The organism is Lentzea sp. NPDC055074, from assembly GCF_053608005.1.
Genome location: NZ_JBSGUQ010000012.1, coordinates 227,233 through 267,777, shown reverse-complemented (window position 1 = coordinate 267,777; position 40,545 = coordinate 227,233). Strand labels below are relative to the sequence as shown.

Genomic DNA, 40,545 nt, shown 5'->3' with positions numbered 1-40,545 from the left:
TTTTTTTATACGCTCCCGGCCCACTGGGAGGTAGGGGTGTCAACTCGACGAAAAGCGTGTCGAGTTGACACCCCTACCTCCATGCAGCAAGAGCTGTGGCGCGACTCGTGATGGGACCCCACCGCCCAGCTCTTATGGAAAGACTGCTCGCCTTCGGCATCGCTTGAGGGCTCGCCTTCGGCTTCGCTTGGACTGACGGCTCGCCTTCGGCATCGCGTTCGAGAAGGTGGTTCGCCTTCGGCTTCGCGGTTAGAGGCGTACTGCGTCGCCTGTTGTTGCTGATTGCTTTGCTGCCTCGATCACCTCTAGACCCGTCACCGCGTCTTGCGGTGAGACTGGGGCCTTGCCTGCTGCTACCTGGGCGTAGAAGTCCTGGTAGGCGCCTGGTTCTGTGCGGTGTGGGGTGCCGTTGAGGGTGCCCCAGGCTTCTTCTGGGTCTTCGCCCCAGCCTGGGGTTGCTGGGGTTTCGCCTGCCTTCAGGCGGTCTTCCTGGGGGTCCATGCCGTACTTGACGTAGGCGGCGTCGTGGCCCAGCACTCGGAAGCGCGGGCCCTGGTCTGCTGCCAGTGCGCTCATCCAGAGGTGGGAGCGGACGCCGTTGTCGTGTGTCAGGGACAGGAAGACGTCGTCGTCTGCCTTTGCTCCCGGGCGGACTGTGTTGATTTCCGCGTAGACCTTGGTCGGGCGGCCGAAGAGGGCCACCGACTGGTCGATGAGGTGGGTGCCCAGGTCGAAGAGGATGCTGCCGAGGTCTGCCGGGTCGCCTGATTCCTTCCAGGACGACTTGATCTCCGGGCGGTAGCGTTCGAAGCGGGACTCGAACTTGTGGACTTGGCCCAGGGTCTTGTCGTCGAGCAGTTTTCGGACCGTCAGGAAGTCGCCGTCCCATCTGCGGTTGTGGAACGGGACGAGCATGAGGCCTCTGGACGAGGCGATGGACGCCAGGGCCCTTGCTTCCATCGCTGAGCCCGCGAAGGGCTTGTCGACGACCACGTTGAGGCCGTGTTCCAGGACCTGGCGGGCGTGCGTCGCGTGGAAGCGGTTCGGGGTGGTGATGACGACGAGGTCGAAGCCGCCCGTCCAGACTTCGTCCAGTGAGGACAGAAGGCGGGCGTTCGGGTAGCGGGCCGCCACCTCCGCCTGGCGCCTCGGGTTCGACGTGACGACCGCGGAGAGGGTCAGGCCTTCCGTCGCCTCGATGAACGGGGCGTGGAAGGCCGCCCCACCTAGTCCGTAGCCGACCACAGCTGTGCGCATGCGATCAGCCTAAGCGGTCTCACCTGGTGGACGGGGTGTCGGCGGGGCCGTGTGGACCCTTACATTCGTCGACTATGACCATGCCGCTGGTTAGCCGACGCCACGTTGACTACGTGCGCGTCACCAGCATGGCCTGTCGCCGCTCCCGTTGATCTCAGCCAACTCCCGGTACGTCAACCACGCTGGAGCACAGCCATGTCCTGGTCCTTCGAAACTGCTCAGATCCACGCGGGCGCCGCGCCCGACCCGGCCACTGGTGCTCGCGCCACGCCGATCTACCAGACCACCTCGTACGTTTTCAGGGACACGCAGCACGGTGCTGATCTCTTCGCGCTGGCTGAGCCCGGGAACATCTACACGCGCATCAACAACCCCACTCAGGACGTGCTGGAGCAGCGGGTCGCCGCTCTCGAAGGGGGCGTGGCGGCTGTTGCCTTCGCGTCCGGGTCCGCTGCCGAGACGGCCGCGATCCTGAACCTCGCCCGGTCCGGGGACCACCTGGTCTCCAGTGCGTCGTTGTACGGCGGTACCTACAACCTGTTCAAGTTCACGTTGCCCAAGCTCGGGATCGAAGTGTCGTTCGTGGACGACCCGGACGACCTCGACGCCTGGCAGGCCGCGGTCCGGCCCAACACCAAGTTGTTCTTCGCGGAGACGTTGGCCAACCCCCGGTCCCACGTGTTGGACATCGAAGGGGTCGCCGGGGTCGCGCACGCGAACCAGGTGCCGTTGATCGTCGACAACACCGTGCCCACGCCGTATCTGCTTCGGCCGTTGGAGCACGGGGCGGACATCGTGGTGCACTCCGCGACCAAGTACCTCGGTGGGCACGGGACGGCCATCGCCGGTGTGGTCGTCGACGGCGGGAAGTTCGAGTACGGGGCCGAGAAGTTCCCCGACTTCCACGAGCCCGACCCCAGCTACAACGGGCTGCAGTACTGGCCGGTGCTCGGGCACGGGGCGTTCGCGGCGAAGCTGCGGGTGCAGGGGCTGCGGGACACGGGTGCGGCCATCGCGCCGCTGACCAGCTTCCTGGTCATCCAGGGCATCGAGACGTTGTCGCTGCGCATCGAGCGGCACGTGCAGAACGCGCAAGCGCTTGCGGAGTGGTTGGAAGGACGGGACGAGGTCGAGAAGGTCCACTACGCGGGCCTCGCGTCGTCGCCGTTCCACGCCAACGCGCAGAAGTACCTGCCCAAGGGAGCCGGCGCGGTCGTGAGCTTCGAGCTGCGCGGTGGTGTCGAGGCCGGTCGGGCCTTTGTGGACGGTACGACGCTGTTCAGCCAGCTGGTGAACATCGGTGACGTGCGGTCGCTGATCGTGCATCCGGCCTCCACCACGCACAGCCAGCTCACGCCGGAGGAGCGGCTCGTCGCGGGTGTCGCGCCCGGTCTGGTGCGGCTGTCGGTCGGGCTGGAGGGGCTGGAGGACCTCAAGGCGGACCTGGAGGCGGGCTTCACCGCGGCGAAGTCCGAGTTGTAGTGGGCGGCTGGCGGTTCGGCGATCCGAACGGTCGGCGGAAGTGGTTCAGCCACGCCGACCGGTTCGGGGAACTGCCGGGATTCCAGCTCGCGTACGAGACGTGGGGGACCTTGAACGCCGAGGCCTCCAACGCGGTGCTCGTGCTCCACGCCCTCACCGGTGACAGCCATGTCGCCGGGGGCGTGGAGCCGGGTCACCCCACGCCGGGCTGGTGGGACTCCCTGGTGGGGGCGGGAAAACCGCTCGACGGGTTCTTCGTGGTCGCCCCGAACGTGCTCGGTGGCTGCCAGGGCAGCACCGGGCCCTGGCAGTACCCCGGGTTCCCGGACGTCACCGTGCGCGACCAGGTCGCGGCCGAGGTCCACCTCGCGGACTACCTGGGCATCGGGCGGTGGGCCGCCGTGCTCGGCGGGTCGATGGGGGGTATGCGGGCCGTCGAATGGGCCGTGAGCGAGCCCGAGCGGGTTGACGGACTGCTGTTGCTCGCCACCACCGCGGCGGCGTCCGCCGAGCAGATCGCGCTGGCGTCCGCGCAGGTGCACGCGATCAAGGCCGATCCTGTCGAAGGACTGGGGATCGCGCGGCGGATCGCGCACATCAGCTACCGCAGCGAGCAAGAGCTGCAGGCGCGGTTCGGGAGGGAGAGGCAGGAGGACGGGCGGTTCGAGGTCGAGTCCTATTTGGACCACCACGCGGCCAAGCTGACCCGCCGGTTCGACGCCGCCAGCTACGTGACGCTGACGGAGGCGATGAACTCGCACGACGTCGGACGCGGGCGAGGCGGGATCAAGGCCGCGCTGGGCAAGGTCACGGCGCGCACGATCGTCGCCGGGGTCGACTCGGATCGGCTGTACCCGTTGGCGCAGCAGGAAGAACTGGCGGCGGGCATCCCCGGGGCGGACGGGCTGCGGGTGATCGAGTCGCCGTACGGGCACGACGCGTTCCTGATCGAGAGCGAGCAGGTCGGCGCGCTCGTCACGGAGCTGGTGCCCGTGCGGTCAGGTACTCGTTGAGGCGTGCGGAGGCGGCCAGCATCGCGAGGCCTCGTGCGGTGAGGCGGCGGCGCCAGTCCGCCAGGGCGGCACCCAGTGTGTCGGTGCCGCCCGCCGTGCGGATCTGCTCGACCACCAAAGCTATGCGCGCCAACGGATAGCCGCCGCGCCGGAGCAGGTGGGCGAGCTCGGCGTCGCGGACGTCCTCGGCCCGGAACACCCGGTAGCCGGTCGGTTCCCGTGACGGCACGAGGATGCCCGCCTCCTCCCACGCGCGCAGCGTCGCCGGGGTGACGTCGAGGCGCCGGGCCAGCTCGCCGATCGTACGCGGTTCCAGCACCGGTTCGACGTCGGTCAGGTCCTGCACCGCGCGGCTGACCGAGTCGAGGGTCGAGCGGTCGCGCAGCAGCTGCTCGTGGCCGCGGTCGATCCGCGTCAGGACGTCGTCCAGCTCGTCGTCGTGAATCGCGTTCATGATCTGGCCGGCCGCGGCGTGGCCGAAGGCGGGGACGAGCGCGACGAACGTGCGCAACGCGGCGGCGTGGACCTCGGTGTAGACGCGGTAACCGGACGGGGTGCGCTCGGCGGGCGGGAGGAATCCCGACTCCTCGTAGTTGCGCACCGCCTGGGTCGACAGGCCGTGCTCGCGGGCGAGGTCGGATGGGCGCACGGTTGAGACTTTAGCGAGCACCAAGGGCAGAGAACGCAAGAAAGTCTCAACAGAGCTTTCAATGTTACGGTTGAACCACATGAGCCAGGACATTCGCGAGTTCATCAGCCCCTTCACCGAGCTGCTGGGGTTCGGGGAGCCGACGCACCTCGAACACGCCCACTCCTGGGTCCGCAACGAGCTGTTCGAGCAGCTGGCGGGCCTGGGCTTCCGCTCGATCGCCCTGGAGTCCTGCCGGATCCGGGGTCTGAGCGTCAACGACTACGTGCACGGCGGCGCCGGCGACCTCGACACGGTCATGAAGGAAGGCTTCTCCCACACGTTCGGCGAGAACTGGCCCGCCAACCGCGAGCTCGTGCAGTGGATGCGCGAGTACAACACCGGCAAGCCGGCTCGGGAACGCCTGTCGTTCCACGGCTTCGACTTCCAGACCGAGACCGCCAGCGCGCCCAGCCCGCGTCCCTACCTCGAACACGCCCGCGACCATCTGGGCGAGGACGTGGACCTGACGATCGACGACGAGAAGTGGAGCCGCGACGAGGCGATCCTGTACGCCGAGCAGTCGCCGGGGCAGTCGGAGGAAGCCGTCAGGCTGCGGGAGATCGGCGTCGGCCTGCTGAAGAGGCTGCACGAGCGCAGGAGCACCGACGAGGCCTGGGCACGAGCGGAGACCCACCTCACGGCCGGGCTGAGCCTGCTGCGGTACCACCGGGAGGCCGCCGAGCCGAACCCGCTGGGCGTGCGCCTCAACCGCCTGTGCCAGATGCGGGACGGCGTGATGGCCCACAACCTGCTGGAGATCCGGCGCGCCGAGGCCGCGAACGGGCCGACACTCGTGTTCGCGCACAACGCCCACCTGCAGCGCACCAACTCCTCGATGGAGATGGCCGGCGAACGGATCGAGTGGTTCTCTGCGGGCGCGCTCGTGGCCCCGATCCTCGGTGACACCTACACCGTCATCGGCGGCACGCTCGGCCGCAACGACTCCATCGGGCTGGGCGAACCGGACAAAGCCACCCTCGAAGGGCAGCTGCAGGGCCGGTTCACGACCTGGGGGATCACGAACGACAAGCCGCAGGGGCCGCAACGCTCCGACACCGGCGCCGACCCCATGCTGAAGATCGGCTACTTCCCGCTCGACCAGCACCTCATGGACGGTGTGGACGCTCTGCTGCACATCAGGGTTGGTCGTCCAGCGACGCGGTGATCCACGACGCGACGGGCAGGTCGCGCGTCTCGCACTCGATGGCCAGCTTCAGGGTCCACCGCAGGGCTTGCAACACCACTGTCGCGAGCTCCTGCGGTTGCCCGTTGGCCAGGGCGATCTCGATCTGCTCCGCGGCCGCGTCCTGGTCGCCGTGCACCTCCGCCAGCAACGCGCGGATCGCCGTGCGCACGGGTGGGTCCGCGTCGTCGATCTGGACCTCGTTGCCCTCCTCGTCGAAGACCTGCATCTTCACCGGGGTGGCGCCGCCGGAACCGAGCGCGCTGACCATGCTGCTGCACTCGGCGAACAGCAGGAGCACCAGTTCACGGATCTCCTCGTTGCCCTCGGGCGACCCGCTGAGGTACCCGGTCACGAGGTCTACCGCCACAGCGTCTTCCCCGGCCCTGGCCGCGGCCAGCGCCTCACCGGCCACGGCCGTCAGCCGTGACCAGCGATCTGGATCCTGTGGTGGTCTCACAGGTACTGCCTACCGCGCGGTGTCACGCGTTCGCAATGCCCCATCTTGATCAGAGTCATACCCGGGTATGTCACTCCGCAGGTCAATGTGCTGATTCACGCGTACACCTAGCATCGGGTGGTGTTCCGCACGTCTTACCGGACGATCCTCGGTCCCGATCGCACGCGAGTTCTCGACAGGGCGCTCGGCCGGCTGCGGCTGCCCGTCTACGGCGCGCTGATCATCTACGCCTTCGTCTGGGCGGTCGTCGGCAGCGCCACGTACGTGCGCCAGGCCGATTCGGACGGCTGGTGGGTCGTCGTCTTCCTCGCCACGCTCGGGCCGTACGTCCTGTTGACCCGGTCGCCGCTCTACGCCTGGCGGCTCGCGGTGCCGGGGTTCCTCTTCGTCAGCTACCTCATGGCGGGCGAGGGCGCCGCGGCCATGCAGTACTGGACCGCCGTGCCGCTGTTCGTCGTGGTCGTGGCGTTCTACTCGCGCGGGATCGTCATCGCGGTCACGGCGATCACCATGGCGTTGATCATCGCCGCCGAACCGCAGTCCGCGGACATGGCGCTGTTCGTACCGATCATCAGCACGGTGGTCTACCTGCTCGGGTCGCGCGGCCGTGCCGAACGCGAGCTCGAGGAGGAGCGCGACGCCAAGGCCGCCCTCGAGGAACGGGCCCGCATCGCGCGCGAGATGCACGACGTCGTGGCGCACCACATGTCGTTGGTGGTCGTGCGCTGCGAAACGGCGCCCTACCGCCTCAAAGGGCTCAACGAGGAAGCGCAGAAGGAGTTCGCGGAGGTCGGTGAGGCCGCACGGGAGGCCATCACCGACATGCAACGCCTGCTGGGCGTGCTCAGGACGACGGGCGACGCGCCGCAACGCGAGCCGCAGCCCGGCATCAGCCGCATCCCCGAGCTCACGAGGCCGGGGGACGAGGCCGAGGTCGACGTGGACGACGTGCCGGAGGCGGTCGGCCTCACCGCCTACCGGATCGTGCAGGAGGCGCTCACGAACGCCACCAGGCACGCGCCCGGCTCCAAGGCGTCCGTCCACGTGCGCAAGGACGGCGACCGGCTGGACGTGCTGGTGCGCAACACCGCCGGAGGACCGTCCCGAGGTGGAGGCAGCGGGCAGGGTCTGGTGGGGATGAGGGAACGCGTCGCCGTGCACGGTGGCACGCTGACCGTGAAGTCGACCGAGGACGGCGGGTTCCTGGTCAGGGCGAGAATTCCGTTGGGGGACAAGTGATCAGGGTGGTCGTGGTGGACGACCAGGAGATGGTGCGCGAGGGCTTCTCCGCGCTGCTCGCCGCGCAGGACGACATCGAGGTCGTCGGCGCCGCGGGCAACGGGGTGCAGGGCGTCGCGCTGGCGCGCACGGTCAGACCGGACGTGGTGCTGATGGACATCCGGATGCCCGAGATGGACGGTCTCACCGCGACCCGGCTCCTGCTGGACGGCACCGACGACCTGAAGGTGTTGGTGCTGACCACGTTCGACCTCGACGACTACGTCTACGAGGCGTTGCAGGCCGGGGCGAGCGGGTTCCTGCTCAAGCACGCGCCCGCCCGTGAGCTGCTCAACGCCGTGCGCGTGGTGGCCGCGGGAGAGGCACTGTTGGCGCCTTCGATCACCAAGCGGCTGATCGAGGACTTCGTGCGGTCGCGGCGCAGTGACCGGGTCCGGCCCGCCCGGCTGAACGTCCTGACCGAACGCGAGACGGAGATCCTCGCGCTGGTCGCGCAGGGCCTGTCGAACTCCGAGATCGCCGCGCACCTCGTGCTGGCCGAGCAGACCGTCAAGACGCACGTGAGCCGCGTGCTCACGAAGCTGGGCCTGCGCGACCGCGCCCAGGCCGTCATCGCGGCCTACGAGAGCGGGCTCGTGATACCGGGGTAACGGCTCCGTGGTGTGACGATTCGGGGCCCGTCACCTTCCTAGCTTCGGTTCATGCGCCGAGCCGTCCTGTTCCTCCTGCTGATCGCCCTGCCGTCGGTCGCGCCGTCGATCGCGCAGTGGCGGACCGACGTCGCCCGCCGGGTCGCGATCGTCGGTGACCTCGCGACGGCACGAGATGTCGTGGTCGTCGTGCCGGGGTCCGACGTGGACGTCGACAGGTTCGACCGCACGGTCGGGCGGATGGCGTCCAACCTGTACGAGCAGGCCCACCGCGACGACCTCGCGGTGATCGCGTGGCTCGGGTACCGGACGCCGCAGGGGCTCGGCGTGGACGCGATGACCGGGTCGCTGGCACGCCGGGGTGCGGCCGCGCTGGTCGACTTCGTGCGGGCGTTGCACACGTCGGCGCGGATCCACGTCATCGGTCACAGCTACGGGTCGGTCGTGGTCGGGCTCGCGGCGCGCCAGCTGGACGTGGCGGACGTCGTGTTCACCGGAAGCCCCGGTGTGCGGGCGGACTCCGCGGCCGGGTTGGGGACTCGGGCCCGCGTGTGGGCGTTGCGGTCCAGCGGGGACTGGATGCGGTTCGTGCCCCACGCGCGGCTGTTCGACCTCGGGCACGGCACCGATCCGGCCTCCAGCGACTTCGGGGCCACGGTCCTGCGCTTCGAGGGCGGCAAGCACGACACCTACTACGAGCCGGGCACCGAGACGCTGCAGGCGCTCGTGCGAATCGCATCGGGGGACCAGCTGTGAGGAATCCGTTCATCGACGCCGTGCGGGCGTTGGCCGTCGTCACGGTCGTGCTCGGCCATTGGCTGGTCACGGCGTTGGTCGACACCCCGACCGGCATGTACATCGACAGTCCTTTGAAGCACCTGAGCGAGCTCACTCCCGTGAGCTGGGTGCTGCAGACGCTCGGCCTGTTCTTCTTCGTCGGTGGCTACGCCGCTGCGCACTCGCGGACGCCGTTCCTCACCAGGCTGAAGCAGCTCGCCGTGCCCACCCTGCTGATGCTCGGCTGCTGGGCCGCCGTCCTCTTCGGACTGACGTTGCGCGGTGTCGACCAGGGCACCGCCTGGAACATCGGCTTCCTGGTGACGACGCCGCTGTGGTTCTTCGGCGTCTACCTGGCGCTGCTCGCGCTGAAACCGTTGGTGCGCAAGCTGGACGAGTACTCGTGGGGTGTGCTCGTCCCGGTCGCGCTGGTGCTCGTGGTCCCGTACGCGGTGTGGTGGGCGGCCTGGCAGCTCGGGCACTCGCTGGCGCGCCGGCGGATCCCGGGCCCTCCGCTGCTGGTCCTGGGCGTGCTCGGGTACGCGCTGCTGACGACGTTCGGCGGCCATCCGGTGGCGGCGGTGGGCATTCCGGGCGAGGCCGTCTCGAACCTCAACCCGCCGAACTACGCGACGCTCGCGCTGGCGTTCGCGCAGATCGGCCTGGTGCTCACGATCACACCGCTGCTGACGAGGCTCGGCACGGCGAAACCCGTGGTGTGGCTGAACAAGCGCGCGCTGGGGATCTTCCTGACCCACCAGAGCGCGCTGGTCACCGTGACGCTGGCGCTCAGCGCGTGGGGGCCGTTGCCGGGGCTCCAGCAGCCACCAGATCATCCGGGCTGGGTGTGGCAGCGACTGCTGTGGCTGCCGGTGTGCGCGGCCGTGACCTGGGGATGGCTCCGAGCGCTGCAAGCCCGATCGCCGCGGCGTGCAGCACCACCACCGGCGGTGTCGGATCCAGAGCCAGCATCGGCGGTACGCACGCCAGCGCCGTGAGCAGCCACGGCAGGCGGGTGTCGCAGCTTCCGGTGCGGGCGGTGTGGATCAGGTACCAGCCCAGCAGCAGGTGGATCAGGTTCTGCAGCGGGTCGACCGGCAGCAGGACCAGCATCCCGTCACCGAGGAAGCCGCTCACCACGAACCCGAGCACGCCGAGCGTCCCGAACGACACGCCCATCGCCGTCGCGAGCCGGGTGCGGTGCGACTCGTGCGACAGCTTCGTGAGCTTGACCAGCCGCCGTTCGAACCGGTGGAACAGCAGGACGAGCGGCACCAGGCCGAGCACCAGCCAGATCGGCGCCTGCGTCAGCCCGAGCAGCCCGACCAGGGCGCCGACACCGGTCAGGTACGCGAGGTACACCGTCATCGGGGACCGGCGGACGAACGTCACGACGTGCCAGATCCGGCCCTCGAGCCACGCGGTGACCAGGCCGCGCGCCAGTAGCGCCACGCACACCTGCGCCACGCCGAGCACCATCATCGACCGCGGGTAGTCGCTGAAGAACACCAGCGCGGGCAGCGTGACGGCACCCAGCGCGGCCAGCAGCTTGCGGGAGAGCGAGGCCAGCGTGCCGTCCGCGTAGAAGAACCCGATCTGCTGCATCAGCAACGCGCCGACGATCAGGTTGACGTACCCGCCGGTCTTCCAGTCCGTCGACGTGCGCGCGATCTCGACGCCCAGCGTCACGAGCACCAGCACGAACGGCGTGGTGCGGCGGAAGTGCTCGTGCAGCCACGCGGCCGCCGGCGTCGCGGCCACGGCCACGAGGTAGACCCCGATGAACCACAACGGATGCGTGATCAACCGGCTGTACGCGTCGACCTTCACGTCCATCAGGTTCAGCGCCGCGAACAGCACCACCCACAGCAGCACGAACGCCAGCACGGGCCGCAGCAGCCACGACGTCCGGCTCGACACCCAGCAGCCGAAGCCGCCCTGGTGCGCCTGCCAGCTGCGCAGGTTCGCGTGGCCGCCCGCGAAGAAGAACAGCGGCACCGCCTGCAACGCCCACAACCACGACGTGCCGAACCCTCGCAGGTGCGCGAGCATCGCGACCGTCTCGCCGACCACCAGCAGCGCGAGGCTGAAGAGCCGCAGGAACGTCGCGTACCTGTCCTGTTCGGCGTGGGCCAGCACCAGCGGCAGCGAGTTCGCGACCGGGTCGTCGCGACGGCGGCCGTGCAGCCGCGCCAGCAGGAGGAACACCACCATCGCGCTGCCGAAAGCCCACGCCACCACGGGTTCGTGGCCGGGCGCTCCCCACCGCTGCCGCCACGAGTTGAACTTCAGGCCCAGCGCGTAGGTCTCGGCCACGGCGTGGCAGCTCTGCTCGGCGCCGCGCGGGTTCAGCCGGCACTGGGTGTGCAGGTCCGTCGTGAGCCGGTCGTCCAACGCCTTGCGCGCCTGCGGTCCGAGCGGGTCGCCCTTGTGGTCGGCGTAGCGCAGCAGGTCGTAGCCCAGGTCGTGCGCGCGGCAGCCGGCGCTGAAGTCCCACTCCGTGTCGCCCGCGGGACCGGAGCACCCACCACCCGCGTCGACGACCCGGAGCGTCCCGTCCGGTGCCGTGATGGTCTTGGGGTCGCGGCCCATCTCGCGCGCGAAGTCCGGCGGCAGGTTGACGTACGGGTCGTGCGTCGCGGACGGCGACACGAACGCGTCGACGGCGTTGGCCGCGGCGATCACGTCGGCGCTGGGCGGGATCCCGTTGTCCCCCGTGGCCGGTCTGGAGGCGATCACACCGCACACGAACACCGCGAGGGTGATCACGGTGAACCGGAACCAGGCCGGAAGCCGGAGGAGGAGTTTGCGCGCGCCCATTGCGGGCAAGGTTACGGACAGGTCTCGGCTGACCGCCAGTTCGCCAGGTCAGCCGCACGCCATCCGTCGATCGGTGGATCCCGCCCCACGACACGGCTGATGGTGCCGGGCGGCGCGTCCGGACAGGCTCGGAAGCATGAAACGCCTGCTCACACCAGATCTCGCCCGCGGCAGCATGCTCGCGTTGATCGCGCTGGCGAACTCGGCCGTCTACCTCCACGGCCGCCCGTACGGGGTGCGCCAGCACGTGGTCGAGACAGATCTCGTGGACCGGCTGGTCAGCGCCGGTGTGGTGACGTTCGTCGACGCCCGCGCGTACCCGATGTTCGCCTTCCTGTTCGCGTACGGCGTCGCGCGGATGGCGCCGGAACGGGCCCGGTCGCGCAACGTCTGGCTGATCGTCTTCGGGTTCGTGCACGCCCTGCTGCTGTTCCCCGGCGACGTGCTCGGCCTCTACGGCCTGCTCGGGTTCGCGGTGATCGCGATGAGCAGGCTGAAGGACCGGACGTTGCTCGGGGCCGCGGCCGGCTGGCTCGTGCTGACCGCCGTCGTCCAGGGCCAGGCCTACGCGGCGCCGCCGAACGGGCAGCGGTCGTTCTTCTGGTCGTTCGAGACCGCGGACCCGCTGGCCGCCCTCGCCTTGCACCCGGTCGAATGGCTGCTGGTCCCGTTCGGGCTCTTCGGTGTCGGAGCCGCTGCTCTCGTCGGTGTCTGGGCGGCGCGTCGCGAGATCCTGGCCGAGCCGGAACGGCACCGGCGGCTGCTGCGGCACGTCGCGGCCTGGGGTCTCGCCGCGGCCGTGCTCGGCGGGCTGCCCAGCGGGCTCGCGGTCGCGGGCTTCTGGCACACCACCGCGTTGTGGCAGCTGGGCGCTCTGCACGCGGTGACGGGTGTCGCGGGTGGACTCGGGTACGCCGCGCTGATCGGGTTGGTCGCGACGCGGATCAAGCGGCCCAACGCGGTCGTGCGGGCGATCACGGCGTGCGGGGAGCGGTCGTTGAGCTGCTACCTGTTCCAGTCCGTCGTCTTCGTGCTGCTGCTCAAGCCCTACACGCTGGGGCTGGGCGCGACGTTCGGGTCGGCGGAGGCCGCCCTGCTCGCGCTGGCGACGTGGCTCGTCTCGGTGCTGCTCGCCGACCTGCTGCGGCGCAAGGACTTGCGCGGACCCGCCGAGACCCTGCTCCGCAAGGCACGGGAACTGCGAAGCTCACCGGCGTGACGACCATGGTCGAGCAGGAACGCCGGTGGAACCTGGTGTGGGCGCTCGCGCCGTACGGCCTGCTGGCCGTGGCGACGGGCGTCTACCTGGTGACCCGGCCGGTCACCCCGGTGCCGCTGGTCGTCGTCGGACTGGTGGCGGTGTGGCACTGGTGGTTCGTGATGGCGCACCCCGAGTGGTGGGAGCGGCGGACCGGGCTGATGCTGCTGTACTTCGCCGGCGTGCTCGGCGGGGCGGTCGTGCTGCTGCTGCACGACGGTGCGTTCGCGATCTTCGTCCCGGCCTGTTACGGCCTCGCGTTCCTCGCGTTGCCCGGCTGGCTCGCCTACGCGGGTGTGGTCGTGGTGAGCGGGTTGTGGCTGGTGCCGCAGGGCACCGACGTCGGCGCGACCCTGATGGTCAACCTCGGCGTCACCACGCCGATGGCGATCCTGATCGGCTGGATCATCCGCGTGATGGAACGCGAGGTGATCCGCCGGCGGGAGATGCACGAGCGGCTCACCGCGCTGTCGGCGGAGAACGCGCGGCTGCAGGTGCTGGAGGAACGGGCGCGGGTGGCGCGCGAGATGCACGACACCGTCGCCCAGGGCCTCACCGGCATCGTGACGCAGCTGGAGGTGGCCGAGGAACTGGGCCTGGCAGAACCGGTCCGAGGCCGCATCGCCACGGCACGGCGGCTCGCGAGGGACAGCCTGGTCGAGGTGCGCCGGTCGATCGAGGCCCTGCGGCCGGGCCCGTTGCGCGACGCCCGGCTCGGCGAGGCGGTGGAACGCGCGGTGGTGGCGTGGCGCGAGGAGCACGGTGTGCCGGTGAGCTGCACGGTGACCGGGGACGCGCGCCCGTTGTCCCCGGAGACCGAGGTCGCCGTGTTGCGGGCGGCGCAGGAGGCCCTGGCGAACGCGGGCAGGCACGCCCTCGCCTCTCGCGTGGACGTCACACTGTCGTACATGGAGGACGTGGTCGTGCTGGACGTGCTCGACGACGGAGCGGGCTTCGACCCGTCGGTGCGCGGTTTCGGCCTGACCGCGATGGAGGAACGGGTGGCGTTGCTCGGCGGCACGGTGACCGTGGAGTCCGCGCCCGGCAACGGAACCGCGGTGAACGTCACGCTGGACGCCCGATGATCCGCGTCGTGGTCGTCGACGACCACCCCGTGGTGCGGGACGGCCTGCGCGGCATGCTCGGCACGCAGGACGACTTCGAGGTCGTCGGCGAGGCGGCGAGCGGGACCGAGGCGCTCACCGTGATCGCGGCCGTGCGCCCGGACGTCGCCGTCACCGACCTGCGCCTGCCCGCGCCTTCGGGGGCCGAGCTGGTGCGGCAGATCCGTTCGCGCGCACCGGCGACGCGCGTGCTGGTGCTGACGACGCATGACACGGACGCCGACGTGCTGCCGACGATCGAGGCGGGGGCGATCGGCTACCTGCTCAAGGACGCGCCGCGCGAGGAGCTGTTCCGGGCGGTGCGGGCGGCGGCGCGTGACGAGACGGTGTTGTCGCCCTCGGTCGCCGCGCGGCTCGTGCAGCGGGTGCGCACGCCGGTTCCCGTCTCCGCGCTGAGCAGCCGGGAGCGGGAGGTGCTGGCGCTGGTCGCGCGGGGGAGGACGAACCGCGAGGTGGGCGCGGCGTTGCACATCAGCGAGGCGACGGTGAAGACGCACCTGCAGCACGTGTACGCGAAGCTGGAGGTGCCGGACCGGGCGTCAGCGGTGTCCGCCGCGCACCAGCGAGGGCTGATCTAGGTCGCGACCACGGCCGGCGTCAGCGAGGCGAGCGCCATGCGCGACAGCAGCGCGGCCATCTGGTCGCGGTCGAGGTGGGCGCTGTGCGGCGTCGAGTTGATGAGCCCGAACACGGCGTGCGCGGCGGCCCTCGCCGTCGGCTCGTCGAAGTCCGGCACGGTCCGGCGGATCGTCTCGACCCACACCTCGACGTAGCGGCGTTGTAAGGCACGCACACGCCGGCGGTCCGGGTCCGTGAGGTTCGCCAGGTTCCGCATCTGCACGGTGATGAGCGCCGGGTCGTCCAGCGCGAAGTCGACGTGCCAGCCGATGAGCTCCCGCAACGCCTCGTCCGCGTCGGAGGCGGCGTCCACCCGCGCCTGGCCGCCGTCGAGGAGCCGTTCGGAGATCGACGTCAGCATCTCGCCGAGCATCGCGTCCTTGCTGCGGAAGTGCCGGTAGAGCGCGGGGCCGGAGATGCCCACGGCCGCGCCGATGTCGTCGATGCCCACGCCGTGGAAGCCGTGGCGCGCGAAGAGTTCGGCCGCGGCGTTGAGGATCTGGTCCCGACGTGAGGGTTTCTCGACCACGAGAGGAGGTTAGCAGCCGTTCACATGAGGCCGTGTCCCACGAATCGACCGGACGACAGTCGCGTCCGAGGGGGTTGCTGACGGCGCCGCCGCAATCCCCGGACGCGTCCGGTGTGAGGGGACTGCGGCGGCACCGTCAGCAGCCCTCTCGAACGTGACTGTCATCGAGTCGATTCGCGGGACGAGGCCTCGTCCGATGGGTGGAATTCGCGCAGGTGCAAGCCCTGAATGTTGACTATTGACCAATACTTCACACAGGCCTTACTCGTGAGTAACGATTGACCGGCAATGCATCAACCCTGCGGCCCCTCCGGGAGTCATCGATGCGTCCTGCTCACTTCCTCGCCTCAGTGGTCACCGCCGCTGCGGCGGTCATCGCGCTCGCCAACCCCGCCAGCGCGGCACCCGTCAACTACGTCGCGCTCGGCGACTCCTACGCCTCCGGGCTCGGGACCGGCAGCTACGACGGTTCCAGCGGCAGCTGCAAGCGCGGCCCGCTCGCGTATCCGGCCCTCTACGCCGCGGCGACAGCGCCCGCGTCGTTCAGGTCCGTCGCCTGTTCCGGCGCGCGAACAGGGGACGTCCTGAGTCAGGCCAACAACCTCACGACGGCCACGAACCTGGTCACGGTGCAGGTCGGAGGCAACGACGCCGGCTTCACCGACGTCATCACCACCTGCACCTTCGGCTCGGACCAGGACTGCGTCAACCGGGTGAACACGGCCAAGAACTACGCCGCGAACACGCTTCCCGGGCTGCTCACCAACGTCTACAACACGATCAGGGCCAAGGCTCCGTCGGCGCGCGTGGTCGTGCTCGGCTACCCGCGCATCTACAAGGTGCCGGGCTCCTGCAACGTCGGCCTGAGCGACACGAAGCGCGCCGCGATCAACTCCGGTTCCGACGCGCTGCACAGCACCATCGGCGCGCGGGCCGCCGCGGCCGGGTTCGGCTACGTCGACGTGCGCGGGGCGTTCACCGGGCACGAGATCTGCTCGTCGAGCTGGTGGCTCAACAGCCTGAGCTGGCCGGTCGAGGAGTCGTACCACCCGAACAGGGCGGGTCACCAGAGCGGTTACCTGCCCGCTCTGCGGGCTGCGATCGGGTAGTGCATTCCGGAACGTGAGAGTGCCTGAAGTGCCGCTTGACCTGCGATCGGGTCACTCTCGAGTCGTTCGTGTGGACCGCTAGGTTAGCGGGCGCTAACATGAGGATGTTAACGCCCGCTAACCTGAGGTCTGGGGAGCATGGACGCACCTGTCCTGCGCAGCGCAGCCGAGCCGTCGGACCGCTACGCCAAGGAGCACACCGCGCTCGTCGACGAGCTGCGGAGCAAGCTCGCCACCGCCGCTCTCGGCGGTCCCGAGAAGGCACGTCAGCGTCACGTCGACCGGGGCAAGCTGTTGCCGCGCGAGCGCGTGGACACGCTGGTCGACCCCGGCTCGCCGTTCCTGGAGCTGTCGCCGCTGGCCGCCAACGGCATGTACGGCGACGACGCCCCGGCCGCGGGCATCATCACGGGCGTCGGGCGCATCTCCGGCCGTGAGTGCGTGATCGTCGCGAACGACGCCACGGTCAAGGGCGGCACCTACTACCCGATCACGGTCAAGAAGCACCTGCGCGCGCAGGAAGTGGCGCTGCAGAACAACCTTCCGTGCGTCTACCTCGTCGACTCCGGCGGCGCGTTCCTGCCGAAGCAGGACGACGTGTTCCCGGACCGCGAGCACTTCGGGCGGATCTTCTACAACCAGGCCACGATGTCGGCGCGCGGGATCCCGCAGATCGCCGCCGTGCTGGGGTCGTGCACCGCCGGTGGCGCGTACGTGCCGGCGATGAGCGACGAGGCGATCATCGTCCGGAACCAGGGCACGATCTTCCTCGGCGGACCGCCGCTGGTGAAGGCCGCGACCGGTGAGGTCGTCAGTGCCGAGGACCTCGGCGGCGGCGACCTGCACTCGCGCACGTCCGGCGTCACCGACCACCTGGCGGAGAACGACGCGCACGCGCTGCGGATGGTCCGCTCGATCATCTCCACCCTCGGTCCGCGCGCGCAGCGCCCGTGGGACGTCGCGCCCGTCGAGGCGCCGGTGGTCGACAGCGATCTCTACGGCGTCGTGCCCACGGACTCCCGGACTCCCTACGACGTGCGCGAGGTGATCGCGCGGGTCGTCGACGGCTCGAAGTTCCAGGAGTTCAAGAAGGAGTACGGGCAGACGCTCGTCACCGGCTTCGCGCGCATCCACGGCCACCCGGTCGGGATCATCGCGAACAACGGCATCCTCTTCGGCGAGTCCGCGGTGAAGGGCGCGCACTTCATCCAGTTGTGCGACAAGCGATCCATCCCGCTGGTCTTCCTGCAGAACATCACCGGCTTCATGGTCGGCCGCGAGTACGAGGCGGGCGGCATCGCCAAGCACGGCGCCAAGATGGTGACGGCGGTGGCCTGCGCGCGCGTCCCGAAGTTCACCGTGATCATCGGTGGCTCGTTCGGCGCCGGCAACTACTCGATGTGCGGCCGGGCGTACTCGCCGCGCTTCCTGTGGATGTGGCCCAACGCCCGCATCTCCGTGATGGGCGGGGAGCAGGCGGCGTCCGTGCTCGCGACCGTCCGCCGCGACCAGCTCGGCGACGAGTGGTCCGCAGAGGACGAGGAGGCGTTCAAGGCGCCGATCCGCCAGCAGTACGAGGACCAGGGCAACCCGTACTACTCGACCGCGCGGCTGTGGGACGACGGGGTCATCGACCCGCGTGACACGCGCACGGTGCTCGGGCTGGCGTTGTCCAGCGCGGCGAACGCGCCCATCGACGATGTTTCCTACGGCGTCTTCCGGATGTGATCATGTTCGACAGCGTTCTGGTGGCGAACCGCGGGGAGATCGCGGTCAGGGTGATCCGCGCGTTGCGGTCGCTCGGGATCCGTTCCGTCGCCGTGTACTCCGACGCGGACGCCGAGGCGTTGCACGTCAAGCTGGCCGACGAGGCCGTGCGGATCGGCCCCGCGGCCGCCCGCGAGAGCTACCTGTCCATCGAGAAGATCGTCACGGCCGCCGTGTCCACGGGCGCGCAGGCGATCCACCCCGGCTACGGCTTCCTCGCCGAGAACACCGCGTTCGCCGCGGCCTGCGACGCGGCGGGGATCGTGTTCGTCGGCCCGCCCGCGTCGGCGATCGACGCGATGGGCGACAAGATCCGCGCGAAGCTCACGGTGTCGGCGGCGGGCGTGCCCGTGGTGCCCGGCCGCACGCGCGAGAACATGTCCGACGACGAGCTCGTCGAGGCGGCCGCCGAGATCGGTTTTCCCGTGCTGCTCAAGCCTTCTGCGGGCGGTGGCGGCAAGGGCATGCGGTTGGTGCACGAGGACTCGGCGCTGCGCGAGGCGATCGAGTCGGCCCGGCGTGAGGCGCGCGGGTCGTTCGGTGACGACACGCTGCTGATCGAGCGGTTCATCACGAACCCGCGCCACATCGAGATCCAGGTCCTCGGCGACGCGCACGGCACCGTGATCCACCTCGGTGAGCGCGAGTGCAGCCTCCAACGGCGGCACCAGAAGATCATCGAGGAGGCGCCGTCGCCGTTCCTCACGCCCGAGGTGCGCGAGGCCATGGGCTCGGCGGCGGTGGACGCGGCCAAGTCCGTCGGCTACGTCGGCGCGGGCACGGTCGAGTTCATCGTGGACGGCACCTCCGGCGACTACTTCTTCATGGAGATGAACACCCGGCTGCAGGTCGAGCACCCGGTGACCGAGATGGTCACGGGCGTCGACCTCGTCGAGTGGCAGCTCCGCGTGGCGTCCGGCGAACCCCTCGACCTCGACGTCGAGCTGACCGGGCACTCGGTCGAGGCCCGCGTCTACGCCGAGGACCCGGCGCGCGGCTTCCTGCCGACCGGTGGCCGCGTCCTGGCGTTGAGCGAGCCGTCCGACGTCCGCGTGGACTCCGGGCTGTACGAGGGACTCGTCGTTGGTTCTGACTACGACCCGATGCTCGCCAAGGTCATCGCGCACGGCCGCACCCGCGAGGAAGCGCTGCGCAAGCTCGACCACGCGCTCGGCAAGATGGTGCTGCTCGGCGTCACCACGAACATCCCGTTCCTGCGGGCACTTCTGCGCGACGAGGACGTGCGCGCCGGCGCGCTGGACACCGGTCTGGTCGAGCGGAAGCTGGACGCGCTGACGTCCGCCGAGATCCCGGACGACGTGTACGTGGCGGCCGGTCTGGAGCGCTCGCTGCAGCCGCACGGCGACGACCCGTGGGACCAGCCCGGAGGCTGGCGCGTCGGTGAGCACGCCTGGACGACCTGGCGGATCAACGACGTCGACGTGCGCGTGCGCGGCGAGGAAGTCGTTGTGGGCGCCGGAGAACCGGTTCGTGCCCGGGCCCGTCGTGAAGGCGCCGACCTGCTCGTCGGCTCGCGCCGCTACTCGATGGCCCGCGACGGCGACGTGCTGTGGCTGGGCCACGACGGAGCCTCCTGGGCGCTGGTCGAGGCGGAGTTCCTGGTCGGCGCGGCCGAGGGCGCTCAGGCGTCCGGCGGCCCGGTGAAGTCGCCGATGCCGGGAACGGTTCTGGTGGTGCGAGCCCAGCAGGGCGAGGAAGTGACCGCCGGTCAAGCGTTGTTCGTGGTCGAGGCCATGAAGATGGAGCACACCGTGACCGCACCGGTCGACGGCGTGCTCGCCGAAGTGAACGTGCAAGCAGGCCAGCAGGTCGCACTCGACCAGGTACTGGCCCTCGTCGTCTCTCACGAGGAGTGACAGCAATGTTGGACTTCAGGCTCCCGAGCGAGTACGAGGACCTGCGCAAGACCGTCGAGGAGTTCGCGCGCGACGAGGTCGCCCCGGTCATCGGTGACTTCTACGAGCGCTGCGAGTTCCCGTACGAGATCGTCGCGAAGATGGGGCAGATGGGCCTGCTCGGCCTGCCGTTCCCCGAGGAGCACGGCGGCATGGGCGGTGACTACTTCGCCCTGTGCGTCACGCTGGAGGAGCTCGCGCGCGTCGACTCGTCCGTGGCGATCACGGTGGAGGCCGCGACCTCGTTGGGCGCCATGCCCATCTACCGCTTCGGCACCGACGAGCAGAAGGCCGAGTGGCTGCCCTCGCTGACGTCGGGCCAGAAGCTCGGCGCGTTCGGCCTCACCGAGCCGGGCTCCGGTTCCGACGCGGGCGGCCTCGTCACCACCGCGCGCCTCGACGGCGACGAGTGGGTCATCAACGGCACCAAGGCGTTCATCACGAACTCCGGCACGGACATCACCGGCCTGGTGACGGTCGCGGCGGTCACGGGCACGCAGCCCGACGGCCGCAAGGAGATCTCCTCGATCATCGTCCCGTCCGGCACCCCGGGCTTCACGGTGTCGAAGAAGTACTCCAAGGTCGGCTGGAACGCCTCCGACACCCGCGAACTGTCCTTCCAGGACTGCCGCGTGCCCGCCGCGAACCTCCTCGGCACCCGCGGCCGCGGTTTCGCCCAGTTCCTGCGCACGCTCGACGAGGGCCGCGTCGCCATCGCCGCGCTGTCGGTCGGCCTCGCCCAGGGCTGCGTGGACGAGTCGGTCCGCTACGCCCACGAGCGCGAGACGTTCGGCAACAAGATCGGGACGTACCAGGCGATCCAGTTCAAGATCGCCGAGATGGAGGCCCGCGTGCACACCGCGCGCCTGGCCTACTACGAGGCCGCGTCCCGGATGCTGCGCGGCGAGCCGTTCAAGAAGCAGGCGGCCATCGCGAAGCTGGTCTCGTCCGAGGCGGCGATGGACAACGCCCGCGACGCCACGCAGATCTTCGGCGGCTACGGGTTCATGAACGAGTACCCGGTCGGCCGCTTCTACCGCGACGCCAAGATCCTGGAGATCGGCGAGGGCACCTCCGAGGTGCAGAAGATGCTGATCGCCCGCGAGCTCGGTCTTTAGTCCATTCCATCTAAACAGTGTCAAAACGCCGGTTCGAATGACTCTGTCCGGCTACCGTCGTCTGCCTTCCGCACGAGTGTGAGGGTGCAGATGACAGGTAGCCGGACAGAGCCCGTTTTCCCGGGTTCGAACGTTCTTCTCGAGGTCATTCGCGGTCTTTGTGACCGGCCCGGTTTCTTCTACCGGAGCAAGACCGAGGAAGTAGTCGGTGACCAGCCACTTCCGTTGCTCTACCTGGAGAGCGAAGCCAGTCCGACGCCATTTCTGCGCGCTCTCGAGCACAAGCTCGACGAGGGGCGCCCGGCAATACCGCACGCCTATGTCGACGTGTCCTCCGTGCGGGCGGAAGTTGACAAAAGATGGCCACCGGAAGCGCGCGAGACACCGCCGTTGTTGCCGTTGCTGGACGTCCTGAGCCGGCAGTTGTCCGAGGTCCACGTCGGCACCGAACGGCTGACCCGGTTCGACCACTACCGGCTCGTCGACTGGCTGACGAGCAAGCGGCTGCCGCGCAAACCCGGCCGTGACGACCGGGCGAGCGTCATCGAGCTGCTGCGGCACTGGACAGGCAGGACCCCGCAAGACGGCGAGTCGGTCAACCGGGCCGTCGACGCGTTCATCCCGGGTCTCGTGACGAGGCTGGGGCTCGGGCTCGTCGCGTGGATCGGCAGCAAGGTGGGCTTCCGGTGGCTCGCGAGGCGGGTGCCGGGGCTCGCGCGCGAGTCGAAGTGGTTCATGCGCGGGCAGAACTTCGCGCTGCCGAACCACTCCATCGAGTTCTTCGGGTTCGCCGAGCGCCTCACGCTGGGCCGCCGCGAGTCGGAGAACGAGGAACAGATCAAGCTGCTGCTCGTCCACGCGTTCCTGGAGGACCTGCGGATCTCCTACCGGCGCCGCCGCCGGTTCACGCCGCGCCGGGCCGGGTGGCGACGCACCGCCTACATCCCCGTGCTGCTCGACGGCGTCACCGAGGACAACGGCGGCTGGGAGCTGCTGGAGCTGATCAACGACGTCCGCAACGAGACGGGCGAGCTCGACCCGTTGCTGGTGATCGCGGCCAGCTCGGTCCAGCCGGCGTTGTCGGGGCGGCTCGGCACCACGCCGGTCGCGCCGGACGAGACCGCGGAGGCGTTGACGACCTGGCGGGAGGAGCTGCCGCGCAAACGGCAGATGCTCGCCCCGGACGCCCGCTACCTGATGATCAAGCTGCCCTTCCCGAACCCCGAGAAGAAGAAGTGGAAGGGAGTGCCCGCGTTCACCGCGGCCCCGGTGCGGTGGCTCGCGAAGTCGCGGCGGCTGGAGGCGATCATCGCGGCCGTCGTCCTGGTGCTGCTCGTGCCGGGGTTCGTGGCGGTGCAGAACAACGTGCGGGCGAACTGCTCGATCGTCGGCGCCGCGATCTCACCGGGCGTGTCGACGCGGCTGATGGACGTCGGTGGCAACGTCGAGTGCCTGGGCTACAGCGACAACAGCGGTCAGGTCTTCGGCTCGAACGAACGGCTGCGGTGGACGCAGCAGGCGGTGTTCGCGCAGAACGAGGAGGCGGAGCGGCTGCACGACTCGGAGCCCGCGCGCCCGCTCGTGTCGTTGCTCTACTTCTCGAGCCTCACCCACAAGGACAGCAACCCCGACGCCGACCACTCCCGCGCGGAGGAGCTGGAGGGAATGCTGCTCAAGCAACGGCAGCAGAACGACAGGTCGAGCTCCGGGCCGTTGCTGCGCGTCGTCGTCGCGAACGGCGGCGGCAAGATGGGCCGCGCGGACGACGTGCTGTCGGAGATGCTGATCCCGTTGCTGGAGAAGGACCCCAGCATCATCGGCGTGGTCGGGCTCGACCGCAGCGTCGAGCAGACCCAGAAGGTCATCAGCGCGCTCGGGTCGTTCGGCGTGCCGACCATCGGCACCACGCTGACCGAGGCGTCACTGCCGAAGCTCTCGACGACGTACTTCCAGCTCATCCCCGGCAACGTCCGGCAGGCCGACCTCGTGAGGAGGTACGCGCAGCACGTCGGCGCGACCAAGGTGGTGATCCGCCACCCGAGACTCGGCGGCACGGACGTCTACCTCGACAACCTCGTGAACGTGCTGGGGCAGGAGCTGGGCAGGGAGAAGGTGCCCTACGAGGCGCTCGAGTGGGTGAACAGCCCGCAGGAGGTGCCGTCGCAGTGCGTCGAGGACCACTCCAGCGAGCTGGTGTTCTTCGCGGGCCGTGAGGAGCACTTCGGCGAGTTCCTGCAGGCCGTCGGCAAGGACTGCTACGACAAGAACCGCCTGCCGCGCATCCTGGCTGACGACGCGATCATCCGGTTCATCGCGCAGAAGGCCAGCCGCACGCGGGACTCGCTGGCGGGCATGCGCGTGTCGTACGTGAGCATGGCCGGGCTCGTCGTGCTCGCCGGAAAGTCGTGCGTGGAGGGCAGGCCCGACCAGAAGGTGCGCGGCGGCCTGCCGCTCGACGCCTTCTGCGCGGGGTACAGCAGGCTGGCGACCGAGATCCAGGAGTCCGGGCTGCCCGCGGAGGACCGGCCCGCCAAGCCGTGGCCGGGTGAGCACATGGCGGTCGCCTACGACGCGGCCGGGCTGTTCCTCGACACCGTGGGCAACGCCCAGGCCCGGCTGGCCGGGGGCACCCCGCACCGCGGCGCGATCGCCGGTGAGCTGCGCGAGCTGGAGTACTTCGGCGCCACGGGACGCACGAACTTCAAGGCGTCGAGGGTAGGGGAGACGCGGAACTTCACGATCCTGGAGATCGCGAACATCCACGACTTCGAGCAGCAGCCGACGTGCGTGTTCCTGACCGGTGACCTCTACGGCCCGGACTCGCCGAAGCTGCCGAACGGGTGCCCCGCCTAGGCCCTCGGCCGCGACCGTCGCGGCCGAGACCTGCAGGACAGGGCCTAGAGCTTCGGCACCGCGCGGTCGATGATCGAGGCGAAGTCGGTCGACCTGGGGAGCGTGCCGAACGCGACTCCCCAGTCGCCGCCGAGCCGTGACCCGAGGAACGCGTCCGCGACCGCGGGATGCCCGTGCTTCACCAGCAACGCACCCTGCAGGATCAGCGCCATCTTCTCGACGACCCGCCGGGCCTGCGACTCGTCCACATCGGACAGTGCGGTGCCCAGCTCGGTCAACGCCTCGTCGACCCGCCGGTCGACCCCGCTGACGGCGGCGAGGAACTCCTGCACCGACTCGGGTTCCTTCTTCATCGCGCGCAGGACGTCGAGCGCGGCGACGTTGCCGGAGCCCTCCCAGATCGACATCAGCGGCGACTCGCGGAACAGTCGCGGCATCCCGCTGTCCTCGATGTAGCCGTTGCCGCCCAGGCACTCCAGCGCCTCGGCCGCGTGCACCGGGCCGCGTTTGCAGACCCAGTACTTGGCGACCGCGAGCCCGAGCCGCGGCCGGTGCTCGGCGAGCCACATCGCGGTCGTGGTCGCCGCCTCGGACTCGATCGCGAGGTCCGCCAGCACGTTGCGCATGGCGGGCTGGTCGATCAGGTAGCTGCCGAACGCCTTGCGGTGCGCGGCGTGGTGCGCGGCCTGCCGCAGCCCGAGGCGCATGCCCGCCGCCGTGCCGAGGATGCAGTCGAGGCGGGTCATGTTGACCATCTCGATGATGGTCCGCACCCCGCGGCCCTCCTCGCCGACCCGGTGCGCGAAGGCCTCGTCGTACTCGATCTCGGCGGACGCGTTGGACTTGTTGCCCAGCTTGTCCTTGAGGCGCTGCAGGAAGAACCGGTTGCGCGTGCCGTCCGGGAGCACCCGCGGCACGAGGAAGCACGTCAGCCCGGCGGGTGTCCGGGCGAGCGTCAGGAACACGTCCGACATCGGCGCCGAGGTGAACCACTTGTGCCCGGTCAGCACGTAGCCGTCGGTGACGGCCCGGGCGACCGTGGTGTTCGCGCGGACGTCCGACCCGCCCTGCTTCTCGGTCATCGACATGCCGGCGATCAGGCCCTGCTTGGTCAGCGGCGCCTTGAGCCCGTAGTCGTAGTTCCGTGCGGTGAGAAGGGGTTCGTAACTTTCGGCCAGTTCCGGCGCCGCGCGCAAAGCGGGCACGGACGCGTAAGTCATCGAAATCGGGCATCCGTGGCCGGCCTCGACCTGGGACCACACGTAGAACCTGGCCGCGCGCTCCAAGTGCCCACCGTCGACATAGGCGTGCAAACCGTGCGAAACGGCGACGTTCATCAGTTCGTGCCACGCAGGGTGGAACTCGACCTCGTCGATCCGGTTCCCATAGCGGTCGTGCGTGTGCAGCGCGGGCGGGAAAGCGTTTGCGAGCCTGCCGTGCTCCTGCCACTCGTGGCTGCCGGCGAGCCTGCCGAGGGTGTGCAGTTCGGCGTCGTCGACCCAGCTGAGCAGGGCAGGGTCGTCCGCGACGTCGTGACCGCTCAGCGGCGGAACCTGGTTGGTCACCTCGTGCGTTGCCATGCCCGCACGTTACTACTCGCAAGTAACTTCGGACAGGGTGCGCGGAAAGATCGCTGGCCCATTCGGGCTTTTGGGCGCGACAACGGCGGTGACGAGGAATAACGTCGTTCTGGTGAGTGACCATGGGCACAGCTCGGCCGTGGCTGCGCTGAGCGCGCAGTACGCCGCGATGCGCGAAGGTGCGCCAGTGCGGCTCGCGAAGAAGACGTCGAACCTCTTCCGGTTCCGGGCCGACCAGGCCGGCGGGCTCGACGTCGGCAGGTTCGACCAGGTCCTGTCCGTGGACCCGGTCGGACGCACCGCACAGGTGCAGGGCATGACCACCTACGAGAACCTCGTCGCCGCGACACTTCCGCACGGCCTGATGCCGTTAGTGGTGCCGCAGCTCAAAACCATCACCATCGGCGGTGCCGTGGCGGGACTCGGCATCGAGTCCTCGTCCTTCCGCAACGGGCTGCCGCACGAGTCCGTGCGGGAGCTGGAGATCCTCACCGGCGACGGCGAGGTGGTCGTCGCCAAACCGGACGACGACCTGTTCCGCGCGTTCCCCAACTCCTACGGGACGCTCGGCTACGCGCTGCGCCTGGAGATCGAGCTGGAGCCGGTGCGCCAGTACGTCCGCCTGCGGCACGTGCCGTTCGGCTCGTTCGAGGAGTGCGCCGCCGTCATCGAGGAGGTCTGCGAGGACGGCTCGGCGGACTTCGTCGACGGCACCGTGTTCTCCCGGGGCGAGATGTACCTGACGTTGGGCCACTACGCCGACATCGCGCCCTACACGTCGGACTACACCGGCAACCAGATCTACTACCGGTCCATCCAGAAGCGCCGCACGGACCACCTCACGATCCACGACTACCTGTGGCGCTGGGACACCGACTGGTTCTGGTGCTCGCGGGCGTTCGGCGCGCAGAACCCGGTCGTCCGTCGCATGTGGCCGAAGCGCTACCTGCGTTCGGACGTGTACCGCAAGCTGGTCGCCAAACACCGGCAGCTGCGGCCGCGCACGGACGTCGAGCCGGTGATCCAGGACGTCGAGATCCCGATCGGGGGACTCGCCGACTTCCTCGACTTCTTCGACCGCGAGATCGGCATCTCGCCGGTGTGGCTGTGCCCGGTCCGCCTGCGTGACAACGCGGGCTGGCCGCTGTACCCGATGGACGCGGACAAGCTGTACGTGAACGTCGGCTTCTGGTCGGAGGTCCCGGTACGACCGGGGGAGAAGATGGGTGACCGCAACCGGCTGATCGAGCGCGAGGTGGCGCGGCTGGGCGGCCACAAGTCGCTGTACTCGGACTCCTACTACACCGAGGACGAGTTCTGGCGGCACTACAACGGTTCGCACTACCGGTCCGTGAAGGCCCGGTACGACCAGACGAACCGCCTGCCTGATCTGTACGCCAAGTGTGTCAGGGGACGATGAATGCGGTTGGCCTCCATTTTCCAGCGCATCACCGGTGGCAACGACGTTCGCTTCAAGGCCTACGACGGCAGTGCCGCCGGGCCTGACTCCGCTCCGGTCTCGATCGACATCAGGACGCCGGAAGCCTTGTCCTACCTGGCCTCCGCGCCAGGTGAGCTCGGCCTCGCCCGCGCCTACGTGACCGGTCACCTGGAGATACTCGGCGACGTGCACGCCGGTCTCTCCCAGCTCTCCGAGTTCTCACTGCGCGAACTGCCCGTGCTGCAACGGGTCGAGCTGCTCCGGTTCCTGGGGCGGATCCGGTTCTCGCACAAGGTGGTGCCTCCGCCGCAGGAGACCCGCCTGCACGGCATGCGTCACTCGAAGGCCCGCGACTCGCAGGCCATCGCCCACCACTACGACGTCTCGAACCAGTTCTACGCGTGGGTCCTCGGCCCGTCGATGGCCTACACGTGCGCGGTCTACCCGACTCTCGAGTCCACTTTGGAAGAAGCGCAGTTCGAGAAGCACGACCTCGTGGCGCGCAAGCTGGGGTTGAAGTCCGGCATGAAGCTGCTGGACGTCGGCTGCGGCTGGGGCGGCATGGTCATGCACGCCGCCCGCGAGTACGGCGTGCGCGCGATCGGCGTGACGTTGTCGCGCAACCAGGCGGAGTTCGCACAGAAGGCGATCGTCGAGGCGGGCCTGTCCGACCTCGCCGAGGTGCGGCACCTCGACTACCGCGACGTGCGCGAGACGGGGTTCGACGCGGTGTCGTCGATCGGCCTGACCGAGCACATCGGCAAGGCGCAGCTGCCGGCGTACTTCACGTCGCTGTACCGGAAGCTGAAGCCGGGCGGGCGGCTGCTCAACCACTGCATCACCCGTCCGGACAACAAGCAGAGAGCCCTGTCCGGGCCGTTCATCAACCGGTACGTGTTCCCGGACGGCGAACTGGTCGGGCCGGGGCACCTCGTGTCGCAGATGCACGACGCCGGGTTCGAGGTGCGGCACGAGGAGAACATCCGCGAGCACTACGCCCTGACCCTCGCCGCCTGGGGCCGCAACCTGGAGGCGCACTGGGACGAGGCCGTGGAGGAGGTCGGGGAGGCCCGGGCCCGGGTGTGGCGGCTGTACCTGGCGGCGTCACGGCTCGGGTTCGAGCGCAACAACATCCAGCTGCACCAGATCCTCGGGGTGAAGCTGGACGGGACGACGTCGCACATGCCGTTGCGCCCGGACTGGCTGTCCTGATCTTCGGCAAACCTCAAGAGTGATCTTCGGCAGATGTGCAGTGTGCGGTTCGGCAGATGTGCAGCAGCTAACTCGGCAGATGTGCAGTGAGCAGTTCGGCAGATGTGCATTCGACCGGTATGGTGAAGGGATGAGGGAAGCTGTTGACTATGTCCCTCGACGTGCGGCGGAGCTCGTGGCCGAGGCGTTGCTGGACACGCGCGTCGTAGTGCTGAACGGTGCGCGTCAGGTTGGTAAGAGCACCTTGGCCGAGAAGGTGCTCCGCCAGCACGGTGGAGCCGCCCGGTACCTGGACCAGGGACCGGTTCGCGCGATCGCCGAGGCAGACCCCGGCGCCTTCGTTCAGCACGACGGCCTGCTGCTGATCGACGAGGTGCAGCGCGTGCCCGACCTGTGGCTGGAGATCAAGCACACGGTCGATCGGGATCCGCGACCTGGAAGGTTCCTGCTCACGGGCTCGGCCCGGCTGCTGGCTCTGAAGGAACTGCCGGATGCCCTGCCTGGCCGTTCGGAGACGGTCGAGCTGTGGCCGCTGTCGCAGGGCGAGATCGACGGCACGACGGACGGGTTCGTGGACTCGGCTTTCGTGCGAGGCCCAGAGCTGCGCGCCGAGTGGCATGAGCTGCGCAAGAAGGACTACTTGGCACGAGCACGGCGCGGGGGCTATCCGGAAGCGTTGCTTCGCGAAAGCCCCCGACGTCGCACCAAGTTCTTCGAGGGGTACCTGGCCGACCTCATGGCGCGCGACGTGAAGCAGGTCGCCGACATCGAAAAGGCGAGCGACATGCGCAAGCTGATGTCGCTCCTTGCTGCGCAAACAGCGGGCATGCTGAGCTTCAACCGGCTCGCCGGCGAACTCGGGCTCAGCACGAACACGGTGAAGCGATACGTGGAGATCCTCGAAACGATCTACCTCGTGCGAACGGTGCCTGCGTGGTCGGCCAAAGCCACGACCCGTGCGGTGGCGACGCCGAAGGTGCTCTTCGTCGACTCCGGGATCGCCGCGCACCTCGGTGCCGACGAGGGCGCGCTGCTGGAGAACTTCGTGCTGGGGGAACTCGCTCGTCAGCTCACGTGGTCGGAGACACGGGCGACTCTGCACCACTACCGCGATCGCGATCAATACGAGGTCGATGCGGTGCTGGAGGACCATCTCGGCCATGTGATCGGTATCGAGGTCAAGGCCGCGGAGTCCGTCCGGACGGACGACTTCCGCGGCCTGCGGTTGCTGCAACGACGTCTGGGTGACAGGTTCCTCGCCGGCTTCGTGCTCTACTCCGGAGAGTTCTCGGGCAGCTTCGGCGACGGCATGACCTGCCTACCGATCTCGGCCCTCTGGACCACCTAGTGGTGTGACTCGGAACGTCGGCGAGGTGATCCACGCTCAGCAGGGCACCTCGCGGTGTCGCCCCCACGTCCCGTACAACCAGTACGAGGACGTGGGGGCGACACCACGATGCACCCGTCTGACCGGGAATTCCCCCGGCAACGTTCCGAGCCACACCACTAGCTCAGCCGGCTCACGATCTGCTTGGCCGTGTTGGACGGGATCGCGAACCCGATCCCCACGCTCCCGGCCTCCCCGCTGCTCGACGCCGGCGAGTAGATCGCCGAGTTGATCCCGACCAGCTCACCGGCCGCGTTCACCAGCGCCCCACCGGAGTTGCCGGGGTTGATCGACGCGTCGGTCTGGATCGCCTGGTACGACACGGAAGACGAGCGGCGGGTCTCGCCCGGCACGGTCACCTTGCGGTCCAGCGCGGACACGATGCCGGTCGTCACGGTGCCCTGCAGGCCGGACGGCGAGCCGATGGCCATCACCGCGTCGCCGACCTTCACCGAGTCCGAGTCCGCCCACTTGATCGGCGTCAGGCCCGACGCGCCGGAGACCTGCAGCACGGCGAGGTCCGAGGTGGCGTCCGTGTTGACGACGGTGGCGGGGAGCTCGCGGCCGTCGTTGAACTTCACCGTGATCTGGCCGCCGGCGGAGGCGACGACGTGGTTGTTGGTCAGGATCTTGCCGTCGGCGGAGAGGATCACGCCGGAGCCGAGGCCGTTGCCGACGTTCACCTGCACCACCGAGGGCAGCACGTCGGTGGCGACGTTGCTCCAGTCCAGTGTGGACGTGTTGGAGATCGTCTGGGCGGAGACGGAGGTCGACGTGGGGGTGCTGTCCGGCGAGGCGATCACCGCTCCGGTGACGCCTCCGAACAGGCCGGCGACGAGTGCCGCGGCCGTGAGCATCGGGGCCGTGCGGCGCCAGAACTTCGGGGCGACGACGGCGGGCTGCGGTTCCACCAGTGACCCGCTCATCGCGGGGAAGCTCTGCTCGGTCATGACTCCACGATGGACCCCGACCTTGTGAGCAACCTGTGCCGAAACCCTCGAAAACCCTGATAAGAACTAGCTGAGAAGCAGCGAGGAGATCTCTGAGACGGACAGCGCGGGGCCGAAGTACGGGCCCTGTGCTCCCGTCACGCCCAGCTCCGCCAGCCGTGACGCCTCGGCGGCGGTGCGCACCCCGTCGGCGTACAGCGGCAGCCGCAGCATCGCCGCCCACTGCAGCAGGGCGACGGCGGCGGTCTCCTCCATCCGGAGCGCTTCGGCGCTGAAGGCGTGGGCGACGGCGCTGTTGAACTTCAGGCCGCTCCACGGCAGCACGCGCAGCCGGCCGACGCCGACGTTGCCGCCGCTCACCTGGTCGACCACGAGGCCGATGCCGCGCTCGGTGAGGATCGTGAGCTCTTCGAGCTGGTCGTCGTTCAGCAACGTGGGGACGTGCTCGTGCAGTTCGAAGCGCAGCAACGACGTGGGCAGGCCCGTCCGGTCCAGCACGCGCACGACCTCGGCGACGAGCTCGGGCTCCTGGCAGAGCCGCAGGGGCAGGTCGATCGTCAGCTGGGGCGTGCGGGAGCCGAGTGCCTGGTGCCACTCGTTCATCTGCGTGCACGCCTCTTCGAGGGCCCAGCGCGCGAGCCGCACGATCATGCCGTTGCCGGTCGCTTGGCCCAGGAACATCTCGGGGCACAGCACGCCCCGCTCGGGGTGGTCCCAGACGATCTTGGCTTCCAGGGCGAGCACCGAGGAGTCGGCCAGCGAGCGCACCGGCAGGTAGTCGATGCGGAACTGGTTCTCCTCCAGCGCGCCGGGAATCGACGCCGCGAGCGCGTACCTCTCCTTGTCGCGCTGGTCGCGTTCCTTGTCGTACAACGCCCACTGCGCCTTGCCGTCGCGCTTGGCCCAGGTGACCGTCACGTCCGCCGCGCGCAGCAGGTCCGCCGCGTCACCGCCGCGGGCCGCGCGCGGGACGATGCCGATGCTGGTCGTCACGCCGACGCCGTGGCCGCCGATCCAGGTCGCCTCCTCCAGGAGCGCGGTGAACTCGTCGACCAGCGCGATCACAGAGGTGGTGTCGCGCGGGTCCCGGACCAGGACGCCGAACTCGTCCTCGCCGATGCGCGCGACCTTGGCGACCTCCTCGGGGAACACCGCCCGCAGGTGCGTCGCGACGTGCATCAGCACCCGGTTGCCCGTCTCGTGCCCGAACGCGTCGTTGATGCCGCGGAACCCGTCGATGTCGACCTGCACGAGCGCGAGCGTCTCCGGGCCCTTCGACCCGACGGCGCCCTCCAGCCAGCCGAGGAACTGCGCGCGGTTCGGCAGGCCGGTCTGCACGTCGTTGAGGCTCTGCCGCACGAGCTGGGACTGCAGCGCGCGCATCTCGCTCATGTTCTCGATCATCGTGACGAGGTACGGCGGCGTGCCGTCCTCCTCGCGCACCACCGAGATCGCCATGTGCGTCTGGATCGTCTCGCCGTCGCTGCGGACCATCCGCTTCTCGACCCGGATGTTGTCGTGCTCGGACGCGATCAGCTGCTTCGTGAGCTGCCGCAGCCCCTCCCGGTCGTCCGGGTGCACGAAGTCGCGGCCGCTCATCTTGCGGACGTCGTCGTGCTTGTGGTCGAGCATCGCGAGCAACGCCTCGTTGACGTCGATGATCTCGCCCTTGAGGTCGCTCACGACGATGCCGAACGCCGCGCTCTCGAAGATCGCCCGGAACTTCGCCTCGCTCGCCCTGACGGCGGCCTCCGCCTGGCGCATCGTGGTGATCGCGGCCGTGCGGCTGAGCTCCTGCTGGTCGAGCGTGCGGTCGCGCAGCCCCTCCGCGTACCCGGCGGCAAGGGCCGCGAGCTGGGCAGGCGTGGTCGGGGTGCGCTCACTGAGGATCGTGAGCGACTGCTCCAGCGTCGCGGAGGCGATGAAGTCGTGCTCGACCATCGACCGGCCGATCTGCCGCGCCTCGCGCACACCACCGCTGAGCAACTGCTCGACGTAGCTCGCGAGCAGTCGCTCGAGCTTCTCGCGCGTGAAGTTCGCGACGAGGGTGGTGGAGATCGCCGCTGCCCATGCAACGGCGGGCTCTCGGCTGTCGACCATGTTCATTCAGCTTCAGGTGGCCATTCGTGGAGACCGGGGTGAACTGCTGAGCGGCTGACGAGGTAGCCCACCGGGAGTGGGTCCAACCGGCAAGCTTACTGATCAGTCAGAACCTGTCCAACCGAACCTCGAATCCCGGTCAGGAATCGACGGATCGACCACGAATTCACTCGTTTGAACTAATGAATCACCTTGCTGAAGGCTAGCGGGCCAATTGTGAGGGGGTCTGTCTCCACGTCGAACAACGGTGTGTAACCAGTCGCCAGGTACAACCCTTTCGCCTCCGGCTGGCGCGGCCCGGTGGTGAGGTAGATCCTGTTGTACCCAAACGTTCTTGCCTCGTTCTCGAGCTCCACGAGCACCCGGCGCGCCAATCCACGCCTGCGGTGGTGCGAATGGGTCCAAATCCTCTTCATCTCGGCTGTTTCGGCGTCGTACCGCTTGAACGCACCACCGGCGACGGCCACACCGGATTCCATCAACAGGAGGAACTGTCCGTTCGGCGGTTCGAACACGTCCGCCGGTCGTTGCATCTCCTCTGCGCCCATCGGACCGTAACGAGACGTGTATTCGTACGTGAGCTCAGCGACCAATGGCGCCGCTTCCGGATCCGATTGCCGGACGCGGCGCACTTCGAGAGTCGTCATGCGGCGTTCGCCCGGTCGCGCTTGGCGACCTCCTCGCGCACGATCGGGATCACGTACCGGCCGAAGTCGATCGCGTCGTCGAGCAGGTCGTAGCCGCGCGCGGACAGGATGTCGACGCCCAGGTCGTAGTAGTCCAGCAACGCCTGCGCGACGGTCTCGGGCGTGCCGACCAGCGCGTTGGAGTTGCCCGCGCCGCCGGTCGCCTTCGCGGTGGGCGTCCACAGTGCGCGGTCGAACCGCTCACCGCGTTCCGCGACGGCCAGGAGCCGCTGCGACCCGGTGTTCTCCGGGTTCGTCAGCGAATGGCGGCGGCTCAACGGCCCGTTCGCCTTGCGCGCCTCGATCCGGTCGACCGTGCGGTGCGCCTTCTCCCAGGCGAGCTCCTCGGTCGGCGCGATGATCGGCCGGAACGCGACCTGGATGCGCGGCACGTCGGTCCGTCCGGCGTCCCTCGCGGCCTGCTTCACCGACTCGATCTGCTGCGCGGTCTCGGCCAGCGGCTCGCCCCACAGGCAGAAGATGTCGGCCTCCGCGCCACCCGCCGCGTAGGCCGCGGGCGAGGAACCGCCGAACGACACGTTCGGGCGCGGCTGCTGCACGGGGAACACGTCGCTCACGAAGTCCGCGAAGTGGTAATGCTCGCCGTCGTGGTCGAACGCGGACCTGCTGGTCCACGCCTTCTTGACGATCTGGATGTACTCGCGGGTGCGGCTGTAGCGCTGGTCCTTGGACAGGTAGTCGCCCTCGCGCTGCTGCTCGTGGTCCGTGCCGCCGGTGATGAAGTGCACGGTCAGCCGGCCGTCGCTGATCTGGTCGAGCGTCGCGAACGTCTTGGCCGCGAACGTCGGGTAGCTGACGTTCGGGCGGTGGGCCAGCAGGATCTGCAGCTTGTCGAGCTTGCTGGCGAGGTAGGCGGCCGCCGCCGACGGTTCCGGCGCGCCCGACCCGTACGCGAACAGCACGCGGTCCCACCCGTGCTCCTCGTGCGCCCTGGCGAGCCTGAGCGTGTAGTCCTTGTCGAACGCGCCGCTGGACGAGCGCGGCGTCGTTTCCGATCCGTCGTTCGTGGCGGCGATCCCGAGAAACTCAACTGGCATGACCGAATCCCCAGAACTGGTAGTGGGAGTGGGGGCGCGTTGAGGGAGGCGCGCCTTCGAGTGCACACCTCGGCCGGGGAAGTCGCAACGACGTCCACAGAGCGGGATTTGCTTGCACGCGCGGGGTACCGTGGTGGTGTTCGCGTTGAGGGGCGCGGCTCGTTTCTCGTTGTCCTCCAACGGAAAGACGCGCATGCGCTCACTCGTCGTGATCGGTGGCGGCCCTCGTGCCGCCGGCCTGCTGGAACGCATCGCCGCCCAGTCGCCCACGGTGCCGCTGGCCGTGCACGTGGTCGACCCGTTCCCGCCCGGCGCGGGCCGGGTGTGGCGGCACGCCCAATCCCCGTTGCTGCGCATGAACTCCATGGCCGAGGACGTGACGGTCTTCACGGACTCGTCGTTCGACGGTGCCGGCCCGATCCGTCCCGGTCCCTCGCTCGCCGAGTGGACCGACGTCGACCCGACGGCGTTCCCGTCACGTCAGGTGCAGAGCCGGTACCTGGAGTGGTTCTTCGACCACGTCAGGAAATCTCTGCCTCCGAACATCTCTGTGACCGTGCATCGGGCGACGGCGTTGAAGGTCGTCGGCAACCGGGTGTGGCTCGACAACGGGGAGTCGTTGAACGCGGACGTGCTCGTGCTCGCGCTGGGGCACCTCGACGCCGAGCTCGAACCCGAGCACCGCAAGCTCGCCGAGCACGCGGCGGAGCACGGCCTGACCTACGTGCCGCCGCTGTACTCGGCCGACGCGGACCTGTCGGCGGTGTCCGGTGACGTGGTGCTGCGCGGGTTCGGGCTGGCGTTCATCGACCTGATGGTGCTGTTGACCGAGGGGCGCGGCGGCCGGTACGTGCGCGGCCCGGAGGGACTTTCCTACGTGCCATCGGGTCTGGAGCCGACGCTGTACGTGGGCTCACGCCGTGGCGTCCCGTACCACTCGAAGACCGGCTACCGGCTGCAGGGAACGCGCCCGGCGTTGCCGCACTTCTTCGTCGCGGACACCTTGCAGGGAAAGGAACTGGACTTCCGCGGCGACGTGTGGCCGTTGATGGCCAAGGAGATCGCGTGGGGCCACTACCACGAGCTGTTCACCGGCCACCCCGGTCTGGTGCGGATGCCGTTCGTGGAGTTCGCCGCCTCGTTCACCGCCTTGCCCTGGTACAGCGAGGAGATGCGGGAGCTGGAAGAGCTCGCCGTGCCCGATCCGGCCGACCGCATCGACTTCGAACGCCTCGACCGCCCGCTGGCCGGCGTGACGTTCGCGACCGCCGAGGAGTTCCAGGAGCACCTGCGCGCGTACGTCGAGGCGGACGTCACCCGGCGCTCGGACCCCCGGCACAGCGCCGACCTGGGGGCGTTCCTGGCACTGCTGTCGGTCTACGGCCAGCTGGCGGGCCTCATGCCGTTCGACGGCTGGTGGCACGGCTACTTCAGCTACCTGGCCTCGGGCCCGCCGCCGGACCGGCTGGAGGAGCTGCTGGCGTTGTCGCGCGCGGGGATCGTGCGGTTCCTCGGCGCCGACATGTGGGTGGACGCGGAGGAGGACGCCTTCGTGGCGGGCAGCGCGACGACGCCGGACGTGTTGCGCGCCAACGGGTTGATCGAGGCCCGGCTGCCCACGCACTCGTTGTCGCGCACGGCTGACCCGGTGCTGAGGTCGTTGCGCGCGGTCGGCGACGTCTCCGAGGACGCCGCCGGACTGGTGCGGGTGTCGCCGGTCGGCCGTCTGATCAACGAGCACGGTGACGAGGACCCGACCAGGTTCGCGGTCGGGCCCTACACGACGGGGAAGGCGTTCGCGGCGTTCGCACGGCCTCAGACGAACGCGCCCGCGTTCCGGCAGAACGACGTGCTGGCGCGGGAGATCCTGTCGGTGCTAGGCGACTGAGGTGTAGCGCCCCTGGTGCCGCACCAGGGGCGTGGCGATGTCGGAGTGCGTGATGTCCAACGGCTCCCCGACCAGCGCCACGTGGTCGCCGACCGCGATCCGCCGCGAGGTCCTGCACCGCAACCGGACCGGTGCGTCCAGCAGCCACGGCACGCCGTCGTCGTCCTCCTGCCAGCGGGTGCCGGGCCCGAACCGGTCGACGCCCTTGGTGGCGAACAGGTCGGCGAGCCCGGTCTGCGCGGCCTCCAGCAGGTGCACGGCGAACAGGGGAGCGGTCCGCAGCACCGGCCACACCGAGGCGCCCTCGCCGATCCACACGACGACGAGCGGCGGTTCGAAGCTCACCGACGTGAACGAGGAGACCGTCGTGCCGACCGGGCCTTCCGCGCCGGTGGCCGTGACGATCGTGACGGCCTGGGCGTGGTGCTTCAACGCGTCGCGCAGCCGTTCCTTCATCGCAGCACCTTCAGCGCGTCGAGGTCGAAGTCCGCAGCGTCGGCGGGAAGTGCCGACTCGGTGAGGAAGAAGGCCTGGGGCACAACGGCTCCCAGCTCGGCCAGCACCGGCCGCAGGTGCACCTCGACGGCCAGGGCGTGCTTGTCGGCCGCCGCGATCTGCAGCGGGACCACGAGCTTGCCGCTCAACCAGCCCGGCGGGGCCTGGTCCAGCACGGCCTTCAGCAGCCCGGTGTACGCGGCCTTGTACGTCGGAGTCGCCACGACCAGGACCTCGGCCTGACCGAGCGACGCCAGCGCGGCCTTGATCGTCTCGGGTTCCGTGAACACGGCGGGAGCGAGGTCCGCCGCCTCGACGACGGGCCCCTCGACGGGCACGCCCAGCGCGGCGGCGAGCGCCTCGCGCAGGGCCAGGGCCGCCTGCGACGTGCGCGAGGCGGGCCGCGGGTTGCCGACCAGAACACCGATCTGCGTCATGCCTCCAGCACAGCCGCAAGCCCGGGGACCGTCAACCCGCGTCCACCACGCGAGAACTACTTGACCGCGTCTGCTGCGGAACGTCCGGCGACCCGCCCGGAGAACAGGCAGCCGCCGAGGAACGTGCCCTCCAGCGCCCGGTACCCGTGCACGCCACCGCCACCGAATCCCGCGGCCTCACCGGCGGCGTACAGGCCCGGCAGCACCTCGCCGGAGGTGTCGAGCACCCGCGACGACAGGTCGGTGTGCAGGCCGCCCAGCGTCTTGCGGGTGAGCACCGAGAGCCTGACCGCGATCAGCGGACCGGCCTTCGGGTCGAGCAGCCGGTGCGGCTCGACGACGCGGATCAGCTTGTCCGTCAGGAAGTTGCGGGTCTGGCGGATCGCGTTGATCTGCATGTCCTTGCTCAGCCCCGCGGTGACCTGGCGGTCGCGCTCGACGATCGTCTTCTCCAGCGCGGCCGCGTCGATCCTGCTGTCGCCGGTGAGCGCGTTCATGCCGCGAGCCAGGTCCGCGACCGTGCCCGCCTGGATGAATTCCTTGGACTTCTGCGCGAACGCCTCGACCGGCGCGACGGCTCCCGGCAGCGCGCGCTTGAGGACGGCCCTGGTGTCCTTGCCCGTCAGGTCGGGGTTCTGCTCGGAGCCCGACAGCGCGAACTCCTTGCCGATGATCCGCTTGTTCAGCACGAACCACGAGTGCTCGTGGCCGTGGGAAGTGATGTGCTGCAACGACCCCAGCGCGTCGAAGCCGGGGAACAGCGGGATCGGCAGCCGCTTGCCGTCGGCGTCGAGCCACAGCGGCGACGGGCCGGGCAGGATGCGGATGCCGTGCCGCGACCACACGGGCGCGTAGTTCGCGATGCCCTCGGGGTAGTGCCACATGCGGTCGGCGTTGATGATCGCGCCGCCGGCCTTCTGCGTGATCTCGAGCATCGAGCCGTCGACGAAGTCCGGGACGCCGGCGAGCATGAACTTCGGCGGCTTCCCCATCCGCTCCGGCCAGTTCTTGCGCACCAGGTCGTGGTTGCCGCCGATGCCGCCGGACGTGACGATCACGGCCTGCGCCCTGAGCGAGAACTCGCCGACCGCGGTCCGCGAGCTCGGTTCGGCCCTCTCGACCGACGACGGCTCCAGCACGTCACCGGACACGCCGTCGCACACGCCGTTCGTGACGTCGACGCTCGTGACCTTGTGGCGGAACTTGAGCGTCACGAGTCCCTTCGCGACACCCTCCCGCACCCGGCGCTCGAACGGTTCGACGATGCCCGGCCCGGTGCCCCACGTGACGTGGAAGCGCGGCACCGAGTTGCCGTGCCCGTCCGCCAGGTAGCCGCCGCGCTCCGCCCACTGCACGAACGGGAACCAGCGGACCCCCATGTCGTGCAGCCAGGAGCGCTTCTCGCCGGCGGCGAAGTCCACATAGGCCTGTGCCCACAGTCGGGGCCAGTGGTCGTCGTCGCGGTCGAACGCCGCGGAGCCCATCCAGTCCTGCAGCGCCAGGTCGTGCGAGTCCTTGACCCGCAGCCTGCGCTGCTCGGGGGTGTCCACCATGAACAACCCGCCGAACGACCACCACGCCTGACCGCCGAGCGACGCTTCCGGCTCCTGGTCGAGGAGGATGACCTTGCGACCCGCGTCCGCGAGCTCTGCGGTCGCGACGAGACCTGCGAGGCCCGCGCCGACGACGATGACATCCGCGTCATGTGCCATCGGGCGAGTCTAGTGGCGTGCCCAGGTCACGCACGAGACCTGAGTCAGTTTCACTTTTGGGGAGAGTGTTCGCATGAGCTTCCGGCCGGTGTCCGAGGTGGGCTTCGCGACCAGGACCGCGCGGTTCGTGGCTCCCGGCTCCGTGACGAACGGCGAGTTCGGCCTGTTCGAGTGGCGGATGGAGGCCCGCGGGCCCGGTGCGCGGCCGCACTTCCACAAGACGTTCTCGGAGTCGTTCTACGTGCTCGAGGGCGAGATCACGCTGCTGGACGGCGACGAGTGGGTGCGCGCCGGCGAGGGCGACTTCCTGTACGTGCCCGCGAACCGCCCGCACGCGTTCCGCAACGACGGCGACGCTCCCGCCCGGATGCTGATCCTGTTCTCGCCCGGCATCGCCCGCGAGAACTTCTTCCTGGAGGTCGCAGGCGTGAAGGACCTGTCCGAGGAGGAGGTCGTCGCGTTCTACGAGCGCCACGACCAGCACAACCTCTGAGGGTGCCGCCGACCGCCACTACCGGTGAGGGGGGTTTACCGGAGTGCCGGCCGACGGCGGGTCGACCGCGGCGCGAGCACGCGACACCTGCGGAAGGGCTTTTCCGACCTGGGGGTGTCGGATCGCCCCGGCGCGCAGCTCGAGCGCCAGCGGCCAACCACATTGTTGAACGTACAACCGGACCGCTGTGTTCCGGTCGGCTTTGACTGTGACCAGGCTCAATTCCTTCAGCTCGTCTTCAGGTTCCGCCTCAGGACAGGTCGTTGAGCCGGCGCTCGGCGGCCTTGCGGGCCTTCTCGGCCGCCGACGTGACGCGCTTGGCGTCCTCCAGCCGTTCCGCGGCGCGGTCGAACGCCCGCTGCGCGGCCAGCTGGTCGGCCTGGGCCTCGCCCACGGCCTGTTCGGCCTCGTCCACCGCCTGCTGGGCCTCGGCGCGCTTGCGCTCCTGCCGTTCCCTGCGCTTGCGGGCGAGCGCGTCCTCGCCGTCCTGCGCGGGCTCCGGCGCCGGCAGCGCGAACCCGAAACCCGAGTACTCGAGACCCTTGGTGAGGTGCCCGTGCCGCACCTGCTCGGCGGACTCCGGGTCGGCCATCGCGGCCGTGAGGGTGTTGCGCACCTGCGTGACGGCGTCGTCCGCGAGCGGGCCCGTCAGCTCCAGGGTGCGGTAGACGAGGGCCTCCATGAGCTCTTTGCGCTTGCGGCCCAGCTCGCGCATGGTCAGCTGGGCGGTGGAGAGCCCCAGGGCCTCCTCCAGGCCCTCCGGTGCGTCCCGGACGAGCTTGTTGACCGCCCAGGCGCCCACCGTGGGCTTGCGGAGGTCCTGGATGGCCTTGGCCAGGTCCTTGTCGTCGGTCTGCTTGGCCGCGGCGTTGCGGGCCGCGGTGAAGTCCTTCGGAGGCAGGCCGTAGAGCTCGTCGGCGACCGGCTTCAGGTCCATGGGCGCAAGGTAGCGCCTGACCGGTCCTCAGTCCTGCCGAATGGTCTTCAACAGCCTGAGGTCCTGGCGCGTTGAAGAGACAGGATCGGGTACACAGGAGGGAGACATGCACACCAGGTGGAGATGGGTCCTGTTCGGCCTCGGCATCGCCGTGGCCGCCGTCGGGCCGCTCGCGGCCAAGGACGGCCCCTGGTACGCCTACGTCTTCGGCGGCCTGTGGTTCCTCATGGGCGCCACGGTGGCGTGGCGGACCTTCGACATGGGCACGAAGCTCACCGAGCAGGGCATCACGTCGAACGGCCTCG

Annotated in this window: 34 protein-coding genes and 1 pseudogene (1 of these 35 only partly in view); 21 read left to right on the top strand and 14 right to left on the bottom strand. The window is 69.4% G+C overall.

What is annotated here, in order from left to right; genetic code table 11:
• Positions 1 to 249: 249 nt before the first annotated feature.
• Complete coding sequence (locus ACWF7A_RS26700) at positions 250 to 1,257, bottom strand: Gfo/Idh/MocA family protein (RefSeq protein ID WP_452253229.1); 1,008 nt, start codon at positions 1,255 to 1,257, stop codon at positions 250 to 252.
• A 195-nt stretch (positions 1,258 to 1,452) separates the two neighbouring features.
• On the opposite strand from ACWF7A_RS26700, the gene ACWF7A_RS26695 reads away from it, so the two are divergent.
• Both ACWF7A_RS26695 and metX read left to right on the top strand, forming a co-directional pair.
• Complete coding sequence (locus ACWF7A_RS26695; RefSeq protein ID WP_452253228.1) at positions 1,453 to 2,739, top strand: bifunctional o-acetylhomoserine/o-acetylserine sulfhydrylase; 1,287 nt, start codon at positions 1,453 to 1,455, stop codon at positions 2,737 to 2,739.
• Positions 2,739 to 3,752: a homoserine O-acetyltransferase MetX gene (gene metX / locus ACWF7A_RS26690; RefSeq protein ID WP_452253227.1), complete on the top strand. Its 1,014-nt coding sequence runs from the start codon at positions 2,739 to 2,741 to the stop codon at positions 3,750 to 3,752. Before ACWF7A_RS26695 ends, metX begins: the two co-directional genes overlap by 1 nt.
• On the opposite strand, the gene ACWF7A_RS26685 is transcribed toward metX, so the two are convergent.
• Positions 3,715 to 4,401, bottom strand: coding sequence for a TioE family transcriptional regulator (locus ACWF7A_RS26685; protein WP_452253226.1), 687 nt, complete (start codon positions 4,399 to 4,401; stop codon positions 3,715 to 3,717). The genes metX and ACWF7A_RS26685 overlap by 38 nt on opposite strands.
• Before the next feature lie 79 nt (positions 4,402 to 4,480).
• Between ACWF7A_RS26685 and ACWF7A_RS26680 the strand changes: the two genes are divergently transcribed.
• On the top strand, positions 4,481 to 5,608 hold the full coding sequence (locus tag ACWF7A_RS26680) for an erythromycin esterase family protein (RefSeq protein ID WP_452253225.1): 1,128 nt from the start codon (positions 4,481 to 4,483) through the stop codon (positions 5,606 to 5,608).
• On the opposite strand, the gene ACWF7A_RS26675 is transcribed toward ACWF7A_RS26680, so the two are convergent.
• A complete protein-coding gene (locus ACWF7A_RS26675) occupies positions 5,580 to 6,086 on the bottom strand; it encodes a hypothetical protein (protein WP_452253224.1) in 507 nt (168 codons plus the stop codon). The two genes, ACWF7A_RS26680 and ACWF7A_RS26675, sit on opposite strands and share 29 nt — an antisense overlap.
• A 120-nt stretch (positions 6,087 to 6,206) precedes the next feature.
• On the opposite strand from ACWF7A_RS26675, the gene ACWF7A_RS26670 reads away from it, so the two are divergent.
• From ACWF7A_RS26670 to ACWF7A_RS26655, 4 genes are read left to right on the top strand one after another with little or no spacing between them, the layout of a single operon-like run.
• Positions 6,207 to 7,325, top strand: coding sequence for a sensor histidine kinase (locus ACWF7A_RS26670; protein WP_452253223.1), 1,119 nt, complete (start codon positions 6,207 to 6,209; stop codon positions 7,323 to 7,325).
• Complete coding sequence (locus ACWF7A_RS26665) at positions 7,322 to 7,975, top strand: response regulator (protein ID WP_452253222.1); 654 nt, start codon at positions 7,322 to 7,324, stop codon at positions 7,973 to 7,975. Before ACWF7A_RS26670 ends, ACWF7A_RS26665 begins: the two co-directional genes overlap by 4 nt.
• 51 nt (positions 7,976 to 8,026) lie before the next feature.
• The gene (locus ACWF7A_RS26660) at positions 8,027 to 8,731 is read left to right on the top strand and encodes an alpha/beta hydrolase (RefSeq protein WP_452253221.1); all 705 of its coding nucleotides are present in this window, start codon (positions 8,027 to 8,029) and stop codon (positions 8,729 to 8,731) included.
• Positions 8,728 to 9,750, top strand: a complete 1,023-nt coding sequence (locus ACWF7A_RS26655; RefSeq protein WP_452253220.1) for an acyltransferase family protein — start codon at positions 8,728 to 8,730, stop codon at positions 9,748 to 9,750. The genes ACWF7A_RS26660 and ACWF7A_RS26655 overlap by 4 nt, the downstream gene beginning before the upstream one ends.
• Before the next feature lie 1,360 nt (positions 9,751 to 11,110).
• On the opposite strand, the pseudogene ACWF7A_RS26650 reads toward ACWF7A_RS26655, so the two are convergent.
• Positions 11,111 to 11,344: pseudogene (locus ACWF7A_RS26650) on the bottom strand (hypothetical protein); the annotation flags it as partial.
• A gap of 364 nt (positions 11,345 to 11,708) precedes the next feature.
• Between ACWF7A_RS26650 and ACWF7A_RS26645 the strand changes: the two are divergent.
• From ACWF7A_RS26645 to ACWF7A_RS26635, 3 genes are read left to right on the top strand one after another with little or no spacing between them, the layout of a single operon-like run.
• A complete protein-coding gene (locus ACWF7A_RS26645; RefSeq protein WP_452253219.1) occupies positions 11,709 to 12,791 on the top strand; it encodes a DUF418 domain-containing protein in 1,083 nt (360 codons plus the stop codon).
• A 5-nt stretch (positions 12,792 to 12,796) separates the two neighbouring features.
• Positions 12,797 to 13,915, top strand: a complete 1,119-nt coding sequence (locus ACWF7A_RS26640; protein ID WP_452253237.1) for a sensor histidine kinase — start codon at positions 12,797 to 12,799, stop codon at positions 13,913 to 13,915.
• Positions 13,912 to 14,532, top strand: a complete 621-nt coding sequence (locus ACWF7A_RS26635; RefSeq protein ID WP_452253218.1) for a response regulator — start codon at positions 13,912 to 13,914, stop codon at positions 14,530 to 14,532. Before ACWF7A_RS26640 ends, ACWF7A_RS26635 begins: the two co-directional genes overlap by 4 nt.
• Here ACWF7A_RS26635 and ACWF7A_RS26630 read toward each other — a convergent pair.
• Positions 14,529 to 15,101, bottom strand: coding sequence for an SACE_7040 family transcriptional regulator (locus tag ACWF7A_RS26630; RefSeq protein WP_452253217.1), 573 nt, complete (start codon positions 15,099 to 15,101; stop codon positions 14,529 to 14,531). The two genes, ACWF7A_RS26635 and ACWF7A_RS26630, sit on opposite strands and share 4 nt — an antisense overlap.
• 323 nt (positions 15,102 to 15,424) lie before the next feature.
• Here ACWF7A_RS26630 and ACWF7A_RS26625 point away from each other — a divergent pair, with 323 nt between their 5' ends.
• The 5 genes from ACWF7A_RS26625 (at position 15,425) to ACWF7A_RS26605 (ending at position 23,864) form a co-directional block, all read left to right on the top strand.
• Positions 15,425 to 16,210, top strand: coding sequence for an SGNH/GDSL hydrolase family protein (locus ACWF7A_RS26625; protein ID WP_452253216.1), 786 nt, complete (start codon positions 15,425 to 15,427; stop codon positions 16,208 to 16,210).
• 138 nt (positions 16,211 to 16,348) lie between these two features.
• Positions 16,349 to 17,938: a carboxyl transferase domain-containing protein gene (locus tag ACWF7A_RS26620; RefSeq protein ID WP_452253215.1), complete on the top strand. Its 1,590-nt coding sequence runs from the start codon at positions 16,349 to 16,351 to the stop codon at positions 17,936 to 17,938.
• Between the two features lie 2 nt (positions 17,939 to 17,940).
• A complete protein-coding gene (locus ACWF7A_RS26615; RefSeq protein WP_452253214.1) occupies positions 17,941 to 19,854 on the top strand; it encodes an acetyl/propionyl/methylcrotonyl-CoA carboxylase subunit alpha in 1,914 nt (637 codons plus the stop codon).
• Positions 19,855 to 19,859: 5 nt separating this feature from the next.
• Positions 19,860 to 21,011, top strand: a complete 1,152-nt coding sequence (locus ACWF7A_RS26610; RefSeq protein ID WP_452253213.1) for an acyl-CoA dehydrogenase family protein — start codon at positions 19,860 to 19,862, stop codon at positions 21,009 to 21,011.
• A 336-nt stretch (positions 21,012 to 21,347) separates the two neighbouring features.
• On the top strand, positions 21,348 to 23,864 hold the full coding sequence (locus ACWF7A_RS26605) for a hypothetical protein (protein ID WP_452253212.1): 2,517 nt from the start codon (positions 21,348 to 21,350) through the stop codon (positions 23,862 to 23,864).
• A 44-nt stretch (positions 23,865 to 23,908) separates the two neighbouring features.
• Here the strand turns inward: ACWF7A_RS26605 and ACWF7A_RS26600 are convergent, their stop codons facing one another.
• Positions 23,909 to 25,444, bottom strand: coding sequence for an acyl-CoA dehydrogenase family protein (locus ACWF7A_RS26600; RefSeq protein WP_452253211.1), 1,536 nt, complete (start codon positions 25,442 to 25,444; stop codon positions 23,909 to 23,911).
• A 169-nt stretch (positions 25,445 to 25,613) separates the two neighbouring features.
• Between ACWF7A_RS26600 and ACWF7A_RS26595 the strand changes: the two genes are divergently transcribed.
• The 3 genes from ACWF7A_RS26595 (at position 25,614) to ACWF7A_RS26585 (ending at position 29,445) form a co-directional block, all read left to right on the top strand.
• The gene (locus ACWF7A_RS26595) at positions 25,614 to 26,864 is read left to right on the top strand and encodes an FAD-binding oxidoreductase (protein ID WP_452253236.1); all 1,251 of its coding nucleotides are present in this window, start codon (positions 25,614 to 25,616) and stop codon (positions 26,862 to 26,864) included.
• Positions 26,865 to 28,097: a class I SAM-dependent methyltransferase gene (locus ACWF7A_RS26590; RefSeq protein ID WP_452253210.1), complete on the top strand. Its 1,233-nt coding sequence runs from the start codon at positions 26,865 to 26,867 to the stop codon at positions 28,095 to 28,097.
• A gap of 79 nt (positions 28,098 to 28,176) precedes the next feature.
• Positions 28,177 to 29,445, top strand: coding sequence for an ATP-binding protein (locus tag ACWF7A_RS26585; RefSeq protein WP_452253209.1), 1,269 nt, complete (start codon positions 28,177 to 28,179; stop codon positions 29,443 to 29,445).
• A 158-nt stretch (positions 29,446 to 29,603) separates the two neighbouring features.
• Here ACWF7A_RS26585 and ACWF7A_RS26580 read toward each other — a convergent pair whose 3' ends face one another.
• The 4 genes from ACWF7A_RS26580 to ACWF7A_RS26565 form a co-directional block, all read right to left on the bottom strand.
• On the bottom strand, positions 29,604 to 30,434 hold the full coding sequence (locus ACWF7A_RS26580) for a S1C family serine protease (protein WP_452253208.1): 831 nt from the start codon (positions 30,432 to 30,434) through the stop codon (positions 29,604 to 29,606).
• 66 nt (positions 30,435 to 30,500) lie between these two features.
• Positions 30,501 to 32,534 (bottom strand): putative bifunctional diguanylate cyclase/phosphodiesterase, encoded by a 2,034-nt coding sequence (locus ACWF7A_RS26575; RefSeq protein ID WP_452253207.1) that lies wholly within the window; start codon positions 32,532 to 32,534, stop codon positions 30,501 to 30,503.
• Positions 32,535 to 32,713: 179 nt separating this feature from the next.
• Positions 32,714 to 33,181, bottom strand: a complete 468-nt coding sequence (locus ACWF7A_RS26570) for a GNAT family N-acetyltransferase (protein ID WP_452253206.1) — start codon at positions 33,179 to 33,181, stop codon at positions 32,714 to 32,716.
• Positions 33,178 to 34,278, bottom strand: coding sequence for an LLM class flavin-dependent oxidoreductase (locus ACWF7A_RS26565; RefSeq protein ID WP_452253205.1), 1,101 nt, complete (start codon positions 34,276 to 34,278; stop codon positions 33,178 to 33,180). Before ACWF7A_RS26565 ends, ACWF7A_RS26570 begins: the two co-directional genes overlap by 4 nt.
• A gap of 193 nt (positions 34,279 to 34,471) precedes the next feature.
• Here ACWF7A_RS26565 and ACWF7A_RS26560 point away from each other — a divergent pair, with 193 nt between their 5' ends.
• Positions 34,472 to 36,166 (top strand): FAD/NAD(P)-binding protein, encoded by a 1,695-nt coding sequence (locus tag ACWF7A_RS26560; protein WP_452253204.1) that lies wholly within the window; start codon positions 34,472 to 34,474, stop codon positions 36,164 to 36,166.
• Here the strand turns inward: ACWF7A_RS26560 and ACWF7A_RS26555 are convergent.
• The 3 genes from ACWF7A_RS26555 to ACWF7A_RS26545 are packed head-to-tail and all read right to left on the bottom strand — an operon-like array spanning position 36,155 to position 38,810.
• Entirely contained in the window at positions 36,155 to 36,622 is a 468-nt protein-coding gene (locus ACWF7A_RS26555) for a flavin reductase family protein (protein WP_452253203.1), read from the bottom strand. The genes ACWF7A_RS26560 and ACWF7A_RS26555 overlap by 12 nt on opposite strands.
• Positions 36,619 to 37,098, bottom strand: coding sequence for an NADPH-dependent FMN reductase (locus tag ACWF7A_RS26550; protein ID WP_452253202.1), 480 nt, complete (start codon positions 37,096 to 37,098; stop codon positions 36,619 to 36,621). The genes ACWF7A_RS26555 and ACWF7A_RS26550 overlap by 4 nt, the downstream gene beginning before the upstream one ends.
• A gap of 56 nt (positions 37,099 to 37,154) precedes the next feature.
• Complete coding sequence (locus ACWF7A_RS26545) at positions 37,155 to 38,810, bottom strand: FAD-binding dehydrogenase (protein ID WP_452253201.1); 1,656 nt, start codon at positions 38,808 to 38,810, stop codon at positions 37,155 to 37,157.
• Between the two features lie 73 nt (positions 38,811 to 38,883).
• On the opposite strand from ACWF7A_RS26545, the gene ACWF7A_RS26540 reads away from it, so the two are divergent.
• Positions 38,884 to 39,303 (top strand): cupin domain-containing protein, encoded by a 420-nt coding sequence (locus ACWF7A_RS26540; RefSeq protein ID WP_452253200.1) that lies wholly within the window; start codon positions 38,884 to 38,886, stop codon positions 39,301 to 39,303.
• Positions 39,304 to 39,553: 250 nt separating this feature from the next.
• Here ACWF7A_RS26540 and ACWF7A_RS26535 read toward each other — a convergent pair whose 3' ends face one another.
• On the bottom strand, positions 39,554 to 40,240 hold the full coding sequence (locus ACWF7A_RS26535; RefSeq protein ID WP_452253199.1) for a hypothetical protein: 687 nt from the start codon (positions 40,238 to 40,240) through the stop codon (positions 39,554 to 39,556).
• Positions 40,241 to 40,346: 106 nt separating this feature from the next.
• On the opposite strand from ACWF7A_RS26535, the gene ACWF7A_RS26530 reads away from it, so the two are divergent.
• On the top strand, positions 40,347 to 40,545 hold the beginning of the coding sequence (locus tag ACWF7A_RS26530) for a hypothetical protein (RefSeq protein ID WP_452253198.1). 344 nt of this gene lie beyond the right edge of the window; the window shows 199 of its 543 coding nt (coding positions 1–199); its start codon is at positions 40,347 to 40,349; the stop codon falls past the right edge of the window.

Coding starts and splice junctions, on each gene's coding strand:
- ACWF7A_RS26615 (WP_452253214.1), top strand. CDS start 17,941: ATGTTCGACAGCGTTCTGGTGGCGAACCGCGGGGAGATCGCGGTCAGG.
- ACWF7A_RS26620 (WP_452253215.1), top strand. CDS start 16,349: ATGGACGCACCTGTCCTGCGCAGCGCAGCCGAGCCGTCGGACCGCTAC.
- ACWF7A_RS26590 (WP_452253210.1), top strand. CDS start 26,865: ATGCGGTTGGCCTCCATTTTCCAGCGCATCACCGGTGGCAACGACGTT.
- ACWF7A_RS26635 (WP_452253218.1), top strand. CDS start 13,912: ATGATCCGCGTCGTGGTCGTCGACGACCACCCCGTGGTGCGGGACGGC.
- ACWF7A_RS26625 (WP_452253216.1), top strand. CDS start 15,425: ATGCGTCCTGCTCACTTCCTCGCCTCAGTGGTCACCGCCGCTGCGGCG.
- ACWF7A_RS26545 (WP_452253201.1), bottom strand. CDS start 38,810: ATGGCACATGACGCGGATGTCATCGTCGTCGGCGCGGGCCTCGCAGGT.
- ACWF7A_RS26680 (WP_452253225.1), top strand. CDS start 4,481: ATGAGCCAGGACATTCGCGAGTTCATCAGCCCCTTCACCGAGCTGCTG.
- ACWF7A_RS26595 (WP_452253236.1), top strand. CDS start 25,614: ATGCGCGAAGGTGCGCCAGTGCGGCTCGCGAAGAAGACGTCGAACCTC.
- ACWF7A_RS26555 (WP_452253203.1), bottom strand. CDS start 36,622: ATGAAGGAACGGCTGCGCGACGCGTTGAAGCACCACGCCCAGGCCGTC.
- ACWF7A_RS26585 (WP_452253209.1), top strand. CDS start 28,177: ATGTGCAGTGAGCAGTTCGGCAGATGTGCATTCGACCGGTATGGTGAA.
- ACWF7A_RS26695 (WP_452253228.1), top strand. CDS start 1,453: ATGTCCTGGTCCTTCGAAACTGCTCAGATCCACGCGGGCGCCGCGCCC.
- ACWF7A_RS26550 (WP_452253202.1), bottom strand. CDS start 37,098: ATGACGCAGATCGGTGTTCTGGTCGGCAACCCGCGGCCCGCCTCGCGC.
- ACWF7A_RS26565 (WP_452253205.1), bottom strand. CDS start 34,278: ATGCCAGTTGAGTTTCTCGGGATCGCCGCCACGAACGACGGATCGGAA.
- ACWF7A_RS26600 (WP_452253211.1), bottom strand. CDS start 25,444: ATGGCAACGCACGAGGTGACCAACCAGGTTCCGCCGCTGAGCGGTCAC.
- ACWF7A_RS26610 (WP_452253213.1), top strand. CDS start 19,860: ATGTTGGACTTCAGGCTCCCGAGCGAGTACGAGGACCTGCGCAAGACC.
- ACWF7A_RS26535 (WP_452253199.1), bottom strand. CDS start 40,240: ATGGACCTGAAGCCGGTCGCCGACGAGCTCTACGGCCTGCCTCCGAAG.
- ACWF7A_RS26640 (WP_452253237.1), top strand. CDS start 12,797: ATGGTCGAGCAGGAACGCCGGTGGAACCTGGTGTGGGCGCTCGCGCCG.
- ACWF7A_RS26660 (WP_452253221.1), top strand. CDS start 8,027: ATGCGCCGAGCCGTCCTGTTCCTCCTGCTGATCGCCCTGCCGTCGGTC.
- ACWF7A_RS26645 (WP_452253219.1), top strand. CDS start 11,709: ATGAAACGCCTGCTCACACCAGATCTCGCCCGCGGCAGCATGCTCGCG.
- ACWF7A_RS26580 (WP_452253208.1), bottom strand. CDS start 30,434: ATGACCGAGCAGAGCTTCCCCGCGATGAGCGGGTCACTGGTGGAACCG.
- ACWF7A_RS26540 (WP_452253200.1), top strand. CDS start 38,884: ATGAGCTTCCGGCCGGTGTCCGAGGTGGGCTTCGCGACCAGGACCGCG.
- ACWF7A_RS26570 (WP_452253206.1), bottom strand. CDS start 33,181: ATGACGACTCTCGAAGTGCGCCGCGTCCGGCAATCGGATCCGGAAGCG.
- ACWF7A_RS26560 (WP_452253204.1), top strand. CDS start 34,472: ATGCGCTCACTCGTCGTGATCGGTGGCGGCCCTCGTGCCGCCGGCCTG.
- ACWF7A_RS26575 (WP_452253207.1), bottom strand. CDS start 32,534: ATGGTCGACAGCCGAGAGCCCGCCGTTGCATGGGCAGCGGCGATCTCC.
- ACWF7A_RS26700 (WP_452253229.1), bottom strand. CDS start 1,257: ATGCGCACAGCTGTGGTCGGCTACGGACTAGGTGGGGCGGCCTTCCAC.